Origin of the sequence: Parabacteroides caeci (assembly GCF_023656795.1) — a bacterium.
GTDB lineage: Bacteria > Bacteroidota > Bacteroidia > Bacteroidales > Tannerellaceae > Parabacteroides > Parabacteroides segnis.
This window is the reverse complement of record NZ_JAMOKT010000054.1, coordinates 1-51456: the sequence shown is the minus strand read 5'-3', so window position 1 is coordinate 51456 and position 51456 is coordinate 1. Positions and strand designations below refer to the sequence as shown.

The 51456-nt window shown below is 42.9% G+C and carries 38 protein-coding genes and 1 tRNA gene; 11 read left to right on the top strand and 28 right to left on the bottom strand.

The genetic code is table 11. From position 1 onward, the window contains the following. Positions 1–467 precede the first annotated feature (467 nt). From NBH15_RS22145 to NBH15_RS22135, 3 genes are all read right to left on the bottom strand, one after another. Positions 468–2033, bottom strand: coding sequence for a M81 family metallopeptidase (locus NBH15_RS22145; RefSeq protein ID WP_250823569.1), 1566 nt, complete (start codon positions 2031–2033; stop codon positions 468–470). Between the two features lie 150 nt (positions 2034–2183). Beyond that, positions 2184–2879, bottom strand: a complete 696-nt coding sequence (locus tag NBH15_RS22140; RefSeq protein WP_244050645.1) for a response regulator transcription factor — start codon at positions 2877–2879, stop codon at positions 2184–2186. Continuing rightward, positions 2876–4084 (bottom strand): sensor histidine kinase, encoded by a 1209-nt coding sequence (locus NBH15_RS22135; RefSeq protein WP_250823568.1) that lies wholly within the window; start codon positions 4082–4084, stop codon positions 2876–2878. The genes NBH15_RS22140 and NBH15_RS22135 overlap by 4 nt, the downstream gene beginning before the upstream one ends. Before the next feature lie 150 nt (positions 4085–4234). On the opposite strand from NBH15_RS22135, the gene NBH15_RS22130 reads away from it, so the two are divergent. The 3 genes from NBH15_RS22130 (at position 4235) to NBH15_RS22120 (ending at position 6130) form a co-directional block, all read left to right on the top strand. Continuing rightward, positions 4235–4834: a DUF3267 domain-containing protein gene (locus NBH15_RS22130; protein ID WP_250823567.1), complete on the top strand. Its 600-nt coding sequence runs from the start codon at positions 4235–4237 to the stop codon at positions 4832–4834. A 122-nt stretch (positions 4835–4956) separates the two neighbouring features. After that, on the top strand, positions 4957–6021 hold the full coding sequence (aroB, locus tag NBH15_RS22125) for a 3-dehydroquinate synthase (RefSeq protein ID WP_250823566.1): 1065 nt from the start codon (positions 4957–4959) through the stop codon (positions 6019–6021). A 34-nt stretch (positions 6022–6055) separates the two neighbouring features. Then, positions 6056–6130 (top strand) — tRNA-Pro (locus tag NBH15_RS22120). 157 nt (positions 6131–6287) lie between these two features. On the opposite strand, the gene NBH15_RS22115 is transcribed toward NBH15_RS22120, so the two are convergent. From NBH15_RS22115 to NBH15_RS22090, 6 genes are all read right to left on the bottom strand, one after another. Continuing rightward, positions 6288–7289, bottom strand: coding sequence for a DUF4249 domain-containing protein (locus NBH15_RS22115; RefSeq protein ID WP_250823565.1), 1002 nt, complete (start codon positions 7287–7289; stop codon positions 6288–6290). 13 nt (positions 7290–7302) lie between these two features. After that, positions 7303–10011: a TonB-dependent receptor gene (locus NBH15_RS22110; protein WP_250823564.1), complete on the bottom strand. Its 2709-nt coding sequence runs from the start codon at positions 10009–10011 to the stop codon at positions 7303–7305. A 6-nt stretch (positions 10012–10017) separates the two neighbouring features. After that, positions 10018–10893 (bottom strand): FecR family protein, encoded by an 876-nt coding sequence (locus NBH15_RS22105; RefSeq protein WP_244050646.1) that lies wholly within the window; start codon positions 10891–10893, stop codon positions 10018–10020. A 93-nt stretch (positions 10894–10986) separates the two neighbouring features. Then, positions 10987–11556 (bottom strand): RNA polymerase sigma-70 factor, encoded by a 570-nt coding sequence (locus NBH15_RS22100; protein WP_250823563.1) that lies wholly within the window; start codon positions 11554–11556, stop codon positions 10987–10989. A gap of 107 nt (positions 11557–11663) precedes the next feature. Continuing rightward, positions 11664–11942: an HU family DNA-binding protein gene (locus tag NBH15_RS22095; RefSeq protein ID WP_128135171.1), complete on the bottom strand. Its 279-nt coding sequence runs from the start codon at positions 11940–11942 to the stop codon at positions 11664–11666. 38 nt (positions 11943–11980) lie between these two features. Then, positions 11981–12871, bottom strand: coding sequence for a helix-turn-helix domain-containing protein (locus NBH15_RS22090; protein WP_244050647.1), 891 nt, complete (start codon positions 12869–12871; stop codon positions 11981–11983). Positions 12872–13304: 433 nt separating this feature from the next. Here NBH15_RS22090 and NBH15_RS22085 point away from each other — a divergent pair, with 433 nt between their 5' ends. Further along, on the top strand, positions 13305–13574 hold the full coding sequence (locus NBH15_RS22085) for a hypothetical protein (protein WP_009859792.1): 270 nt from the start codon (positions 13305–13307) through the stop codon (positions 13572–13574). Positions 13575–13649: 75 nt separating this feature from the next. Here the strand turns inward: NBH15_RS22085 and NBH15_RS22080 are convergent, their stop codons facing one another. Both NBH15_RS22080 and rpsA read right to left on the bottom strand, forming a co-directional pair. Next, positions 13650–14045 carry a response regulator gene (locus tag NBH15_RS22080; RefSeq protein ID WP_128135172.1) on the bottom strand — a complete coding sequence of 132 codons (396 nt, stop codon included), beginning with the start codon at positions 14043–14045 and terminating at the stop codon, positions 13650–13652. Positions 14046–14236: 191 nt separating this feature from the next. Beyond that, on the bottom strand, positions 14237–16036 hold the full coding sequence (gene rpsA / locus NBH15_RS22075) for a 30S ribosomal protein S1 (RefSeq protein WP_128135173.1): 1800 nt from the start codon (positions 16034–16036) through the stop codon (positions 14237–14239). Positions 16037–16255: 219 nt separating this feature from the next. Here rpsA and NBH15_RS22070 point away from each other — a divergent pair, with 219 nt between their 5' ends. The 4 genes from NBH15_RS22070 to NBH15_RS22055 all read left to right on the top strand — a co-directional run bounded on the left by NBH15_RS22070 (position 16256) and on the right by NBH15_RS22055 (position 21976). Beyond that, complete coding sequence (locus NBH15_RS22070) at positions 16256–16771, top strand: hypothetical protein (protein WP_250823562.1); 516 nt, start codon at positions 16256–16258, stop codon at positions 16769–16771. Positions 16772–16837: 66 nt separating this feature from the next. Continuing rightward, a complete protein-coding gene (locus NBH15_RS29415) occupies positions 16838–18331 on the top strand; it encodes an ATP-binding protein (RefSeq protein ID WP_250823561.1) in 1494 nt (497 codons plus the stop codon). 139 nt (positions 18332–18470) lie between these two features. After that, positions 18471–19814 carry a sensor histidine kinase gene (locus NBH15_RS22060; RefSeq protein ID WP_250823560.1) on the top strand — a complete coding sequence of 448 codons (1344 nt, stop codon included), beginning with the start codon at positions 18471–18473 and terminating at the stop codon, positions 19812–19814. Then, positions 19811–21976: an ATP-binding protein gene (locus tag NBH15_RS22055; RefSeq protein ID WP_250823559.1), complete on the top strand. Its 2166-nt coding sequence runs from the start codon at positions 19811–19813 to the stop codon at positions 21974–21976. Before NBH15_RS22060 ends, NBH15_RS22055 begins: the two co-directional genes overlap by 4 nt. Here NBH15_RS22055 and NBH15_RS22050 read toward each other — a convergent pair. Beyond that, on the bottom strand, positions 21888–22250 hold the full coding sequence (locus NBH15_RS22050) for a hypothetical protein (RefSeq protein ID WP_009859788.1): 363 nt from the start codon (positions 22248–22250) through the stop codon (positions 21888–21890). The genes NBH15_RS22055 and NBH15_RS22050 overlap by 89 nt on opposite strands. A 2-nt stretch (positions 22251–22252) precedes the next feature. Beyond that, a complete protein-coding gene (locus tag NBH15_RS22045) occupies positions 22253–22810 on the bottom strand; it encodes an RNA polymerase sigma factor (protein ID WP_250823558.1) in 558 nt (185 codons plus the stop codon). A gap of 176 nt (positions 22811–22986) precedes the next feature. Between NBH15_RS22045 and NBH15_RS22040 the strand changes: the two genes are divergently transcribed. From NBH15_RS22040 to NBH15_RS22030, 3 genes are all read left to right on the top strand, one after another. Next, positions 22987–23838 (top strand): Rpn family recombination-promoting nuclease/putative transposase, encoded by an 852-nt coding sequence (locus tag NBH15_RS22040; RefSeq protein WP_250823557.1) that lies wholly within the window; start codon positions 22987–22989, stop codon positions 23836–23838. A gap of 1740 nt (positions 23839–25578) precedes the next feature. Further along, positions 25579–25983, top strand: a complete 405-nt coding sequence (locus NBH15_RS22035; protein ID WP_128135083.1) for a DUF6249 domain-containing protein — start codon at positions 25579–25581, stop codon at positions 25981–25983. Positions 25984–26098: 115 nt separating this feature from the next. Continuing rightward, positions 26099–27742 (top strand): peroxiredoxin family protein, encoded by a 1644-nt coding sequence (locus tag NBH15_RS22030; protein WP_244050649.1) that lies wholly within the window; start codon positions 26099–26101, stop codon positions 27740–27742. Here NBH15_RS22030 and NBH15_RS22025 read toward each other — a convergent pair. From NBH15_RS22025 to NBH15_RS21955, 15 genes are all read right to left on the bottom strand, one after another. Next, positions 27714–28538, bottom strand: coding sequence for a sensor histidine kinase (locus NBH15_RS22025; protein ID WP_250823556.1), 825 nt, complete (start codon positions 28536–28538; stop codon positions 27714–27716). The two genes, NBH15_RS22030 and NBH15_RS22025, sit on opposite strands and share 29 nt — an antisense overlap. A gap of 313 nt (positions 28539–28851) precedes the next feature. Then, positions 28852–30279, bottom strand: coding sequence for a TlpA family protein disulfide reductase (locus NBH15_RS22020; protein ID WP_250823555.1), 1428 nt, complete (start codon positions 30277–30279; stop codon positions 28852–28854). 115 nt (positions 30280–30394) lie between these two features. Then, positions 30395–31156, bottom strand: a complete 762-nt coding sequence (locus NBH15_RS22015) for a LytR/AlgR family response regulator transcription factor (protein ID WP_128135079.1) — start codon at positions 31154–31156, stop codon at positions 30395–30397. A 61-nt stretch (positions 31157–31217) separates the two neighbouring features. Continuing rightward, on the bottom strand, positions 31218–31859 hold the full coding sequence (locus NBH15_RS22010; protein ID WP_010800704.1) for a carbohydrate-binding family 9-like protein: 642 nt from the start codon (positions 31857–31859) through the stop codon (positions 31218–31220). Position 31860: 1 nt separating this feature from the next. Beyond that, positions 31861–32520 carry a LysE family translocator gene (locus NBH15_RS22005; RefSeq protein WP_128135078.1) on the bottom strand — a complete coding sequence of 220 codons (660 nt, stop codon included), beginning with the start codon at positions 32518–32520 and terminating at the stop codon, positions 31861–31863. A 132-nt stretch (positions 32521–32652) separates the two neighbouring features. Then, positions 32653–34203: a sulfatase family protein gene (locus tag NBH15_RS22000; protein ID WP_186960264.1), complete on the bottom strand. Its 1551-nt coding sequence runs from the start codon at positions 34201–34203 to the stop codon at positions 32653–32655. 106 nt (positions 34204–34309) lie between these two features. Then, a complete protein-coding gene (locus NBH15_RS21995) occupies positions 34310–35815 on the bottom strand; it encodes a sulfatase-like hydrolase/transferase (RefSeq protein ID WP_250823554.1) in 1506 nt (501 codons plus the stop codon). A gap of 101 nt (positions 35816–35916) precedes the next feature. After that, the gene (locus tag NBH15_RS21990) at positions 35917–37536 is read right to left on the bottom strand and encodes a RagB/SusD family nutrient uptake outer membrane protein (protein WP_250823553.1); all 1620 of its coding nucleotides are present in this window, start codon (positions 37534–37536) and stop codon (positions 35917–35919) included. A 5-nt stretch (positions 37537–37541) separates the two neighbouring features. After that, entirely contained in the window at positions 37542–40946 is a 3405-nt protein-coding gene (locus NBH15_RS21985) for a TonB-dependent receptor (RefSeq protein ID WP_250823552.1), read from the bottom strand. 117 nt (positions 40947–41063) lie between these two features. Then, positions 41064–42068 (bottom strand): FecR family protein, encoded by a 1005-nt coding sequence (locus tag NBH15_RS21980; RefSeq protein ID WP_128135075.1) that lies wholly within the window; start codon positions 42066–42068, stop codon positions 41064–41066. Between the two features lie 70 nt (positions 42069–42138). Next, entirely contained in the window at positions 42139–42708 is a 570-nt protein-coding gene (locus NBH15_RS21975) for an RNA polymerase sigma-70 factor (RefSeq protein WP_128135074.1), read from the bottom strand. 96 nt (positions 42709–42804) lie between these two features. Further along, entirely contained in the window at positions 42805–44319 is a 1515-nt protein-coding gene (locus NBH15_RS21970; RefSeq protein WP_128135073.1) for an arylsulfatase, read from the bottom strand. Positions 44320–44335: 16 nt separating this feature from the next. Then, entirely contained in the window at positions 44336–45787 is a 1452-nt protein-coding gene (locus tag NBH15_RS21965) for a beta-N-acetylhexosaminidase (RefSeq protein ID WP_250823551.1), read from the bottom strand. 103 nt (positions 45788–45890) lie between these two features. After that, positions 45891–47726: a RagB/SusD family nutrient uptake outer membrane protein gene (locus tag NBH15_RS21960; protein WP_128135072.1), complete on the bottom strand. Its 1836-nt coding sequence runs from the start codon at positions 47724–47726 to the stop codon at positions 45891–45893. 16 nt (positions 47727–47742) lie between these two features. Then, positions 47743–51180, bottom strand: a complete 3438-nt coding sequence (locus tag NBH15_RS21955) for a TonB-dependent receptor (protein WP_250823550.1) — start codon at positions 51178–51180, stop codon at positions 47743–47745. Positions 51181–51456: the final 276 nt, after the last annotated feature.

Below are 51456 nucleotides of genomic sequence, written 5' to 3'. Positions count from 1 at the left end.
TCGGACAAGTAACGTTTAGTTATCTCTAATTTTAATTCATGGCTGTAACGGATACAACCTACATGTTTCGATTCTGACATAAGTTTACTTTGGTATTTTGTCAACTTATTTCAGGACAGGACATCTTTTCTATTAGTCTGAAACATATTACCTATAAATATAAAGATGGCTGTCGTTAAGCTTGTCGACGTAGGTCGTTAAGCTTACTGACCATTATCGAAAAACTTACCGACCTGGGTGAATAAGGCAGTTGATTGTTTCTTTTGTCTTAATAGGTTATTGATTTTTGAGTAGTTTATTATTGGAGAAGTGTTAGTAGGCAAAGGTGAACGGTTGCAGGTAACCATTCACCTTTTTGGCAAACCATTCACCCTGATAATTGCCGTTTAATGTATTTTATTCCAGTTGTTTATTGACTAAAAGGTGACAGGTGAACGGTTTTTATGTCTTACTAACTATGTAGGTGTTTATCTTCCGTACAAATGTTTTGCCGAGGGAACAAATATAACATTCAGTTCCGGGTCCGGCATATCCGGGTCTAATGGGAACATAGGCCGGACGATGTTCTTATACGGAATGCTTTTGAAATCCTGATCCACTCCGCCGCGGGTCAGAGCCATCACCCAGTCTGCTTTCATATTGTACCATTGGTTTACCAGGTAACCCTGTTTAACCATTACAATATCCATTTCTCGGGGATCTATTCCGGTACCTTCCAGGTTGGGTGTGGGAGAAGATGTTCCCACGACGACATAAATACTTCCTGTTTTGATAATAGCGATATCGCTGCGTGTTCTGTATGGAGATTCGGAGGCCTGGTTCTGATCCTGAACGGGGCTGACATATATTACCGTGCCGGATAACCAGACAGGAGGTTCATAAGCATTGTCCGTCATAGCTCCTACATATCCTTCTGCATGGCCGCCGACACCAGCCTTACGTGCGGCTTCAACCATCTCGCTTCCTGGAATAGAACAGTAAAGCAGGCTTTTGCCGTTTGGAGATTGAAGTTCCGGACGTTTCAATACCCGGGCTAATGTCCATGTAACTTCGCCTGAACCGCCACCACCGGGATTGTCACCCATATCGCTGATAAAGAAAGGCTTCTTGTCGCTGGTCAGGGCCAGATCGAGACATTTTTCGAGCGGATGCCCCGGAGCTTCCAATGTGAACTGGCGGCGGACATCCCAAAATTTTTGCGCCAGTTTCTTTGCGCCTGCTTCTACCTGTGCTTTGTCGTCACCGTAAACCATCACTACTCCCTGGTTGCGCCGGTCGTCTCCCCATACATAACCGATCCAGATACCTGCATCTATTACGCCCGGCATTGCTTCAACTTCGGGAACCATGGCATAAAGCGATTTGGCTGGTTCGGCACGCGTACTCGACCATTCTCCGGAAACTAGTACCGGAACGGCTACCCATGCTTTATAGGCTGGACGTCCTTTACCGGAGGCTAGTCGATCCAGCAGATTGACTACGCCACGACGATGCGATTCACGTGAATCATCGTGAGGGGCTTTGCGGTAAGTTGTAATCAGGTCGGAGTTAAGGGCTACGAGCCAGGATGCATTGCCATGAAGGTCCATAGTGGTCGTAACAAGGACGTCGTTACCGATAACGCTGCGGACTTTTTCCATAAACTCACCCTCCGGATCGGCAACTCCATCCACGCTGCATGCCCCGTGATTGTAAAACCAGAAAGCATCGTAAGGCATGTTCGCCTTTATTATTTCAAGCGCTTCGTTGACGAAGGCGTCGTATGATTCTTTCGTAACCGGTCCGCGGCCACCGCCACGGCCCATCAGGGAGGGAAGCCATGTTGCCGCCTGTCCCATGGCAGAATCCGGACTCAGATAATCCGGCAAAGTGAGCGGCCTTCCGACTATCGGTTGCCTGTTGGGCATAAATACGCTGTTCTCGATTTGTATACCGGCAACGCCGATACGTGGTTTCTGTTGCTGCGCGGCGGCATTGTTGGCGAATGACGCGACCAACAGGCAGAGACTCAGGAATAGGAAAACTTTCTTCATGGTTCGTTTAAATTTAATAGTATGACATAATAAAAATATATGGGATGTATATATGATTAAAATCAGGGTTAAACTTAGTGGAAATATATGAGAAATTATTCAAAGTCAGGAATATTTATTTGCCAATGCCTTGACTTCTTGCCTGGTAGGTCAGGATATCGTGATCATCAGACCGGTCCCCCTTATCGTTTTGATACTGACTTTTTCGTCTTGTGACAATAGTTTGCGGAGCTTCGTGACGAAGACATCCAGGCTGCGGGAAGCAAAGTAATCGTCTTCCGTATTCCAGAATTTGTCTAAAATGATTTCACGGCGGATAATTTCTCCCGGTTTACGGAATAATAGTTCCAGTATCCCGTTCTCACGGGGTGTCAGTAAGTGGTTGCTTCCGGAGATATGGCGCAAGGTTGCCTGTGCCGGATCCAAGGTATATCCGCCTATTGTCCATGTCTGGTTTTTAACTTTTTCCGTATTCCCTTGCTTCATGCGGAGCAACGCGCGGACATGTGCATCCAGTTCTTCCGGCAGGAAAGGCTTTTTGACATAATTGTCCACTCCCAGTTCATACCCTTTTACCACGTCTTTCGGTGAAACACGGGCGGATGAGAAAAGGATCGGGAGCTCTCTGTCCGTCTCCCGGATACGGCGCACCATCTCGTAGCCGTCCATGACCGGCATTTCGATGTCGGCAACGATAATATCCGGTTTTACCTGCCGGTATTTCTCCAGGCCTTCTTTCCCGTTGCAGGCGATGATCACCTCATAACCGCCTATCATATCTTCCAATCCTCCCTGAATGATATAACTCAGGTTGGCATCGTCTTCTACTAATAATAATTTGATCATACTGTTGTTTCTTCTGTGGTGGATACTGGTAATGAGATGGTAAATTCACTGTATTTTCCTTCCTGGCTTTCGACGCTGACATAGCCGCCGTGCGAGCGGGTGACGTTCATGACATAATTCAGTCCCAGGCCGAAACCCGTAACACCGTCGGCAGCATTGCTCCGGTTGATCGAAGCCCGTTCGAACTTGTCGAATATATGGTTCTGTGCAGCAAGGGAAATACCGATCCCGTTGTCTATTACCTTGATTTGTGTAAATTGGTTATATCGGCAGGAAGTGATCTGTATCTCAACCGACTCCCCGGAATATTTGATCGCATTGTCTATCAGGTTGCTGACAGCCTCTTTCAGATATTCTTCATCTGCAAATATATCTACCGCTTCTATGTTTAACCGGAAAGTGACGGTTTTATTCGTCTTGGCAGTGAATAACTGTGTCAGTTCCTCCAACATCGGGCGGATAGGGATCAGGCTTTTTTCAAGCAGTAATTGCCCGTGTTCCAGCTTGGAGATGGTCAGCACTTTGTTAGTCAGGGCCAGTAGATGTTGTGCTTCTTCTTCCAGGATGTCGAAGTATTTCTCTTTCTTCTCCGGTTTTCCGTCCAGCTTTCCGCTTCGGAGGATACGGGCACCCATCAGGATCGAGCTGAGAGGCGTTTTCATATCGTGGATCATCGCATAGGAGAAGTCTTCCCGTATTCGTGCGATCTCGTCCTGTTGTTTGATAATTTTGATTTGCTTCCGGATACAGATCAGAAGAATCCCCAGTGCAATAGTCGTTCCGAAGAAAAAGTAGAGCAGCTTGCCGATAGAGCCTGCCCGCGGATTTCTTATGTAAGCTCGTATTCCCTGTGTGTCATTGATTGGAAAAACAAAAGTGTGTTGTTTGTTGAATAAGTCATTGTAATCAGTGAAATAGCGGATGCTTTCCCGTTGAACAATATCGGGGCTGTTCAGGAAAACCGTATCTATGCGGAATGCCAGTTTGTCGAGATGGTATTTGTCGAGTTCTTCCCGGAAGAGGGTCGGGAGGTTTTTTGTTTTGTTTGTTTGGTAACGTTCGGTGGCGTGGCAGAAGGATTCGTGTATCTGTCGTGCCAGTTGCTCTTTGGTCAGTGAATAACTTCGCCCGATCCATTGTCCCATTAGGAAAAGGACAATTAAAGAGGCGGCGGCTGTTAATATAATGTAGAATGATTTCGTCATAATACTTTGATTTCGTTGACAAAGATAGGTATTTTCGTTTTTCCGGCATCCTCCCTTTTTATCTTAACGTAAAGATAACGTTGAGATAACATTCTGTTTCTTTACTCCCCTGTATCTTTGCGGTATAGAAATCAAATAAAAACAAACGATATGGAAACAAAAGAAAAGAATTTGGAAGAATATTCTCACCCGGAAGGGGTAGAAGTGAAAGTGAGTGCGGCCCGGGCAAATATAACGATATTGCTCTATCTGTTCTTTTTTGTCGTAGGCGGAGTTATATTGTTCAACTATATTTGGGGAGATGGCTCAAGTTATGGCGCCAGATATGAACTGGGAAACACTGTCAGGCTACAGGCTTTATCTATAAAAGGTACAATTATTATGGCTCTTTGTTATATAGTATATACCTTGCTTCAATATGGTCTGCTGTATTGGTTTACCGGAAAAGATCGCCGGGCGATCCATTGGAACACGGACTGGAAGACATTAGGATTTCTGGTGAAGAAACCGCTACTTTTGAAATATTACCGGATAGCGTTGCTGACTCCGTTTGTTCTAATTGGTTTACTTCCTTTTATACATGGTCTTTGTACAGGAAATGATGTCTGCTTTTTTATTGGTGTCTTCTGTGTTGTGGGCAGCGGCGCCGATTGCTATTATTTCTGGAAGCTCCGTACTTTCAATGGTGACGATAAAATCGTGGATGGAGATGAGTCTTTAAGTGCAACTATTATAAAGAATTCTTATTAAGACCTAAACCTATAAACACACTATTTTTATGAAAGAAGGCAGGAGAACTCTCTTGTCTTCTTCTTTGATAATCGAATAACAAATAATACCTTTGTAACCTAAGAAGCAAAATAATAAAATATATGGCCGAACAAAAAGTAGTGATCAGTAAGGATTTGAAAGCTGATTTACAGGCATTCCTTGCTGCACTGAATTACGATAAACTGTTTATTCTTACCGATACAAATACACTGGAAAAGTGTTATCCGCTGATACAGGATGTGCCGGCAATCAAAGAGGCTCCGGTAATAACTGTCGATGCCGGTGATACGCATAAAGGCTTGGAGGCCTTGTCGAATATCTGGATGCGCCTTTCCAATGAAGGGGCTTCCCGTAACTCGCTGTTGGTGAACCTGGGTGGTGGCATGGTGACGGATATGGGCGGTTTTGCCGGTGCTACTTTCAAACGCGGGTTGAAGACGGTCAATATTCCTACAACACTGATGGCCTCGGTCGATGCTGCCGTGGGAGGTAAGACCGGTATTAATTTCAACGGATTAAAGAACGAAATAGGTTCTTTCTATCCGCCGGAATGCGTGTTTATCGATTGTGAATTTCTTCGTACGTTGGATAGGGATAACCTGTTATCCGGCTATGCGGAAATGATTAAACATGCGCTGATCAGTTCGATGGATACCTATGCGACGGTTATGTTGTTCGACCTCGACCAGAAGATGGATTATGCATTCCTGAATAAGATGGTGGCGCAATCGGTTGCCGTTAAGGAACGTATCGTGGCAGAGGACCCGAAAGAACACGGTATCCGCAAGGCTTTGAACTTCGGCCATACGATTGGACATGCCTACGAAAGTCTTTCTTTCAAAAAGAACCGTCCTCTATTGCACGGTCATGCGGTGGCTGCCGGTATCGTGAGCGAGTTATACCTGTCCCACAAGCTATGCGGTTTCCCTTCGAGCAATCTGAGCCAGGTTATCCAGTATATCAAAGAATATTATCCGGCTTTCATCTTTGATTGCAAAGACTACGAAACTTTATATGAACTGATGACCCATGATAAGAAGAATGAAGGTGGTATAATCAACTTTACCCTTTTGTCTAAAATCGGTGAGGTTCAGATAAATCAGGCAGTGACAAAGGAAAAAATCCTGGAGTCGTTAGATTTTTACCGCGAAAGTTTTGGTGTATAAAGGAAAAATATTACCTTTGCAGCCGTAAAGAAAACGGGGTGTAGCTCAGCCCGGTTAGAGTACGCGTCTGGGGGGCGTGTGGTCGGAAGTTCGAATCTTCTCACCCCGACATTTGCTGAGCATAAAGGAGTTAAGTTTAAAACTTATCTCCTTTTTTTATAATCCTTAATTGTGATATGTACCGGTTTGGTAGCCTTTGTGGTGAACTTCTCTTTAACTATTTTGCTATTATTGGACTTGGGGAATGAATTTCCAGTGACCGTTATTTACCACAACGGTGGGCGGGTCAGGATACGAATCGTCATTTGTTTTTCGGAGCTGGCACCGACAAACCCTAATCCGCCGACAACGTTTTGAGGTATAATGACCGGTTCCATAAAGGTTTCGTTATAGTTTCCCGACTCAAGGCAGTTCATGGCACGCATATACTGATAGTCTGTCTGGGTGATACAGAGTAGCCGGATGACGGCATCTGTCTCTACAAGCAGCTTTTCGTCCATATTCTTGTGATCATAGTAGCGGGTATATACGTTAAGCGTGTAAGATCCATTTTCGAAACGACTGTCGGTGAATACATTGTTCACATTTTGGACGGTCATATCAAGGATACCGAATTCTTCATCATCGGCAGTACTGAGATGACCATCGGTCAACACGATATCTTCTTGATTGATTATATCCAAATACATGATTTCCGGTCCGTATGTTGTTCCCTCCTCCGGATATGTCCGGTAAGTGTTTTCCTGGATGCGCAGTTGATAATAGTTCTTTTCTCCGGGTCGGTCGTTGAATGTGATTCTGTACCGGATGCAGTTATCCATATAATATCCTATTTTAATTTTAGTCAGAAGGGTATCTACTCGTATAATCTTTTCGATCGGTTGGGGTATTTTTACTTCAACCCAGGCGTGATATTGCCCGTTTTCCGCAGCTGCTTCCAGGCGTACCAGATCGCCGGGGAGAAACCGGGTTTTCACGCGGCAGTATTTTGTAGAGTCATTATAACTGGCGGAGATCAATTCGGCTTCAGCAACTTCTTTCTTCTCTCCGTTGACATAGATCGTGACGGCTCCATCGTTCACTAATGTTGTTGTTTCGTCATCAATGATATGCAGGTAAACCTGATTCTCTTCTTTTTCGGCCTCCAGAAAGGCATTCATGAGCAGTTGGGGCTTTTGAATTTTACTTCGGAAGGGTATCTCGTTCTCACAAGCTGAGAAAAGAGATGTATAGAGTATGAATAATAGATAGGATAAATTCTTTTTCATGTCATTTTCTGTTTTAGAATTTAAATGTATAAGTGACGGAAGGTATACAGGGTAATAAAGTCTGTTTGATCAACCTTGTTTTCCTTTTCCAAGTTGTTTCAGGCACACCTCCTTCTCCAATATGTTCTTGTCCGATGTATTCTTCTTCCAGATAGATCAAATTGGGAGTCATGGCATTATAGGCATTGTAGACAGATATATTCCAGGTGTGTGTGCCCCGGCGTACTTTTTTATGGAAGTTAACTCCCAGGTTCAATCGATGACTGACGGGTAACCGGTAATTGTTGCGGTGTTCGATATAATCGAGCAAGTTTCCGTTTATTGTCCCGGTACGCTGTTCGGCTAATGTTGCTGCCCCTCCGGTGTTAAATATCCAGGTGAGTCCAATATCGAACCGTTCACTGAACTGATGGTTCACACAAAAATTTATATTGTGGCGACGGTCATATTTATAGGGGAAACGTTCTCCGTAGTTGATGCTGCCATCTTTGAACTGGCGGTCACTTTTGGCAATTGTATAGGCCAGCCAGCCGGTTGTTTTTCCCAATGTTTTTTGCGCAAGTATTTCCAGACCGAAAGAACGTCCGCGGCCCATTTCCACTTTTTCCTGCCATCCTCCTGAGGTTCCGAAGAAAGAGGCACCATCCTGATATTCCAGAACATTATGCATATCTTTATAATAACCTTCCAGCGACAGCTCCCATCCTTTTATCCCTGTATAGTATCCCCCGGCAGCATATTGAAATGACCGCATCGGGCGGATATTTTGAGTAACAGGTACCCATAAATCAGTTGGTAGTGAGATGGCTGACGACGATAATAAATGTACGTACTGTTCCATTTGAGTAAATGAACCTTTTATTGCATAGTCCTTGTTCAGGCGGTAGCGGGCGGACAGGCGGGGTTGTGCTGAGAAATAACCTTTCCCCTGGGTGTAAAACAAGGAAAGATGTATACCTGCATTAATACTTAACCGGGTACCTATGTTGAAGTCATTTTCTGCATACAAAGCGCATTCATGGCCATGCAGATTACTGTTAGAAGAATCTTTATAGACGGTATCTTGTGCTACTGATCCGTTTTCTGCTTCTCTCACATTTGAGGTTGTGACCTCCGGACGGAACGTATGATTCAGATAAGAGCCGCCGAATTTGATATGATGGTTCGGGGCAGGCGTATAGTCGAAATCTGCCTGGATGCTAACATCATGTATCCCTGACCGGTAATCGGAATTATATGTATAGGTTTCGTTATGCATGGGATCGGCATTGGTCTTTTTCTCGGTTCCGGTAGCTTCCTTTTTATAACTGTCAGCCATTGACATCTGATAATGGTTGTATGCTACAGTCGTGTTACTGAACAACTTATTGTTGAACACATAATTCCAGCGTCCGGCTGCAATAGTATTTCCCCAGTTGATGTCGATTTTGCTGTTATAGAAATACAGACGCGGACCATCGTCATAGCCGTCGTATTCCTTATCCCGTTTGTAATCATAATGGTCTTTTCCTTTATAAAAGCTGAGGAAGAGTCGGCTCTTGTCGGAGAACTTATGGTTTACTTTTGCATTGATATCATAGAAGTAATAGTTGTATTTTTTATCTTCCGGCAGAAAAGGTCTGGCCACCAGGTCCAGATAGGTGCGGCGTCCTGTCAGACAGAAAGAAGTTTTGTTTTTTATGATCGGTCCTTCAAAATGCAGCTTACTGGTCAGCAGGCCGACACTGATCGTTCCGTGATAATTTTGCATATCGCCGTCGTTGGTGCGGATATCGATGATAGACGATAATCGTCCGCCATAACGGGCAGGAAAGGAGCCTTTGAAGAGAGTCACTTTTTTCATGGCCTCCGGGGTGAAGATCGAGAATACACCCAGCAGGTGGTCTGCATTGTAGATCGGAATACCATCCAGCAGGATCAGGTTCTGGTCCGGTCCGCCGCCACGTACATGCAAACCGCTGAATCCTTCCATACCTGCCTGTACGCCGGGTAACAGCTGGATTGTCTTCAGTAAATCGGCTTCTCCCAGAACAACAGGGGTATTGCGGATTTGTTTCATCGGGACATCAAGGGCACTCATCGCAGTGGCATGGATCCCGGTTTCTCTTTTGTTAGACAGGACGACTACTTCCTCTAACTGATTGTCGGTCAGTAACCGGATATTCAGCAAGGTATCCTTTTCCAACCGGAACCGGCATATTTGAGTGGCATAACCAAGGTAGGAGAATGAAAGTGCTGCATCTCCTTCGGGAAGCGTAATGCTATAAAATCCGAAAGGGTTGGTTGAAGTTCCTATCCTTCTGTTTTGTTCAAAGATATTCGTACCGATCAGTGTTTCCGATGATATCCCGTCTGTAACATAGCCGCTGATTGTATATTTGCGGTTAACGGATGTTTTCCGTTTATCTAATAAGATATATTTTCCCGAGATCTTAAAATCGATTGCTTCGTTTTCGAAAGCCCTGTGTAGAATATCCGTGATAGGGGATTGAGTCATATCCAGGGTTACAGGCTTTTTAAGCTGTATCTTTTCTCCGTAGATGAAAGAGAAACCGGTAGAATCCTCCAACTGCTTTGCGAATTTCTCTAAAGCAGCATTCCGGATACTGAAATTTAATAATGTGTCTTTATTTTGGGCATCAAGAGGAGTTCTCCCGAAAATAACCCACAAGAGACATATGAGGCTGATGCGGAAAAGCGGGTAATGTATGGAATAGTTCATAATATACTAAAGCTTAGTGTTGATAATGATAGTATTGTTTGTTATTGTGTAATTAAAATTACCAGCTTCTTTTAATAATTCGAGCATTTCTTCCAGGCTTTCGCCGTTGGTGAAGTTGGCCCGTATATGGTAATTCCGGAGTTCGGGATCGGTAATTTCTATTTTTATATTGAATGCATGTGAAAGCTGCCGGGTTATTTCCTGCAATGGCAGGTAATCGAATAGGAAATGGCCGTTTCGCCAGACAATATCGTTGTTGCTTTTTGGATTTATTTCATGTTGCAAACTTTTCTGTAACCGGTTATAGATGGCACTTTCGTTGGGGGAAAGCACAATTCGCCGGTTTTCTTCCGGTATGCTGACGGCAACGGAACCTTCGATCAGGGTAGTTTTTATTTCGGGGTCTTCGGGATAGGCTTCCACATTGAATTGGGTTCCCAGTACCTGTACGTTTACGGACTCTGCTTTTACAATAAATGGGTGCCTGGTATCTTTTTCTACATCGAAATAGGCTTCTCCTGTTAACCGGACTTCTCTTTTGGCTCCCCTGAAACGGGAAGGAAAGCTAAGTGTAGAGTAACGGTTCAGGGTGACAACAGACTGGTCGGGTAGTGTAATGTCCCGTATTTCAGCCAGGGTAGAAATAGTCTGTATGGTGCCCGATTGGATATAATCATATGTATACCAACTGGCTAGGCAGATGAGTATGGAGGCTGCAACGCTTCCTGCGATACGGAGTAATTTTATTTTTCCACTGGTAGGAGAGATACGCCTTTCCAGTATTTTCCAACTGTTTTTAGCGGAGAAGCGTCCTCTCGGTGAACGGGTAGAGGCAACCAGTTGTTCCAGAATCTTATCAAAGTTGTTGTTTTCAGGTGTCATCCTTTCTTTATCTGTTTAATTATTGTTTTCATAAATAAAGACAGAGATGTACGCTGGAACTCACTATGTCGATTTGGTAAAAATAAGTTAAGATTATGATCCGTTCTTGTCTGGCTTCAGGTAGCGTGATAACATATCTCGTAGTCGGGTTACAGCCTTTTGTAATTGTACGTCAACTGTATTGATGCTGATTTTTAGTTCTTTAGCGACTTGTGCATAGCTTTGTTTTTCTTCCCGTATGCGGATAAATATCTCCCGGCATTTTTCCGGTAGACGGTCCAGTGCTTTGACATAGTGGGAAAAAAGTTCTTCGTTGATAAAGATTTCTTCCGGTGAATTTTCCTGGTCGGCTATCTTATCGGCTATTATCTCGGTAATCTGTTTTTGCCGTTCTTCTTTTGCCAGGTAATTCAGTGCGGCATTTTTTACTGTGATAAAGAAATAATCTTCCAGATTGACTATCGTTTGTAGTGACTCTCGCTTTTCCCAGATTTTCATGAATACGTCGAGTACAACTTCCTGCGCCCATTCTTCCCGTTTCAGGTAGTAATAAGCAATACGGAAAAAACGGTCAAAGCATAGATCATAGAACTTCTGCAAGGCAGTCTGGGAGTCTTCTTCCTTCATCTGTCGTAAATATCTTCTGATCTCTTGCTCTGTCATAATACCTTTTCATGTTATTCTGTGGCTGCAAAGATACTTTTTAATCGATAAGTATGACAAATCGTAATAAAAAAAGGACTTATTTTGAAATAAGCCCTTTTCTTCATTTATTTTTCGTTCATTTTCTCTATTAAGAGAGACGCACATTTGAAATGTACAATCGTTCGCGGTGTAAGTTGAATAACATCGCCGTTTCTGGGGTTTCTTGCCGGACGGCTTGTTTGCAGACGTGGTTTGAATGAACCGAAACCGGGAATGAAAACACGGTCGCCTGCCTTTGTTTTTTCTGCAACCATTTCGGTAAAAGCATCGAGAATGGTTGTTACATCCCGTTTATTGAGATTTGTTTTTGTTGCTAATTCATTGATTAGTTGACTTCTGTTCATGACTTTATTTTATTAGTTATTAGATATGTTGTTTAATATTAATAATATGTTTCCATCATGCTTCTTCTGTATTCGGAAGGAGACATACCAGTGTGTTTACGGAAGAACCGTCCAAGAGAAGATTGATTGGCGAAATTTGTTTTTACAACAATCTCTTGGATATTAAGAGAAGAATCTCTCAATAGTGCTTTTATTTCCAGTATGATATATTCCAGTATCCAGTCTTTCGCTGATTTTCCGCTGACAGCTTTTATTATCGTTGTCAGATATTTAGGAGTAATACATAGTTCTTTAGCATAGAATGCGACCTCCCTGTTCTCTTTGTAATGTTGCATAATCAGATAAAAGAATTTGTCTGCAAGCTCTTTTTTATGCATGTCCATTGTTGGAATATAGGGGAGAGAACTGATTTTGTATGTATTGTACAGGTCCAGATAGAGGATGCGTAATACATGAATCACAGATTCCCGGGGATACAGGTTGGAGGCAGATCTGGCTTTGGTACAAACCAGATTATAATAATTTTCAAAATTAATGCTCTCGCTTTCTACTAATTTATAGTGGAAATGATTTCGCATATAAATAAAGAAATGTGGCGAAAATCTATGAATGCCGCTTAATACATCATTAAATAAGGATTGTGATATGGAAAAAGCGCTTATCTTAAAATCAGGACTTATCTCGTTTATTGAGACGAGTTGCCCAGGTAGAAGAATGATAAGTTCTTTATTTATAAGCAAATGTTCATGTGTATGAACTTTAACTCTAGCACTCCCTTCAGAGCAAAGCATAACCAGTCCGTATTGTATATATGACGGATACGGAGTTATAGGAATTTGTTTGACATCCTCATAGATAGTTAAATCATTTTTTATAGAATCAATGGTGTCATTATTTCCTACATGCAATTTGTTTTCATTTAAAGACATCACCCTATAATATTTTGTGTATAAAGTTAAAACATCGTTCTTTATGATATTCAGGTAGTGGAAATATGGTGTGACAATGAAGAAATATGGAACGTGTATTGACATTTTTTGTTACAGACAATGCCCCTATAATTTATAAAAACCATTGTTTATGGTATATTGTTCATTGTTATTTCATAAAAAATCTTGTTATTTCTTTTGAACGTCACCATCGTTTTCTCGTACCCGGCCAAACCTTTATTCGGGATGGCGAAACGTTGAAAATATCCGTACTTTAGGATAATTTGAAGATTCTATGAAATTAAAGGGATGAAATTGTATGAAAATAAGAAGATGTTTGTATATTTAAAGCTGTAAAGAAACAGCAAGTAGAAGTAACTTGTTTATTCTGTAGTTATTAATAAAAGCGAGTATAACTTTAAAGTCAAACATCATGGGAAAGAATCTAATTCACAGCAATGAGTTGCATCTTATTGACAAAAAAGAAATTCACAATGCAGCTAAGAAAATGGTAGAGTCATTGAATCTGGCAGCCGGATCGACGGGAGGTTTCGATATTTATAAAGTCGTTGAAACTTATTTCACAGATTTGGATAAGAGACATGCAATCAATCAGCTTATCGGTATTGGTGAAGATTGTGCTTATTATGGTGCACAAGAACAGGCAGCTGAATGCGAAAAAGCAGAAGCTGCTAATGAGTAGGTAAACGTTTATTTAAAATAAGAAGGAGATACTTGTAATAAGCATCTCCTTTTTTATTTTGTATTTTCGAAGAAATTACCATGTCAACTGCGGTAAGAAGCTGGAGAGAACGCTTTTGAGCTCCTTGATGTTGATAGGTTTGGTTACAAACCCGTTGCTTCCGGCCTGGCGGGCAGCTTCCATGTCATTCTCAAAGGCATAAGCCGATTGCATGATGATAGGTATGTCCTGATCAAATTTCCGGATTTCCTTTAATGCATCAATCCCGTTCATTTCCGGCATTTTAATATCCAGAAGGATCAGATCTGCATGTTGCTCCTTATAGATATCCAATAACTCTACTCCCGTTTTAGCATGAAGTACGTTACAATGCTTTTTCAGAATTGTTTTTAATAATAAGAAATTACTTTCTTCATCTTCTGCGATGAGGATAGTGATGCCTTTGTTTGTTATGTTTTCGTCCATGATCATAATATTCAAGTAACTTCAACAAAGTTCTGTAATTAATTTAAAATACGCAAACTTATCAGGAGTAAAAATAGATGAAAGTCAACAAATATATAGCCTTTCATTATTGAGTGAGTGAATAGGGGAAGGAAATAAAGAAAAAGGAGTTGTTTTCGAAAAAACAACTCCTTTATATCGGTTATCAGTGATACTGATTATTTACCTGAAAGTTTTTCTTTCAAAGCAGCCAGTTCTTCAATGTCACCCAGTGTAGTCTTTTCAACCGGACCGGTTACCATTCCAGAACCTTCTTCGTTCTTGTTGTTGCGTCTTGCTGACGGTTTTTTGTCACCAGCAGGAGCATCTTTCTTAGCACCCTTCTGTTCATCTTCGAAGATGCGGCTGTGAGAAAGGATGATACGTTTTGCTTCTTTGTTGAATTCGATTACCTTAAACTGTAGTTTTTCGTCTACAGCAGCCTGAGAACCGTCTTCTTTTACCAGGTGTTTCGGAGTTGCGAAACCTTCTACACCATAAGGCAAAGATACGACAGCACCCTTGTCAAGTACTTCGATGATTGTTCCTTCGTGGATTGAACCTACTGTGAAGATAGTTTCAAATACATCCCAAGGATTTTCTTCCAGTTGTTTGTGGCCTAAGCTCAAACGACGGTTTTCTTTGTCGATTTCCAGTACCTGAACTTCGATTTCTGCACCGATTTGAGTGAATTCGCTCGGGTGTTTGATCTTTTTAGTCCAAGAAAGGTCAGAGATGTGGATTAAGCCGTCTACGCCTTCTTCGATTTCTACGAATACACCGAAGTTAGTGAAGTTACGAACTTTAGCTGTGTGGCGTGAACCAACCGGGAAGCGAGATTCGATATCTTCCCATGGGTCAGCTTTCAGCTGTTTGATACCCAGAGACATCTTACGTTCGTCACGATCCAAAGTCAGGATAACTGCTTCGATTTCGTCACCAACCTTCATGAAGTCCTGAGCACTGCGCAGGTGCTGAGTCCAGCTCATTTCTGATACGTGGATCAAACCTTCTACGCCGGCAGCGATTTCGATGAATGCGCCGTAGTCAGCCATAACAACCACTTTACCTTTCACTTTGTCACCTACTTTCAAGTCCGGATCCAAAGCATCCCAAGGATGCGGAGTCAGTTGTTTCAAGCCGAGAGCGATACGTTTCTTTTCGTCATCGAAGTCAAGGATAACAACATTGATCTTCTGATCAAGCTGAACGATTTCTTCCGGATGAGAAACACGGCCCCAGGAAAGGTCTGTGATATGGATCAAACCGTCTACGCCACCCAAGTCGATGAATACACCGTAAGAAGTGATGTTCTTAACAGTTCCTTCCAGAACCTGTCCTTTTTCCAGTTTAGAGATAATGTCTTTCTTCTGTGCTTCAAGCTCTGCTTCGATAAGAGCCTTGTGAGATACAACAACGTTCTTGAATTCCTGATTGATCTTTACGATCTTGAATTCCATTGTCTTACCTACAAATACATCGTAATCGCGGATCGGTTTAACGTCGATCTGAGAACCCGGTAAGAATGCTTCGATACCGAATACGTCAACGATCATACCGCCCTTCGTACGACATTTGATGTAACCTTTGATAATTTCGTCTTTTTCAAGAGCTTCGTTGACACGATCCCAAGAACGTGTAGCGCGAGCTTTCTTGTGAGAAAGGATCAACTGTCCTTTTTTGTCTTCCTGGTTTTCGATGTAAACTTCTACTTCGTCACCAATTTTCAGATCCGGATTGTAACGGAATTCCGCCATTGATACAACACCGTCTGATTTGAAACCGATGTTCACTACAACTTCACGTTTGTTCATTGCAGTAACGGTTCCCATAACGACTTCCTTATCCTTTACAGTGTTCAGGGTTTCGTCATACGTTTTTACAAGGTCGTCCTTGCTTACGTCACCGTAAGTTTCTCCCTTTTCATAGGAGTCCCAGTTGAAATCTTCAACCGGCTGAATGTTCTTTAAATTTTCCATTCTCTAATTGTTAATACTTAAGTTTGTTTTAATTAGTAAGTTAGACATTATGTTGTCATCTCTCAAAAATCGGGGCAAAGGTAATGTTTTTTTCTGATATACAATAGTTTTGCCTTGGAATTTATGCTTTATATCACTTGCTTTTTCTTTCACAAGATACATTGATTATTAATATGTTTTGGCAAAAAATATTATCTTTGCACCTTATTATTCTATACTATGCATAAAGCTCGTTTTCGCCAGCAACTAAAACTGGGTCCCCTCTGTCTCTTTTGTATACTTTGTATATTTATATGTATAAAGGGTGCAGCAACAAACCGCGCAACACGTCTGGATAGTCTGAAAGACATCCTGTCTCATAGTCCTTCGCCCGATGTCGCTATAAAAACATTACAAGAATTATCCGACCTTTACAGGCAGAAACCGGAGGAAGTCGGTTATTTGCATCGATTATTGGATATCGGTAACCGGGTCGATTCAGTACAGGCCGTATATGCGGCAGCGGCAAATCTTTCCCGCTATTATTATGATGATAATAAATCGGACAGTGTCGTTTATTGGGCCAAATATATAGACTCTGTCGGTAAAAGCCGGAAAGAACTTTCGGATGGCTTGTTCGAAGCCTACAGTTATGTTTGCCTGGATCATTTATGGTTGGAGAATTATGAACTGGCTATGAATGAGGCTATCCGTCTCTATAACCTAGCGTGCAGCAGGAATCATACCTACGGGTAGATTCGTTGCGGAGAGAACCTGGGGCATATTTACCAGGCTATCCGCCGAGACAGTGATGCTGTCGTTGTGTATCAGGCTGCTCTGGATAAACAGGAGGAGATAGGAGAAAACCTGACAGTCAGTATCCGCCTGGTTTCCTATCAGCTGGAATCGCTTTTACGCATTAATAAGTTGGATAGTGCCGGAGTCTTGCTGGCTACATATAAAAATCTGCTCGACAGGCAGGAGGCGGTGAATAAAAATACCGGTGCCATCTACCCGGTAGATCGTTATCGTTGGATCATGCATTCGTTTTATGCGGAATACTATCTGAAAAGGAAAGATTTTGAAAAAGCACGTAAGTCGCTGGATTGTGCCGAATCGTTTGTCGGGAAGGAAACTATCGGTAATGATTTCGCCGTATTTGCATACCTTTATATACAAGCCCGTTATAATAAGGAGGTTGGAAACTATGCCGTAGCACACAAATATATCGACCAGCTGCTGGAAAGTTGGCAAACTCCCGATTGCCTCCAATTGAAAGCTGATATCTTATCCGAATCAGGAGATGCTGCTAGTGCCATCCAGGCGTATAAAGATGTAATTTCGGAGACTTCCAAGATCAATAACGAGGCCTTTACCCGGCAGATCAACCAGCTTCGTACATTATATGATCTGAATGACAAGGAAATACAGAAGAAAGAACTGGAAATCAGCCAGATGAATGTGAATATAAAAGAACATCAGCTAATCCTTTCTATGTCGGTTTCTGTTATTTTGTTGCTGGTATTGTATATCCTTTACTTGTCATTCCGTCGTACCCGCCGTTTGAAAAATGCGTTACTGCAAGAAAAGGAAGCATTGATTGAATCGGAAAAGAACCTGCGTATTGCAAAAGATAAAGCCGAAGAGGCGAATCAGGCAAAAACTACCTTCATAGCCAATATCAGCCATGAGGTGCGTACACCGCTGAATGCTATTGTCGGTTTTGCCAGCCTGATGTCTGACCCTTCCTGCACGCAGGAAGAAAAGGAGGAGTTTTCTTCTATTATCAGTAATAACACCGAATTACTGCTGAATCTGGTAAACGACGTATTATGCCTTTCGCAGATAGAAGCCGGGAGCCTGAGTTTCTCCCTTCGCCCTGTCGAACTGGGCGATTGTTGCCGGAACGCGATGGAAACGATTCGTCACCGGGTTGCCGAAGGTGTTTCTCTGAATTTTACTCCCGAAGTTCCCTCTTTTATATTGAATACGGATCCGCTACGCTTGCAACAACTGCTGGTAAACCTGTTGGTCAATGCAGCTAAATTTACGGAAGCAGGCGAAATAAACCTTTCATTCCATATCGGGCAGGAGCAAAAGAATGTCGATTTGATCGTAACGGATACCGGTTGTGGGATACCTGCCGACAAAGTCACACAAATATTCAAACGTTTTGAGAAAGTGGATGAATACAAGCAGGGAACCGGCCTCGGACTTTCAATCAGCCAGGCTATAGCCGGGGCTTTGGGAGGTACGATCCGTGTGGATGCCGGCTATACGCAAGGGGCCAGGTTTATTTTCACGCATCCTTGCTGAAACGGAAACGATAAGATAGTCATGGGTGATGGGCATAAAGATTGAAATTCAAAAGAACTTACAGAAAAATATCTTTGATTATTCCGTCCGTTATAAATATTTATTTGTAAGTTTGCCAATCGCCGTAAGTAAAATATACATGAAGACGAAAAGTCTGTTTAAAAGGGGTATAAAATTCGCATGTGTTGTAGTTCTTTTACTTTACGCTGCTTCCGCATTTTCCCAGAACGAGCGGGGAAGAGTCCGGACAGATAGTCTGCGTAATGTTCTGCAAGAAGCAAAGACACCTGAAGAGAAACTAGCTGTTTTGAAGGAATTGGTAACAATCAACCGGCAGGCACTGTCGGCGATTGATAAAGCATTGGAGTTGGAAGATGATCTGGATCTGATGCTCCAGAAAATACAGGTACTGCGTAACTCCGGACAATTGCAGGAAGCCATTTGGGTTTATAAAAAGTTGTTGGCGTTAAACGCAGCAATTAATAATAAAGCATTCAACTGTCAGATGGCTCAACTTCGCCTACTGAATGATTTGAACGATAGTGAAAATCAAGAGCGTGAACTGGAATATCAGAATGCACAGATCGCATCCAAACAGCGTCAGCTCTATCATGTTTTGGTTACGGTCGGTATACTCTTGATCCTTGTTTTCCTCCTATATCGTTTGTATCGCCGTACCCGCCGGTTGAAAAATGAATTATTATGCGAAAAAGATTCACTGGTCGAATCAGAGAAACAATTGCGCGCAGTCAAAGAGGAAGCCGTTGAGGCTAACCGGTTGAAAACGGTTTTTATCTCCAATATCAGCCACGAAGTACGCACACCGCTCAATGCGATTGTCGGCTTTTCCGAGTTGCTGGTTGATGATTCTTTTCCGGAGGACGAGAAGATTGCCTTTGCTTCTACTATCAACCATAGTTCGGAGTTGCTGATGAACCTGATAAATGATGTGCTCGACCTGTCACGTCTTGAATCCGGTAATTTCAGTTTTACGATAAGGGAATGGGATGCCGTGCAGATTTGTCATGAGATACTGAATTCTTTTGAAGAGAAAGTTTTGCCCGGAGTAAAACTGACCTGCTCTTCTTCTTTAGAGTCGTATCTACTGAATACCGACCGTTTCCGTATGCACCAGCTCTTGGGGCATTTGCTTTCGAATGCCGTTAAATTTACCCGCGAAGGCGAAGTGGACCTCTCTTTTGAAACCGACCCGGAAAACGGAGTTGTCCGTTTTATTGTAACCGATACCGGTTGCGGTATCCCTGTTGAAATGCATCGGAAAATATTCGAACGTTTTGAGAAACTGGATGAATTTAAACAAGGTACGGGGCTGGGATTGGCTATTTGTCAGATTGTTGCTGCCCAGTTGGGCGGTTCGCTATACATAGATTCTTCTTATACGAAGGGAGCGCGTTTTGTATTCGTCCATCCCTGTAATTTAGAACTTACCGAAGAGGTTTCATCCCAATCGAACAAAAAATGAAAGAGAAGACTACATATCAAAGGAGAAGTTTGTTTGTAATACTGATTTTATGCTGTGGCATTTCATCTTTCTCTCTTTGGGCGGGATCGGACAATGACCGGGTAGCACATGAAACAGATAGTCTGAAATCATTATTGTCACAAACCTCCTGTCCCCATGTGGTTATACCGGCCCTGCTTCGTCTTTCTACTTTAAATGAGCAACATGCGGAAGAAGTTTCCTGGCTTGAACGTAGTTATCGGGAAGCGGCACGAATCGATTCGGTTCCAGCCATGTATATGGCATTAAGGCGTTTGTCCCGCTATTATTATAATGACGGAAACCGCGATAGCTTGTTATTCTGGAGCAGGAAGGTCGATTCGATCGATAAAAGCCGGAACGAATATTCGAATGTTTTGTTTGATGTCAAAAGTTATTCCTGTCAGGATCTGTTGTGGTCGCATGATTATGAACTGGCATTGAACGAAGCCTTGAATGAATATCGTCTGGCAAGCGAGCTTAAACATTCGTACGGCTTGCTTCGCTGCTCTGAAAGTCTGGGATTGATTTATCAGGCGATACGGCGTGACAGTGATGCGGTGGTCGCTTTTCAGGAAGGACTCGAAATGCTGAAGAAAGCCGATTGCCGGGATGAGACAAGGGCTGATACGAAGATGCGCATAACCTCCTATCAGGCAGAATGTGCAATCCGTGTCTGTCCTCCCGAACAAACAGAAGAGATACTGGCCCGTTATAAAAAAGCGATCGACGAAGTGGAAGAGATGAATCATCGGGACGGGGTGATGGTTAAGACCGGTAGAGATTATTGGTTGCTTTATTGCTTCTATTCAGACTTTTATGTAAGAGAACACAGGCCGGATAAAGCGAAATGGGCTTTGGGGGAAGCCGCAAAATATGTCGGTAATATCATAACGGAAGATGATTATGTACAGAATACTTATCTGGCAGCGTTGGCGCACTATTACAGGGAAATCGGCAATATCCCGCTTGCCATTAAATATATAGATGAAGTCTTTAAGACAGAATGTATCCAGGCTGACTTGCAGTTTAAAGCGGATATATTGCAGGAACAAGGCCGTCCGGAAGAGGCTCTGACACTGTATGATAAATTATATGAACTGAACTCACAGCGAAATAAGGAGACTTTCTTCCGGCAGATCAACCAACTTCGCACTTTGCACGAACTGAACGAGCGGCAGGAGCAGGAACACGAAATGCAACTGAACAGCGAACGTATGGAACAAAAACAGCAATTGCTCCTTTTCTTTACTGTCGTGGCCCTTATCCTGTTGTATCTTTCTTATGTTCTCTTCTGGTATTACCAGCGGGCGCGTCGGCTGAAGAACGAACTGTTGAAGGAGAAACAATCCCTGCTGGAATCCAGGAATAATCTGAAACAGGAAAGAGTAAAGGCCGAAGAAGCCAGCCGGATGAAGAGTGCTTTCATTGCCAATATGAGTCATGAGATACGTACGCCTTTGAATGCGATTGTCGGTTTTTCAGGCCTGTTGGTTGATGACTCGACTGAACCCGAAGAACGGGAGGAATATGCTTCCGTTATCCATAATAACACGGAGCAGTTGCTGAACCTGGTGAACAATGTACTCGACCTGTCACGTATGGAAACCGGCGATCTGAACTTCAAATTTGATGATTACCCGTTAATTGAATGTTGTCAAAGTGCCCTGGACAGTATTTGCCACCGGATACCGGACGGAGTGGAGTTGACTTTTACCCCGGATACCATTCCCGTAATACTTCATACCGATACGTTGCGCTTACAACAAATCCTGACCAATCTGCTGACAAACTCCGCCAAGTTTACGCAGGAAGGAGAAATCAACCTGGCTTATAAAGTCGAAGAAGGAGGTAAACAAGTGCGTATCTCTGTGACCGATACCGGTTGTGGCATACCGAAAGAGAAACAGTCCGCCGTTTTCCTGCGTTTTGAAAAACTGGACGACTATAAATCCGGTGCCGGTCTGGGGTTATCTATTTGTACACTGATCGCAGACCATCTGGGCGGAACTCTTTCCATTGATCCCACCTACGAGAACGGGGCCCGTTTCGTCTTTACTCATCCTTGCGAAATACCTTCCTCAGCTTATAGTCAAGGAACAACAAGAACAACGTTAGTATTCCGATATAAAAATAAAAACTAAAGATGGGGAGGTCGATTTTCGGCCATGTTATTTTCGGCACGGTTATTTGTGGAAAATCCATGTAGAAGAGGAAAGCGGCAGCCATCCCCAGCATCCCCAGCGAAGCCACAATGACAGCAGCCAACCCGAACCATTCGTTCCGTTTCTTAACCTTGACGGTTTCTTTGGCAATCTGCTGCATCACATTCAGACGGAATGATGCGGGCAACTCTTCTTCCGGCATTTGCCTGAACAGGCTTTCCAGTATATCAGGATTCTTTTTGTTGCTGTCCATATTTAATTTTCCTCCATTCCTTTAATTAATACAAATAACTTTTTCCGTATGCGGTGTAACTTCACTTTGATATTGGATGCTCCAAGACCGGTTATCACGGTCAGTTCGTCCACCGTTTTCTCTTTCATATAAAAGAGCAGTATCAGTGCCCTTTCGTCTGGGGGGAGTTGTCCGAGGGCTGCCTCCAGCTTATCGAGTTGTTCGGTTGTCGAAGTACGTCCCAACATCTCGCTGACCTCTTCTTCCGATACATTGCTGATCTGCGATTCTTCAATGGCGACAAATTCCTGTCTCTTCCTGCGCAATTCCGAAATAGCCGTGTTATAGGCAATCCGGTAAATCCAGGTGGAGAAACTACAATCGCCCTTGAAAGACGACAAATTACGAAAGACCTTCATAAATACATCTTGCGCCAGTTCTTCCGCGTCTTCCTTACTATGTACCATTTTAAGGATTAACGAATGAACCGGACGACTGTATCTATCGAGCAGACAGGCAAAGCATCCTGTATCTCCCGCTTGTACTCTTTCTATGTAATATGCGTCGCTATACAACTCCATCCTACCTTATGGACGCAAGTTCGGCAATTTGGTTACAACTTACAACTGAAAAATGTGAAACATTTTTCTACGCCTGAATTAAATAATCCCTTTCTCTGTTTGGATTAAATAAAATATTGGCTACATTTGTCCCGTTACCTGCTATCGGGTAATAAAACAACTAAAACTATTGACTTATGGAAAAGTATGTGAACATCATGCTCGACAAGGCTTTTAAAACCGTATTCGGTGAAAAGCAAGTAGCAATCGACTTTATCAACGCCACGCTCGAGGGCGAACGCCAGGTGAAAGACCTGATCTATCTCGATAAAGAAATCCAACCGGAAGTAATAGAACAGCGCACGGTGATCTTCGATCTCCTTTGTGAAGATGCGGACGGGAGTAAATTTATACTCGAAATGCAGAATTGTCCCCAACATTATTTCTTTAACCGCGGATTTTATTACATTTGTCGAATGATCTCCCGTCAGGGAGAGAGCGGAGCAGACTGGATGTATAGCTTGCTTCCGGTATATGGCATCTACCTGTTGAACTTTAGTCTGCCTGAATTTCAGAGTTGGCGCACCGATGTGGTGCTGGCCAATGAGGCGACAGGTAAAACTTTTGGCGAGGTCAAACTGAAACAGATTTATCTGTCGTTCGATCTGTTCAATCTAAGAGAAGAGGAATGCAAAACGCCTCTTGAAAATATGGTTTATATATTGAAGAATATGAATTTATTTGATATGTCTCCGTTTAAGGAGAAAAACGATGCTTTCAAACGCCTGCTCGACGTAGCAAACCTGAATGCAATGACTCCTCACGAACGGGCAGTTTACGATGAGAACCTGAAGATTTACCGTGACTGGCGCAATACGCTGGAATATGCGGTAGAGGAAGCAGAGGTGAAAGGCATGAAAAAAGGCAAGCTTGAAGGGATAGCCGAAGGACAACGTCAAATTGCTGCCAATTTTAAAAATCAGGGAGTTAATATTGAGACAATTGCCCAGTGCACCGGCCTGTCTGTTGAAGAGATAAACGGATTGTAATCTATTCACACGATATTGAATCAGCAAAGTCCCGAATCATCGGAGTGCTTTGCTGATTTGTTGTATCAGGGTTCTGTCTGGTTTGAATGTTTCAGCTATTATCAAAAATGAACTATCTAAATTATAAACTGGTTGTACCTGGTTCCCCTCTTGAGAGGGGGAAGGGGGGGTGTTATAGTTTCACCCTATAACTAGCTTTAACACACCCCTTATCCCCTCTCAAGAGGGGAATTAGTTACTCCCGTCACTATAAACAGATAGTTCAATTATTTCTATAATTGGGAAACAGCTATTCCCGGAATCAAATACAAGAGCGTAAATATAAGCCTGTTTGTTATCTGATTCGCTCTCCTTATGAATTGCATGTTATTGCTTTCAGCTTTCAGATGCCCTGGATAGAGTATTTTTCAATGCATCCGGCTGAAGGGATGAAACTGCAAAAAATGTATACGAGAATTCAATGTTAAATAGCCGCCGGCAAATAGATAACTAGGGGTTGACGAACGGATAACTATTGGTTGGCAAACGGATGCCTACTTATCGGAATCTACTTCTTGTATAAGGCACCCTTCAGGCTGATCCGTTATTTTTCAAGTAATTATGTGCAATGAAATCTGAAAGGTGAAGTTTGAAAACTTTATTGGAGGGCGATTTATACAGCGCAGGCTTCGCTCGACGGAGGTTAAAAATGAATCTCATTTCGTTCCGGCAATGCCGGCATCAGTTATCATTGCCTTTCATCCGGCAATGTGACTTTTTAAATTAGTTCTTTCATTTCTTATAAATAGATAAAGGAGGAACTATTACATACCCCCTTACCTATTGTCTATTAAGTCCTTACCTGGTAAAGCTACCCTGTACACCCTAGTCGGTTAGGGTGTACACCTTATCCGGTTACCCTGTACACCGTAGTTGGTTTCCCTGTACAGACTAGTAATGTCAACTAATTACTAATGAGTTAGTTAGTGGCTGATTTTGAGATAATCGCCAGTAACCTACTAAATAACACTCGATGACAAGTTCACCACGCTGATACAATTATTGTGCACAACATTTTGCAAGGAACACCTGCCATCTTGTATATAACATATTCCCAGCATATCAACTCCTGTTTGGTGCAAATAGCAGATAGAAGACTTATTTACCTGTTCGTGGAATTCATTTAGTTCAGAATTTATCAGGTTTGAATGTAGCGTCGTTGGTAGGGGCGATTCGCGAACCGCCCTTACGGTGTCAATATAAGCCTGTAAGGCTTTAACAAACCAGCCCAGGGTTGGAACCCTGGGATTATAAAACCCGCTCCTGTCTTTCCGCCCTGTAGGGGCGGTACAAGATAAATATCAACCCTTTCTACCTTGTCACACCCCTACAGGGTGCCTCAAAGAGAAAAGGATTCAAGGGAACCCAGGGTTAGAACCCTGGGCTAATTTGTTACAGGCCTACAGCCTGAAGACACCGTCAATAACTGGCTCATACTATAATTAGCAGATAGCTCATTTATTTCTATATTGGAGTTTCATAATAATATTTCAACCTATGATAATTCATCTCTTATTTTATTTATCATTACTCAAATATACTGTCGTAACCTGCCTTGATCATTATATATGTACATAAAAATGCGATTTCTCCATTTTCAAGCGATTTTTTTATGGAAGATATAATGAAACCTGTAACCTTTTCTAAGAAGCTGCGTCAAACTTATAAACGAATTAGTAAAAACATTTAATACTTACTGCTATGATGGATTTTATAATGGTTCCGCTGATCGTCGGAATAGTTTGTGCCGGTATTTACGGCTTGTTTGAATTGTTTGTACGTAAAAAAGAACGTTTGGCTATTATTGAGAAGATCGGGGATAAACTGGAGCCTTCCGCTTTCGATGTGAAGATCGGTTTACCTCGTCTGGCTACTAATTTCTCTTTTAGTTCTTTGAAAACCGGATGTTTGCTGGCAGGAATCGGATTGGGGTTGCTGGTCGGATTTATTATCTCTGTGTTTCTTGCAGACTCTAGTCTTGATAATTGGTGGCGGCGTGAATTGATCAGTACGGTATATGGTGCATCAGTATTGTTGTTTGGAGGAATCGGGCTGATTCTAGCTTTTATTATTGAATTGAAGTTGTCGAAAGATAAGAATAAATAATTCGGGGAGTTGTGTGTTAGATAAGGGTGGGGGTATACTTCCATCCTTATTTTTTTGTTTATTGTGGCATATTACTTACTTTTGATAAATTATTAATCCTTTGATTTGACTGATTATGAAAACAAGACTCTTACTTTTTCTGATGATTTGCCTCAGTGTCGCTTGTACAAAGCAAAGCCGCGTTATTGATTATCCGGTTATTGATAATAAAAATACAACAACCATGGAAGTCTACCGGGTGGAGCTGACAGATACGGCAACGATTCTCTATGCAGAAATGTACAACCGTCCGAATTATTGGGTTCGCCTCTCTTCGGGTGCCTATCTGGAAGGTGTTACTTCGGGAAAGAAATACAAATTACTGAAATCGTCCGATTTTGAACTGGATAAGGAGGTTTATATGCCCGAATCCGGCAATTCTCCGGCTACGTTATTCTTTGAGCCGGTAGATGAGAATGAAGAAGCCATCAGTTTCATCGAAGGATCGGAAAAAGGTGATTTCCATATCGAAGGCATACATTTGAAAAAGCAGCCTGCTCAACCCGGTACTTTTGAATGTGTACTGGAAGGAGAAGTAATAGACCGCCCTGAAAGTTCCCGCCTGACATTGATACGTGCCGGGAAAGATATGCGTACTACCCCGTTTATTTCTATCCCTGTCAGGGATGGTAAATTCAGTTATACACTGACTGCGGATGAAAACGAAACCTACGAACTGGTTTTCTGGGAAGAGCACTTGAACGGTTCCTGGCGTCCGACCTATTTTATCTCCGAGAAAGGGACTTTACATTTCACTCTTTACCCGATGGAACATCGTCCGCATAGTGTCTTACAAACGGAATCCGCTTTGAATAAAGAAGAAATCCGTATGCAGGAGGAAATGGAGAAATTGTATCCTGTGAACCAATTGGAAAAGGACCGGGATGCCCTGGATCAGGAGGAACGCTATTATTCAAAAGAAATGTATGATTTAAAGAAACGTATATCTGCTGCGAAAACGGACGAAGAACGGAGAACGCTTTATCCGGAATATGACCGTTTGAACAAAGCCGGAAAAGAATTCTCAGAAGAAGGCATTGCGCTGAATAAGAAATATAAAGAATATTTTGAGGGCATTCGGCAATGGAAACTCGATTATATGCAAAAAGAACCGACATTGAACGGCTTATGTATTTTGAAACAGATGCTTGACCGCGCTATTATGATGGCCCGCTATAGTCCGGGTGAGGAAGATGTTTCCGTCTATCAGGATATATTTGAAAACAAGTATAAAGAAAAATTCTCCTCCCATCCTTATATCACGGATATGGAGCGTATCATTGCGAGTTTGAATGTAAAGGTCGGAGGTTCTTACATTGACTTTTCCGCCCCGGACCTTGAAGGAAATATGGTAAAACTTTCGGATCAGATAAAAGGAAAAGTAGCTTTAATCGACTTATGGGCTTCCTGGTGCGGACCGTGCCGCCGTTTGTCATCCAGCATGATCCCTATTTATGAAGCATTTAAAGACAAAGGATTCACCGTAGTCGGCATTGCCCGTGAAAATAATAACACGGATGCCATGAAAAAGGCAATCGAACAGGACAAATACCCCTGGTTGAACTTAGTCGAACTGAACGATAAAGGAAATATCTGGGAAATGTACGGTGCCGGCAACAGTGGCGGCTGCACCTATCTGGTAGATAAGGATGGAAAGATCCTCGCAATCCATCCTTCGGCAGAAGAGGTGACTAAGATTTTGACGGAGATGTTACCTTGATCATAATGCGGACTTCTTTTTCCGGATGGGAAATGATTGACAGATCATGCTTGTTCGGGAAAAGAAGTTCTAATTTATCATAGATGCTTTGTAATCCATATCCGGGAATGAAGCCTGGCTTGAAAGGGGCTCCGGAATCTTTTACTGAGATAATGAGCCGGTTGTTGTCTTTTCTAATGACAATCCGTATAAGAATAGAATTCAAATCTACATTCCAACCATGCTTGATGCTGTTTTCTACAAGTGGCTGAAGTAACATTCTGGGAATAAGTTCTTTTTCACATTCTGTATCGCATTCTATTTTATAATCTAATTGGTTCCTGAAACGTATTTTCTCTATATCCAGATACGTGTTTATCATTTCGATCTCTTCTGAAACACAGATTAAATTTGTCTGCTCCTTATTGATGCTGTATCTGAAAAAACGAGAGAGGGCCAAAGCCATTTGTCTGGTTTTTTCTCCATCGACGAGGGCGAGTCCGGCAATCGTATTGAGAGAATTGTATAAGAAATGAGGATTTATTTTAGCATGAAGAGCTTCCAGTTGAGCATGGATCAGCTCTTTCTCTAGGATAGTTTCTTTTATCTTACGTTGTTTCTTTTCTTCCGCTTTTTCCAGTAGGTAAGTATAGAAGTACCAGGAAGCAATTAATATAATGGAAAAGATCACAGTTGTTTCCAGCATCTCATCAAAATGACCGGGAATAAAGCTATAACTTCCGTCAGGAAATCTTTCTGTAATGATTTTAGTGATTTGATAATTTCCGGCTAAGGCAACAATGGTTAATGTCCCCATGAGTAAACCTCCGGTAAGTAAAGTTTCAAGAATTATCCTCCATTCTTTATTGAGCCGGTATAATTGGTCTGCAATAAGATGAAAAAGAATGTAAGAGAAAAAGAGTGAAATGACTAGTTTTATGCTAATAGGGTCATTGTATTTTTCCAGGCATATCACCTGGCCTCCTAATAAAATCAGTATAAAACTGAGTCTGTTAAGCCATTTGTTGGAGATGACTTTTTTGAGAATGAAAGATAGAAAGGGATAAATGATAATAGCAGTTGTTATTATAAATATCATTCCTTCTACATAGTAACTCATTGTATGTCCGTTATTCATTGCTTACTTGTTTTAATTGTTCAACGACTTTTTCCAGATTATCGGGGGCGGCAGCTTTTTCTATCGCTATTTTTCCATCTTTTCCGATGATTATAAATTGTGGAATGGCTAACATCCCTTTATTTCCCAGTGATGCATAGAGAGACTTGGCCAATGTGATTCCTGCCTGTAGGTGGTATCCCTCCAGTTTATAATAATGAACCATCTTCTCCCATTTTCCCCGGTTTTCCGGACGGTCCAGTGAAATATATAAATAGATAATGTCCATATCTTTAGTCGCATTTTTTAATGCCTCACTATATGCAAACATTTTCTGGCAAGGACCGCACCAAGTTCCCCATAAATCGATATAGACGATTTTCCCTATGAAAGGATGTACGGCTTCTTCCAGGTTTTTTAGTATGGTATCTGTGGGAAGAATGGTTATATTGTTGGAAGTTTCCGGTATATGATGAAATTGTCTGATTTTCTCTATTTCAGGAGATAATATGCCGATGAATTTGCTTTGTGGAAACTCGGAACAGAACTGATCGTAAAGGGAAGGTGTGTCTTCACTGAAATCACGTTGAAAAAGATCGTTATATATCAAACTGGCCCAGGCATATTCCAGGTATTTCCCTGTTCTCTTCTTTTTATATTCATTCAAAAGAAATGTATTGATCTTGTCCCTGTCTATATCCTGTGGGGAATGTTTTTCAATAATGAAGTAATTAATGGTTGCGTTCATATATAGCATTCGTTCATATTCCGAATAGTAAAGGTTTGCTTCTTCTTGGAAGTCAAACGAAAGTTGTTTTTTTATCTCTTTAAGCCATTCGTCGGTTATTTTTCGATTGTTGTAGAGGTTCAATATCTTTTTATAAAACAAATGTGTGAACATGCAATTTATAATATGACTCTGATTATGAATAAAATCGGAAGATACGTTTTGACCTTTAAGGAAAGTTATTAATTCGGCCTGTTTGTTATTGACAATCTGTGTAAATTCTTTCAGTGAATCGACCGCATGAAGTTCATGATGCTTGGAATAGGAAATGCTGTGGCAATACTCTTCTGCTTTTTGTATTTCTTGTAAGCATTGATTATAAATGGTATTGGTCCCGGAAAAGAAGGGTTGGTTATTTCGGATCCGGATTGTATCGTGGCTGTCTTTTGTCAGATAGACACGAAAAGATAAACGATCTTCTGTCAGAAGATTGAGGACTACTGGTTGTTGTACGGGTAAACTGACATGGAAGATTCCATCAGGTTCTGCCTGTTTCGTTTGAAATAATGTATAAAAAGGAAGATGTTCGCTATCTGAAAATTGATAGCTGATTTCTTTGTTTTCCTTTTCCGGAATGATGATGAGAGTTGCCTGTTGTCCTCTTAGTTGGCAGAAAAACAGAAGACAGAATAAAATGTAATAAAGTCTTTTCATTGTTTCATTCATTTAATTAATAGTAAGGCAAATCTAGCAGGTTAGAAGATGTTCTGAAAGTGAAATTCTTTGAACCTGAAAAAATGAAAGGCAAACCTGTATTATCGGACTGTAACTATAAATCGAGCTCTTCCCGGATCACTGTTATATAGCTGGTTCCGGTGGTTATATGGGTGTGAGGTTTATCACTCATAACCAGAATGAGCCGATTATTGAAATATTTATGTATCTCTTCTATCTTCTCTTTATTAACGATATATGACTTTTGGACACGTAGGAACGAGCTCGGAAGACGTTCTTCCAATTGACTCAGGTTGAGGTCGGATAAATACTCTTTACCTTCGTCTGTAAACAAAGAAACGTAACCGTCTGCCGATTTACAAAATGTAATATCGGAACAGCGGACCAATATGATTTTAGATTGAACATGGATAGGAATGGCGCTTGCTTTCTTTTGGTTTTTTTGAAATTGGGCGAACAGCTGATTTAATTCTGTATAATTGATAGCTGGCGATTTCAGGTTTAATCGCTTTAGTTTATGGATACATTGTTCGAAACGTTTTTCTTCTATAGGCTTTAACAGATAGTCGATCGAATTTTCATTAAAAGCCTGAATAGCATATTGATCATAAGCGGTGGAAAAGATAACGTAGGGTTGAGAAGAAAGTTGTTCCAGCACCTCGAAGCCATTCATATCCGGCATTCTGATATCCAGAAAGAGAAGTTCCGGTTTTAGTTTCTCACATAACGAAATAGCTTCTTTGCCGGAAAAGGCTTCTCCTGCAATTTGAATTGTATCTGCATGATTTTTGAGTAACTCTTTCAATGCGTAATGTGCGGCCGGTTCATCGTCAATCAATAGAGTGGTAAAAGGCATATCAGGAGGATTAGGTAATTGAACTATTCCCGGGATATACTCACCGGGAATAGTTGATATTTTATAAATAAATCTCTCCGAAAAACTCCGGACGGTGGAAGTCGGGGCTTGGGAGGTCTATCGGGTTCCAGCTGACAAAGTGGGGATATTCTGTATCGTCCGCACATTTGTAGAAATTGCCCAGGATTTTTTCCGGCAGGTTTTCCGGATCGAGTCCCATGAGCCTGAAGGGGATAGATACGACCAACTCCCAGGAGAATACACCTGTCTTTTCTGAAAAAGGTTTGTTCTCTATGGATGAATACCGACGGATAGAAGTGTATTCATCGGTGTTTAGTGATCTTTTGATATCACGCGACTGGCGGCGGGCAGCATCACAAGTCCCGATACAATTGAACTCGAAATTCATGTAGTTGTGATCATCGACCGTTTTCATGAAAAACTCGACACAACTATCTGTATAAACCGGGGAACCGTCTGAGCTGTGAACAGCCTTTAAAGAATTCCCTTTTACGAAATAACGGATATAAAGATTTTCATCCGTTCGCGCAATATCGAAAGCGACAATTGGTTTATAAGGGTATTCTTCCCAATTGATGACATCGATATACTCTCGCTGGGCTTTGTTTTCCAAGAGAAAACCGACTGATGATAAATCCAGCACATCCAGCGTTACTAAATAAGGTACTTTAAGCTTCTTCATGTTAATTATAGATTTGGAGCAACGGCAAATGGAAATATGAGGTGAGGAGCACCGATAATACTCCTACAATAGCCAATACAATGATGACTGTCCCTACAATCCGATTCAACAACCATATTCCCCGTACATTAAACCACTTTTTTAATTTCGCAACTATATATGTGATGCCGAACCACCAAAGGACGGCACCGATTCCTATGCAAACTATTCCTCCCACCAACATCCAGACAGAATGATCCGGCAACACAAATCCAAAACGCGCAAACAATCCTATATATAGCAGCACGATTAATACGTTGCTAAAGGTAAGAAGAAAAGCTGTAATAAAGTCCTGTGTGAATGATAACTTTTTTTCACGTTGCTTTTTTAAGTTTTTTACAGGATTGGATTGGTATATGTAGTAACCGAAAAGACCGAGAACGATACTGCCCATCAGTTGGAGCGGCGCCTGGTTGGCTTCCACGAAGTTGACGACTACCCCCATTCCCAGGCAGGTCAGTGCCGCATAGATGACATCCGATAAGGCTGCTCCCAAGCCGGTAACGAAACCGTGCCAACGTCCTTTGTTCAATGTTCTTTGTATACACAGCATACCGATCGGACCCATAGGGGCTGATACAAGTACGCCTATCACAATTCCTTTACTAATAAGTCCCAGCATTATCCTTTTATTTTCTGCCAAATTGCCACAAAGATAATGCCTATTCCCTGATAAAAAAAGGTAAAAACATAAAAATGGCCCGGAACTTTCGCTTCGGACCATTGATTTATAGTCTAAATAGATAAAATCAGATTATTTCGGTTTGACAGTGTTGTTGCGCACGCCTTTCAGAATTTCCTGTAACTGATAAACGACTTCCGGACGTTTTTCGGCGAGGTTTTCCTGTTCGCCTACCTGTGTCATATCGTACAGTTGAGGAGTTTTGGAATAACCGGTCTCGATCTTCGGTCCCCAGGGTACCATTTTCGGTCCGTTACTGGTTTCAATGTATTTCCAGTCTTTTGTGCGGACAGACAACGTATGGTCGGATGCCTGTTCGATCACCCAGGGACGGTCGGCATTGTCTGTTCCCAGCAAGGTCCCCAGATAATTGTAACTGTCGGGGGCTGCTCCTTTGGGAAGGACGGAGCCGGTCAATGCTGCCAGTGAAGCGAACCAGTCAACCTGTGACATTAATGCGTCCGATACTTGGCCTTTTTTTATTTCTTTCGGCCAGCTTGCAATAGCAGGAATACGGGTTCCGGCCTCAAATGCACTGTATTTACCGCCGCGTAACGGACCGCCCGGCTTATGATCGCCCAGCAGTTCTTCTGCCTGATCTGCATAACCGTCATCCACAACAGGACCGTTATCGCTGGAAAGGATGATCAAGGTGTTTTCTCTCAGTCCCAGCCTGTCGAGTTCGTCGAGGATTTGTCCGACACTCCAGTCAAACTGCACGATAGCGTCGCCTCTCAGTCCCATCGGGTTTTTGCCTCTGAAACGGTCGTGCGGGAAGCGGGGAACATGTACGTCGTTTGTTGCGAAATACATGAAGAAGGGTTTATCCTTGTTTGCTTTGATGAAATCGAGGGCATGTGTCGTGATGGAATCTGCCAGGTTTTCATCTTTCCATAAAGCCTTGCCGCCGCCTTTCATATAGCCGATACGTCCGATACCGTTTACGATAGCCATATCGTGACCGTGGCTGTGCTTCAGGTTATACAGAAGTTCCGGGTGATCTTTTCCTAAAGGTTCGCCTTCGAAAGGTTTCTGATAACTTACTTCGATAGGAGCGGACGGGTCGTAGTTGGCTACTTTACCGTTTTCGATGAATACACAGGGAACGCGGTCGGCCGTAGCTGCCATGATATAGGAATAGTCGAATCCCAGATCGCCTAAAGCGGTAGGCAGCGGAGCGTTCCAGTCTTGTTCTCCTCCTTTGTCTCCCAGGCCCAGATGCCATTTACCCAAGGCAGCTGTTGTATAGCCTGCATTTTTGAACATATCGGCAATGGTATAGCGTTCCGGGCGGATAATCATTCCGGCATTACCGGCAGCTATGTCCGTACCGGGTCTGCGCCAGGCATATTCTCCGGTAAGCAGGGAATAACGGGATGGGGTACTGGTGGCTGCTGTTGCATGTGTGTTGGTAAAACGGATACCGCTGTTTGCCAGTTTGTTTACATTTGGCGTTTGTACGCGTGTTGCACCGTAGCATTCCAGGTCACCATAACCGAGGTCGTCGGCGTAGATAAAAATGACATTCGGGGTCTTTGCCTCTTTCGCCTTTTGGGCATGAGAGGTGGAAGGGGAGAATAAGAAAGCTCCCAGTCCGAGACCGATCAATACGTTTGATTTCATAATATTTAAAGTATATATAAGTTTATGATATTTTTGTTTAGGAACTAAAGGTCTGCATTTTTTCTATATCCGCCTTGCTGAACGCTGTATTTTTAACGGATATTGTCTACTTTTTCAAGATTGCAGATAGAATTTCCTGTTGTATCTTAGGATGCTTAATCCTTGGGTCGTTGTATTGTTCCCCATATTCTTTCAAGTCAGCAGCTAACCGGGAAACGATTTCCTTGTAGGCCGGGTCCTGATAGCAGTTGATTAGTTCATCCGGATCTTTTTTCAGGTCGGTGAGCCAGGGAACATCAGATACATATTCGGAATAGGTCAGTTTGTATTCCGGAGTTACTGCTGATATCCACTTCGTTCGCATCGCTGTAGCCGATTCATCCCAATCGCTTTTTATTTTAGGAGTAACTGCTCGCATAAAGACAATGTCTTTGTATTTTTCCGGTAGTTTCTCTCCTTTCCATAGAAGCGATAAATCACGGCCATCATACTGTGCAGTAGGTTGTATATTGCAGAAGCTCAGCAAAGAAGGAGTGAAATCGGTTACAGACATGACATTCTCTACCCTGATCCCCTGACGCATACCGGCCGGGTAGCTGATGATAAACGGCACCCGCGCGGAATCGTCAAGCGGAACGCCTTTATTGATCAGTCCGTGCTGGCGGCACATGTCTCCGTGATCGGAGGTGAAGATAATGATTGTATTGTCCAGAATACCGGCACCTTTCAATGCATCCAGGATGCGCCCTACATTATCGTCGATACATTTAATCATTCCGAAATATTGAGCCATATCCTCGGGTTGGTCTGCTTTCAGGTTATTTCCGTGTGACCAGGCGGGGCGTCCTGTCGTATCCGCCAGCGCTGTTACCGGTTCTTTAAATCTGATCCGGCTATACATGGTGTCATATGGTGGCCTAACCAGATTGGCACTATGCGGGTCCGGGAAGCAGAGCATGCAGCAGAACGGTCCTTCCTTATGCCGGTTGATGAACTCAATAGCCTGTGTGGTGAAATAGTCGGTAGGGAATGTCTGTTCGTCCGTGCTTTTCACATCTGCATCCGTTCTGAATGTCGGTCCTTCGGCTGTTTCTTCTATTTTTTTCCAGTGACCGCGGTTATACATATAACGGTTGTCTGAAAAACCGAAGTCACGCCCGGGATGCCATTCGGGGCGTCCTTTGCCATTGATATGTAATTTACCGATATATCCGGTAGCATAACCGTTCTGACGCAGTGATTCTCCGAATGTTACAGCTGCATCAGACAGTACCATGTCGTTTGTCCATACCCCGTTATTCTGCGGATAAAGTCCGCTCATGAAAGAGGCCCGGCTGGGAGAACTGACCGGAGACGTTGCATAACATCGCGTAAATAATACCCCCTGATGTGCCAGACGATCGATATGGGGTGTTTCAACGACAGCTTCTTTTCCCCAGGGGAAAGCTTGCTCATTTTGCAGGCATTCCCGGTAACATCCCAGCGTACGGAAATTGTGTTCGTCGGTATGGATGATAACAATATTGGGTTGTTGTGTTTGGGAGAAACTTCCGGAAACGATAGCAGATAATAAGGATGCAGGTAAGATTACTTTATTTATTTTATGTTTCATGATATCGTTGTTCAGGTAATGTTTAATCAAAAGCAGAAATAAAAACAGAGATACCGAAAGTATTATAAGCAACCGATATCTCTGTTGTGTTATTAAACCGACTATCTTAAATTGGGATTGATATTCTTTTCAGATAGTGGAATAGGCCAACGTTCTTGTCCGGTTTTGAAATTACGTTTGTCTACATACCAACGATTAAACGGATCAGGTTGTCCATCTTTCTTTTTCATTAGTTCCTGATTCGAAATATAGAATGGCGATCCGTAAATATCCAGATTCAGACGTTCTTCGGCAATTCCCCAGCGGTATAAATCCCAGAGGCGAAGTCCTTCAAAAGCAAATTCGATCATACGTTCTTTTTGTATGATTTTACGTAATTTATCCGGATTGGTTTCTGTTATGCCAGGCATGCCCACTCGTCCTCGTACTGCATTTATCGTCTGATCCAAAAGAGTTTGTGTGATCGGTGTGCCAGCTTCCATCTCTGCTTCCAGATACATCATCAGTACATCTGCATAGCGTGCAAGAGGAACATTGTTACCATATTGGGTTACATCGCCATTCCAGCTTTCATCAAAATATTTGCGCATAAGAAAACCTGTCTGGGTTGTCTGTCCCGGACCGATTTTATCAGCGGCGGTTGTTTCCGGGTTACAGTTGTAGACGGTTCCCCTGAAGGTTGCTCCGTCATAATAGATTGTATAGTCCAGACGTGGATCCCTGTTTTCTCCGAAATTATTTTTATTGAAACGTGGGTCATCATAACTGAATGGCGTTCCATCCAGAAAATCATAAGCCTCGAATAACGTACTGGAAGCATTTACCAAACACCATCCTCCGTCTTTTATCGGATAGGCATGCTGAGGTAAGCCGTGTCCTGCCAGGTCATCTACAAACTGTGTTGCGTAAATATGTTCAGAACTGTTGATCGCCCCCGGGTAGAATAGCTTCTGATAATCAGCGTCTAATTTATTGTCTCCCCAATCGATGATCTTTTTACACGCAGCGGCTGCTTCTTTGTAATTTTGGGCAACCAGATGTGTACGGGCCAGATAAACCAGTGCCGCCTGTGCTGTTGCACGTCCGCGTTCTGAAGCCGGAAGATCCTTGTGGTGCGGAAGAATGTCCGCAATTTCGGTTAATTCGTCTATTGTATATTGAAGCACTTCTGCACGAGGAGATTTGGTCACTGTATTAGCCTCTTCCAGGGTTAATACTGTTTTGATCAGCGGAACATCATAATAATAGGATGCCAGATAAAAATACTGTACCGCACGGATGAAACGGGCTTCTGCTTTCATCCGTTCCATTTCCGGGTTATCGGATCCGAGCTTGTCGATTCCTTCAATAAACCGGGCACAGGCACTGATGCGCCGGTAAGGTTTCTGATACAAGTCATTTACCCATCCGTTACTTTCATCTATTTGCCCGGATGTCAGTTTCCCCAGATTGTTGTTGAATCCTCGGCGGTCGTATCCTATGTCACTGACTCCGTCTATTAATATTTTTGCGCTATATGCCCACCAATCGGAAGCGCCGTAGTCCACTCCATAGGTGATACCGCCACGGTATAAACCGATGAGGGCAAGTTTTGTATTTTCTTCTTTGTCGAAGAATGTATCTTCGCTGAAGTTTGTCAGCGGATAACGGTCCAGTTCACAGGATGCTAAAGTCGCAAGAGCAACAAAGGCCATTATTGATTTCTTTATAATTGATTTCATGCTTTTTAGAATTTAAGATTCAAACCAAATGTGTAGTTCGTTAATACCGGATAGAAACGGTCGTCGGCATTGATTTCCGGGTCCCAGCCTTCCGGATAACTGTGGAATGTGAACGGGTTTTCCGTTGCTGCATAGAAGCGGACATTCTGGATAAAGGTATTCTTTAGAATAGACTTTGGTAAAGTATATCCTAATTGAATATTTTTTACACGCAGGTAAGAGGCGTTACGTATCCAGAAATCAGATTCTTGTGTATTGACACCGGTTGCATTTCCCAGATTTGCCAGACGCGGATATTTCGGGTAACGTGTAGGATTCTCCGGATCGAATGCTTCTTCCATTTGCCATTTCTGTATATTCCCTTCGCTCCATAAAGCCCAACCGGAAAAACCTCCAAGTTTACCATTAACACCTGATACTCCCTGTAGGAAAATATTCAGGTCGAAACCCTTGTAAGCGGCGTTCAGAGAAAGGCTGAATGTATATTTCGGAATTTTTGATCCCAGGTAAACACGGTCGTAAGTGGCGTCAACTTTTCCGTCGGGTACGCCATCCGGTCCTGAAATATCTTGATATCTGATATCTCCCGGTTTGGTGTTGGCTTTGTTGGCTCCCATTGCTGACTGGTCAGTGTGGGCAAAGTAGTCGTCGATATCCTGTTGATTCAAAAAGACACCGTCTGTTTTATATCCGTAGTACATGTCGATCGGGTAGCCGATGAAAAGATTAGAACCGTTACCAACCATTCCGTTTGCTTGTTCCACATTCCCCAATCCGAGTGTTTCTACTTTATTTTTGATGATGGAAAAGTTTCCGTTGATGCTGTAACTGAATTCACCGATGGTATTTCTATGCCCAACTTCAAATTCCCAACCGCGGTTTGACGCTTCTCCGGTATTTACTTCGCTCATTTGTAATCCAAAAGCGGAAGAGGCACTGGCGTTGGGTTTAAACAGGATGTCATACGTATATCTATAGAAGTAAGAGATATTGGCTGTCAGTAAACCGTTCCAGAGTACGGATTCGAAACCACCGTCTATAGTACGGGTTGTTTCCCATTTCAGTCGCGGATCTGTATATGTTTTCAGGGCTGCTCCCTGTTGAATGGATCCTCCCAGCGGATAGTTAAAATCGTTACCTAATTCATACACTGACTGGTAAGCATAATTACCGATGTTATTATTACCTAAGATACCGGCAGATGCTTTCAGTTTCAGGTTATTGATAAAACTTAATTTTTCGTTTTCTTTAAAGAAGCTCTCTTCAGAAATTCTCCAACCGATAGCGGCGGAAGGGAAGAAAGCATAACGTGAGCTGGATGGGAAACGTGATGAACCGTCATAACACATGGTTACTTCACCCAGATAGCGTTCTGCATAATTGTACTGTGCACGTCCGAAGAATGATTGGATGACCCAGTCGTAACCGCCGCCTGCATTTGTCTGGTTATCGGGTGAACCGACTGTCAGATAGGGATATTCGTTACTCGGAAGATTGTCGCGACGGCCTTCCAAGTCGCGTGCAGATTCTTCTTCCCATGAGTAACCGGCCAAAATACCTATATTATGTACATTGTTAAATGTCTTTGAGTAATCGACTGTTGCCTGGAATGATTTATAATTTGTATTGGTATTCTTTTCTTTTAAGTAAGAAGGACCTAATACTTTTGTAGTGCCGTTAATGGTAACCGGTAGGGATGCACGGAATTTTTTATCTTGTGCATTTGTGAAATTATAGGCACCGATAGCAGAGAGGGTAAGTCCTTCGATCGGTTTGTAATCGAGACGTACGTTAGAGTTGATACGCAGTGTCGGTTTTTCTTGGAACGATTCGGATGCTAACCAGGCTTTGGGGGTTCCGAAGTTTTTTACGCCCGGTCCCCATGTCCCATCACTTAATACCGAAGGGCGGAATCCAGGGAAGCGTAATCCCTGGCTGATCAATGACATCATTCCATAATCGCCGTCAATAGCTCCGGCCGTTCCCGGTTCTTTCGTTTTAGCATTGTCACCTCTCAGGCGGATTGTCAGTTTCAATTTATCCGATAAATTGGAAGTCAGGTTGACACGTGCTGTATAGCGTGAGTAATTGTTGCCCGGCACAATCCCATTCTGATTTAAATAACCGAAAGAGGCAAAATATTGGCTCCGGTCGTTACCACCGTTTAAAGATAAATCGTGCCCGGTCTGTAGTCCGTTACCCGAAAAGATATCATCGACGAACTTCTCATTAGCCCATAGATCCGGCTGGCTGCCTGTGCGCATTGCCTGAATTTCTTCATCCGTGAAACGTGTAATACCATCTGCCTGATTTAATAAACGTGCATAATCCCAGCTGTCTACATATTTAGGCAATGCAGTGGCCCGGTTGAATCCTACATAACCGTTGTAAGATACGGATACTTTGGACTCTTTACCCATTTTGGTCGTTACCAATACAACTCCATTGGCTGCACGAGACCCATAGATGGCTGCTGTGGATGCATCTTTTAATATGGAGATACTCTCGATATCATTGGGGTTGATATCTGTCATATTTCCGGGTATTCCGTCGATCAATATTAGCGCATTAGCTTTATCTGCGTTATTGTCACTACTGAAAGATCCTACACCGCGTACACGAATTGTTCCTGTATTTTCTCCCGGGCGCCCTCCTGGCTGCGTGATCGTAACTCCCGGCATCTGACCGGTCAGGGCAGATACAACTGAAGATGTTGCCCTGTTTTCAAGTTGTTTGGAATCGACAGAAGCGATTGAACCAATTACATTTACTTTTTTGGCAGTACCATATCCTACGACAACAACTTCGTCAAGAGCTTGTGAATCCTCGACTAATTGTATGGCATAGTTCGTTTTTTCATCTACGGGAATATCTTTTGACAAGTATCCGATATAAGAAATCTGCAAAGTACTGCCTTTAGGAACCTCCAGAGAAAATTTACCGTCCAGGTCTGTAATTGTACCATTTGTTGTCCCTTGTTCAACAACATTCGCCCCGATAACGGGTTGTCCGGTAGCATCTGTTATGATACCATTGACTTTTTTGTTTTCCTGTTGTTTTTGTTGTTGTTTCTTTTCCGGAACAATTATGATATGTTTTCCTTCAAGACGATAGGAGAATCCGCTATCTTTGAGCAACTCTGTTATAACAGAGGACAGGATTTTATCATTAAAATCCTGATTGATAACTTTATTGATATTTAATTTCGTCTGATTATAAGCGATACTGAGGCCCGTTTGTTTTTCAATTTCTTCGAATACGCTTAACAATGTTTTATTTTTGGCTGCTATTGATATTCGCTGGCTTTGTCCCCAGGCTATGTTTATCGTGAATAAACTTAATAATGTAAATATTAATAATTTACGTAATTTTAAGAGCGAGTGTGTGCTCTTATGGTAGTTTAATTTCATACTTTTGTACATTAAATCAATGATTACTAAATTTAAGATCTCTATGTTTTTTTAATGGATTATTGATTTCGGGGGTCCGGAAAAGGTGTCGCAATTTTCTCCGGTCCCTTTTTCTTTTTATTTTACTCCTTTCTTATTAAGTGAATAAATGGTGATTGTGTTGCCGTCTATCTCATAAGCCAATCCGCTGACAGTCATTGTAAGAACTTTCATGATCGTGTTTATGTCGGCATGTTGACGGAATTTTATAGTGTATAAATCCGAAGTAAACAGACGCGGATTTATAACAAAGTCAACAACATATTTTCGTTGAATTGTAGCCAGTATTTCTTTGAGCGGTTGGTTGATAAAGTTGAGCTCTCCCTTCGTCCAGCCTGAGTAGTTTGCTGCATTGATTTTCCGCTTTTCGAATACACCGGTTTTACAATTGTATTCCAGTTGTTCGTTAGGGGACAGGAAGAAGGAGTCTTCATCTCCTGCTATTTTATCCACTTTGACAGCCCCGTTTTCCAGTGTTGTCGTGATTTTATCACTTTCGGAATAGGCTTGCACGTTGAATTTTGTGCCCAGAGCTTGAACTTTCAGATAACTTGTGCTGACGATAAAAGGATGTTCCTTATCTTTTTTTACGGTGAAGTTGGCCTCTCCCGTCAGATAGAGTGTGCGGGTATCTCCTTTGAATTTTTTAGGATAGATCAGAATACTTCCGGAGTTGATGTTTACTGTGGAACCGTCGGGCAGGATTACTTCCTGGTTTTCTCCTTCCGGAACGAAACATTGTATCAATTCGGGATTATATGTGTTCTGTTTGATATACAGATAGGAACCGGCTATTGATAGCAAAGGAATGATCAATATCGCAGCGATTCGCAATAATTTATGAACAAGGTTATATTGCTTGGACGGAGATTGATTTTGTCTGATCTTTCTCTGTGTTGTTTTCAGCGAATGATAAGTCTCAGCATTTGCTCCTGTCGGATATTCGTTCCATATGGAAAGAAGAGCCTCTTCTTTTTCTTTCTGATTGGAAGGGTGAACCAGCCATTGCCATACCTTGGTCCGGAGTGCCGGATCAAATGTATGGTTGACCAGATTATATAGTATTTTAGATGCTTTTGACATGCGTATATATTTCCTGTTTTGTATATATGATACGTGAGGCAGGAAGTACACACAGTCAAAAATGAACTTTTTAGGAAAAAAATGCAAGAATAAAGAACCCGATTATTTTTCGGATGTCAGCCAGTGCCAGCGTCAGGTGATTTTCGACTGTCCGTTTACTGATAGACATGCGTGCTGCAATCTCATCATTGGATAATCCGTCCACACGGCTCATCCGGTAGATTTGTTTTCGTTGGGGCGGCATCTTTTCAACAGCGACAGAAATAAGAAATTCCAGTTCTTTGGCATATAGCTCTTCTTCTATGCTGTCGTTGTCTGTGGAGGTAAATGAAGCATTGTCGGTTTGTTGTTCCTGATAGTCCCTGAATAACAGGGAACGTTCGATATGTCGGAATACCGTATTTTTGGCAATGCGATACAGGTAGGCGTTCAGATTCTCGATCTCTTTCAATCTATCCCTATTCTGCCACATGGATACGAATATATCCTGGGAAATATCTTCCGCTTCTTCCTCGTTTTGCAGGATGCCGCTTATGAATCCTTTAATACGTGGAAAATAATGCAGGAACAATGACTCGAATGCCTGTTCATCGCCCCTGCTGACTGCCTCTATGTATCCTTTTTCGGTGGCAAAATCCATTAATAGGTAGATTTGTTGTCTCTTTATGTGGATACAAAGATAAAGATCGTTTGCCATTAAAAAGAAAAAAAAGTATAAAACTACTATCTTTTGAGTTTAGAATGCAAACTTCGGGTTTTCCGGCGGTGTACTGGATTCTGACATTAATTGATTGAATTTCTCAACAATATCCGGGTGTTTGTCTGCGACATCGTGTAATTCCTGAATGTCGTTTTCCAGGTCATACAGTTCCATTCTCGTATTCCCTTTGCGGATATCTGTAATGATCCCTTTCCAGTTCCCCATGCGGATCGCTTTGTTTCCTATCTGTGGGTCAGGATATTCCCAGTAAAGATATGCATGTTGTTTCTGTTTTCCTTTTTCTCCGAGTAGTGTCGGCAGGAAACTGATTCCATCGGTTGGAGGACATTCGATGGAAACGATATCTGCCAGTGTCGGCATTACATCCTGGAATGCACAGATATGGTCGGATTCCGTTCCCGCTTTGATCCGACTTGGCCAGGAGACGATAGCCGGTATGCGTATCCCTCCTTCGTGGACGAAACATTTTCCCCATCCGTATTCCGATTTGAATAATCCGCCGCTGTTGAACCAGGGGGAATCACTGCCGCCGTTGAACGTCGGTCCGTTGTCCGAAGTGAAAATGATCAGGGTGTTTTCATACAATCCTTCCTGTTTCAATTTATCGACCAGCTTTCCGACTTGTTCGTCAAAATAACTGATCATCGCTGCATAGGTAGCATGCGGATAACGGCATGGCATATACCCTTTGTTGCCGGTATAGGGCTCTTCGTCTCCGAACTTATCGACATAATAGTTGACCCAACGTTCCGGAGCCTGTAAGGATACATGGGGAAGAGGCGTTGTCCAAAGCAGGAAGAACGGTTGTTCCTTATTCTGGTCGACAAAATGAATCATTTCGTCGAAGATGAGGTCGTTGGCATATTCATTCTGGGTAAATTTCCGGTAACTGGCTTCATCGTACGGATCCGCTCCTTCATCCAGTTTGGTCAGATGGGGGTCCCGTACTTTGTTATCGAGATATACGCGTTGATCGTTTTTCCATAAGAACGGAGGGTAATAGGTATGTGCCTGCCTCTGGCAGTTATATCCGTAAAACTGGTCGAAACCCTGTTTGCCGGGGACTCCTTCCGAACCGGGATAACCCAATCCCCATTTTCCGAAACAACCGGTCGTATATCCGGCATTTTGCATCATCCGGCCGATTGTCATGGTACCGGCTTTCAAAGGATATTGGCCTTCCAGTTCCGGATGGACGTACATCGAATCGTGGCTGTTGATCGCTCCCCGCGAGGCTATTTCATCATTTGCCCTGATCTGTGCGTGTCCGGAATGTAATCCGGTCAATAGTACACACCGGGCCGGAGCGGAAACGGGCGATCCGGTATAATGTTGGGTCAGTTTGATCCCGTTGTTTCTCAGGCGGTCGATATTCGGGGTTTCTATTTTTTGCTGGCCGTAGCATTGCAGGTCGCCATAGCCCATATCGTCCATCAGTATATATATAATGTTAGGTTTGCTCTTTTCTTTCTGGCAGGAAGACAGACCAGCAATACAGAAAAGCCCTACTAATAAATTCGTTTTTTTCATGTTCTTACTATTTTAATTAGTCCCAACTGAAATCGTCGGTTACTTCGCTTTTTAATCCTGGTCCGAACATATATCCTTGTTTTTCAAACCATTCTTTTTTGTCTTTTACCTTTTGGTAAAACTGTTCGAAACTCTCCGGTTCGCTCCGGCTCCACATTTGTTCGGCGATAGCCAGAATACGGGGAAACAACCTTCGGTCGATCATATCCTCCGTTACCCCGTAATCGGTCCAGAGGGCACAACTCATTCCCAACAGGAGAGGTGAATCTTCTTTTCTATAAGACGGATTGGCGGTATATACATCTTTGATATTGAATGTACGCGCCGTCTCATATCCTTTCCAGGGAGTGACGGGGAAATTCAGGTAGGTATAATAATTGGTTCCGCAGATAACGGGAAGATTTCTTTTGAGCGCTTCCTTGAATGCCGTGTCTTTATGTCCCCGCCAGTTCCACCAGTGAATCACTGTGTTGTCCGGTAACGGATAACCATCCTGATAAACGACATCTCCCCAAAAGATGGCTTTTCTTCCTTTGCTTTTCAGATAGTTGGCCATCTGTGCTGAGAACCAGAGCTGAAGATCGTGGCTGTCTTTCAAACCGTGTTCTTTGATACATTGCCCGCAGTCAGGACATGTATCCCAGTTCCCTTTGGGTGCTTCATCACCTCCCAGATGAATATATTCGGAGGGGAACAGTTCGCAGACTTCATCGAGGACATTCTTCAAAAAGTCCAGCGTATGTGTTTTGCCGGCACAGAAGATATTTTGTGTAAAGCCGTTTTCGGGGACCTGTATAGTGTCGCCGAAGCAACCTAGTTCCGGGTAAGCGACCAGAGCGGCTTCCGCATGTCCCGGCATATCGATTTCCGGGATAACCGTGATACAACGTTCGGCGGCATATCTGACAATCTCTTTGATCTCTTTCTGTGAATAGAAACCCTGTTGTTCCGGGCCTTTGCCGACAAAAGCGCCAACTTCGGTAAGGCGCGGGTATTGTTTGATTTCAATACGCCATCCGAGGCCCTCCGTCAGGTGCCAGTGGAAATAGTTCATTTTTAGCAGGGCTGCCATGTCGATATATTTCTTTATTGTCGTGACTTTCTGATATTGGCGGCCGGAGTCGAGCAGGAAACTTCTGAAACCGATACGCGGCCTGTCTTCTATTTTCAGGCAGGGGATGATCCATGTCCCGTCCTGCTGCTCTGTGCCCAGTTGTTTCAATGTTTGCCGGGCATAAAAGAAACCTGCATCGCCGGATGCTTCTATTTCGATACCGTTTTCTGTTATCTGTAGCCGGTATGCTTCGGAAGGTAATGCCGCATCCGTAGTCTGGCGGATATCGGCTTGTAGGTTTTTCGTACGAAATTCTCCGTTACCTTGCACGACTGTTTCCGGTGTAGGGATCACCGTTTGTGCCGTTAGGAAGAAAGAAGAAAGCAAGAGAATAATAATACTTACATATTTCATGATATATAGGAGCTAAAATAAAGAAGATGCATCAAAAGTTCGTTTTGTCATGGAGGACAAGTCTTGATTTTTGATACATCCTCTTTGTTTGTGATTAATTAAACTATTCCCAACCCGGATTCTGTTTGATATTCGGATTTAATACCATCTGATTCAATGGTATCGGGTAAAGATAATAATAATCCGGCCATAATTTATTCGGATCCGGATGAAATTCCAGATAACCTTCATCTGCACCTCCGTCGATGGTCACAGCCGTACCTGCCGGGAAGTCTGATTTCCGGACATATTGCCCGAGTTTTTTCTTCATGGCATAATGGCACTTCTTCCATCTTCTGAGGTCGTCGAAACGGAAATTCTCTGAAAACAGTTCGATACGTCTTTCCCTGCGTACTTCCCATAAGAGAGGAGACACGGCATAATCGCCGGCATATCTCGAATCACCCAAATCCCGCATTGGATCAAAACTTTCATTGATCTGTGATACAATCATCGAAGGTACATTTACCCGTGAACGTATTTTATTGATAGTCATGTCTGCAACGGACTGGCTGAATTCTCCCAGTTCAACCATTGCCTCGGCATAATTCAACATCACTTCTTCTACCCTGAATATCGGCATGTCGGTCTCTTCATTCCGTTGAGAACCCATGCTCAGGTAAGTATTGAAATACTTCCAGTTGTTATAACCGAATGCCGATTTGTACCAGGGTTGCCCGTTCAGGAAGAAATCGTAATGAGGATTTTCTCCCAGTATGCCGCCGTCGTATCCTTGTCTGAAAGGTAGTGTTTTCTGGCGTTCGGCCGGAACGATCAGATTAATGCTGTCAATGAAACTACGGTCTTTCGGATTGTCTGTAAACTTCCATTTGTTATCCCAGGCTGTAGTCGATTCCGAACGATCGACTACATAAGGCGGAGTAACGTGTAGCCATAAACGATGGTCCCTGTTGCTGAATTCATCGTACATGTCTTTGTCGCCCAGGAACATCTGGCTTGTCCAGCGCGGTTTGCCGTCCGAACATAAATAGCTGTCCACCATGTCGCGGGTTACATTATAGAATGACTGAGCCGTGGTTCCGCCGATGCTGGTAGCATGTACAACATTGGCATCATTGGCATACGCTTTGTAAAGGATGATTCCCGTCATACCGTTTAACGACAATGAATTGAACAGGTCGTCGTAGTTGTTGTGCACATTCGGATAGACCTTCAACACCTCTTCGGATGCCCGCTTACATTCCCGGAGGAATTTATCTGCTTCCTGCAATCCGTGATACTTTCTCCATGTCCCTTCGAACAGGCAGAAGCGGGAAAGCAATGTCTGTACCACCACGCGGTTGATCGTATTGGCTCCGTCTCCGTCTTGATTGATGTTCTGTTCTGCATACTGAAGGTCTTCCAGGATATGATTGGCAATGACATCTCTGGAGTCTCTTTCCCCATAAATGATATCCGTTTCATCGTCTGCCAGTACATGGTCGATCCAGGGAACACCGCCGTAAGCGGAAAGTAAGGTCAGATATCGGTAAGAACGGAAGAAATAACCGACACTGCGCCAATGGTTTCTTTCTGTCTCAGTCATATCCGACGTCTCGATATGGTCGAGCATGAGGTTTGTCCGGCGGATGAATGAATATTGTGCCCATGGTGTATTGTCTGTTTTTGACGGGGGAACGACAATTCCCCTGATCCAATCGGTTTCGCCTGACCCCCGTGTGGAGTTATAGGAGATATTGTCCGTGTTGGTTTCTCCGTAACCGAGTGCCGGGAATGTTTCATACAAACCCCATGCATATGTTTTAAAATTGTCGTATGATTTGAATACGGTTTCAGCAGTGGGACTGCCCAGCGGGTATCTTTCCAGGAAATCGTTATTCATGCAGCCGGAAAATCCGAAAATGACGAGTAGTCCGAATAATATTTTGAATGTCTTCATGATCGTATGTTTTAATTTAGAAAGTAACATTTATACCCAGTGAATATTTTTTCATGAAAGGATATTCCCAGGCTCCTTTTGAAAGCATATCCGATTCCATTCCTTCTGGCAGATGGTCCCAGGTATGCAGATTTTCACCACTGACAAATACCCGGATATTATCCATATAGATCTTTTGACAGATATTCTTGGGTAATGAATAAGACAGAGTAATGTTCTGTATTTTCAGGTAAGCGGCATTTGCCAGATATTTGGTTTGCACTTTCTGGTTGAATTTCGTATTCGTTTCATTCTGCGGATACACCCTCGGATAGAAGGCGTCCGGATTATCCGGAGTCCAGAAGTCGAGTGTTTCCTTGAATAAACTACCCCAGCTTCCGTTCGGCCATGCCATCTGGTCGGTGCGCCAGTAGTCGCGTTTTCCTACCCCGCGTAAAAAGATAGACAGGTCGAAACCTTTGTAACTGACTCCGGCTGTGATGCCGTATTGGTAACGGGGAGTATTGTTGCCTATGATGCGCTGGTCGCCCGGATTGTGAATAGTGTTGTCGCCTTCGAAAATAAATTCGGTGTCATCGTCGAAGTTCTTGTAAAGAATATCGCCTGGATATACAGTTCCTGCTCCCTTGAACATCGGGATACCCGGTTTCAGGGTTCCGTCTGCGTTGAAATCGTCCGTTGTATAGAAACGGTCGGTTACGTATCCCCATATTTCACCTAGCTTCATGCCTTTCCGGTAAAGGTCTTTTCCGAACAGGCCGGCTTCATTGTCGTATTTGGTGATTTCGGATTGCGAGTCATACAGGTTGAAACCTACCCGGTAGCCTATATCGCCTATCCGGTCATGCCAGTTGATCTTCAGTTCCCAGCCATATGTTTTCAGGTCTGCGGCATTTTGTTTTGCAGCACTGGCACCGACTACTCCCGGCAATTCCATTCCCGGAGCCAGCATACCTTTGGTATCACGACGGTACCAGTCGAATGTGGTATTCAACTTGTTGTTGAACAGGTCCAGGTCGAAACCGAAGTCTAGTGTATAGACTTTTTCCCATCCAAAGCTGCTGCTGACCATGGCCGGAGCTCCCAGTGTCGTAACCTTTTGCCCGTCCACCAACCAATTGGAGAGGTAAACGTTCATATCCGGGATATAAGGATAGTTATCGGGTGTATTGTCGGATTTCAATATGACCTGGTTCCCGATGGAACCCCAGGATGCCCTGAGTTTCAGGTTGGAGAGCCATTCGTTTGTCGCTTTCATGAAGTTCTCTTCCGAAATACGCCAGCCTGCCGAGAAAGAGGGGAAGAAACCGAACCGGCTGTTTTTGGGGAAACGGGAAGTTCCGTCGTAACGTCCGTTGGCTTCCAGCAGGTATTTGCCAGCATAGCTGTAATTCACACGATAGAATAATCCGCGGATGGCAAATTCCTCGAACGCGTCATTCGTAATCGGAGTACCTGTCGATAAGGATAACGAAGGCAGTGAACCGACCACTACATCCGTACGATAAGAATATTGGGATTCGGTATGGCTCGACTCCTGGTTGTATCCTCCCATCACCGAAATATCATGTTTACCGAATGTCATATCGTAATTGGCGAATAAGTTGACGGCATTATAATCCGTATATTTGGAAGTGACCGCATAGCTGGAGTTCTCCGTGCTGTTCAGTACCCCGGTAAAGTTCATTCCTATATACTGATATTTGTTCTTATAGAATTTATTTTGCTCGGTTGTCCGGTTGTAAGTGTATTCTCCGGTTATCTTAAGACCTTTCAGCGGGCTCAGGATGATTCGTCCCAATGCTCTTAGGTCATTTCTTTTGATTCTCCGGGGATCGCCGTAACGGATATAAGTGGCGGGAGACTCAGCCGGATAGACTGTCCCGTTTTCCTCATAATCTTCATTATTCTGATAAGACGGTAAATTCATGGCGGCTACCCATACAGTATTACGTCCTCCTGCCTCTACTTTTTTCTGTTTGGAATTACCATATTTCAAGTCGAGTTGGGTTGTCAGCCAGGAATTGACATCTACTCCCATAAATGTAGAGAGGTTGAGTCGGTCATAGCTGTCTTTATCCGTAATCAGGATACCGTCTTCTCCGGTATAGCCGACGCCGATGCGATAGACCGTTTTCTCGCTACCGCCGGAAACCGACATGCTGTGGTTCTGCATGAATCCAAAATTGTCCGTCATGTCGTCAAACATATTTCGTTCTTTCATCAGAAAGAGGTTACCGCTTTCATCGAAGATATATCCGTTCGGATATTTGCCCGGATTACTCTGGTAATCGCGGATGTATCCTTCCCACTGGGTGATGTTCTTACCGTCTACGTAGGTGTCGTTGGGCCAGTCCATTTCCTTGTAAGCCAGGACCGACTCCAGCGGGCTCGCCTTTTGCGGTAGTTCCAGCGGTTTGGAGAACGATATATTATTGTTGTAATTGAATTTCGGAGCGGAATCTTTTTTTCCCTGTTTCGTGGTGATCAGGATAACACCGAAGGCGGCTCTTGCCCCGTAGATGGCTGCCGAAGCAGCATCTTTTAATATGGAGACCGATTCGATTTCCTGTGGATCGATCATATTGATATCCATCGGAACGTTGTTTACCAGCACAAGAGGCGTACCTCCGTTGATTGATGTGGTTCCGCGGATATTGTAGCTCATCGCATCACCCGGTGTACCGGTTTCCGAGCCGATCTGTAATCCGGGGGTCGTCCCTTGCAAAGCCTGCGTAATGTTAGGAACCGGACGGTCTCCCAATGTCTCCGATAAATTAACGGAAGCAACGGCTCCGGTCAGGTTGACTTTCTTCTGGGTTCCGAAACCGACTACTACGACTTCGTCCAGTAGTTGAGTATCTTCCTTTAATGTGACAGTCAGATTGTTCCGTCCTTTCAGATGGATATCCTGCGGAATGTATCCGATAAAAGAAACTGTCAGGGTGGCATCCAGGGGAGCGTCCAGGATAAATTGCCCGTTCAGGTCTGTGATCGTTCCGTTGTTCGTTTTCTTGTCTATCACGTTGGCTCCGATGACAGGCATGCCTGTTTCGTCGATCACTTTACCGGTGATTTTACCTTCTTGCGGCATTTTATCGGACAGCAGGACAATCTTATAATTCTCTATCCGGTAACTGTCAGGTGCGAGCAACTGATTCAACACCTCTTTGATGCTGGCCTCTTTGAGATTCAGGCTGACCTGTCTGTTCATGTCGATCTCTGAGTTGTTGAGGAAGAAGACAAAAGGAGTTTTCTCTTCGATCACTTTGATTGCTTCACTCAGTTTCACACTGGTTAGTTCCAAACTTATTTTCGAATTTTGTGCATAACCGTTTATTGCATAAAGCTGAAAAAAGCAAAAGCTTATAAATAGTAGTATTAGCTTCATTTTTCTGAATGAATTAATGTTAAGAAAGAATATAGCATTCCCTTCTGTGGAAATTTTTTTCATACATTTGTACTGTTTTAAATTTAACTTATTGTTCTCATCTTCTAGCTTTTGAGAACAGTTTGTTTCACATTACCGGGCAAATGTTACCAGCATTTGTCCGGATTGTTTTTAGACTCTCCGTTTTTTTATCCCATAGGCATTCTGTTTTTATTGTTCATATTCTTATGTTTTTAGCAAAAATTTTCCGATAAAATAGGAGAATAAAATTCATCCCTTTTGATAACGGCGAACATTCTCGCCACAAGTTTTGCCCGTAAAGCATTGATAATGGTCATT

Coding starts and splice junctions, on each gene's coding strand:
- NBH15_RS22145 (WP_250823569.1), bottom strand. CDS start 2,033: ATGAAGAAAGTTTTCCTATTCCTGAGTCTCTGCCTGTTGGTCGCGTCA.
- NBH15_RS22140 (WP_244050645.1), bottom strand. CDS start 2,879: ATGATCAAATTATTATTAGTAGAAGACGATGCCAACCTGAGTTATATC.
- NBH15_RS22135 (WP_250823568.1), bottom strand. CDS start 4,084: ATGACGAAATCATTCTACATTATATTAACAGCCGCCGCCTCTTTAATT.
- NBH15_RS22130 (WP_250823567.1), top strand. CDS start 4,235: ATGGAAACAAAAGAAAAGAATTTGGAAGAATATTCTCACCCGGAAGGG.
- aroB (WP_250823566.1), top strand. CDS start 4,957: ATGGCCGAACAAAAAGTAGTGATCAGTAAGGATTTGAAAGCTGATTTA.
- NBH15_RS22115 (WP_250823565.1), bottom strand. CDS start 7,289: ATGAAAAAGAATTTATCCTATCTATTATTCATACTCTATACATCTCTT.
- NBH15_RS22110 (WP_250823564.1), bottom strand. CDS start 10,011: ATGAACTATTCCATACATTACCCGCTTTTCCGCATCAGCCTCATATGT.
- NBH15_RS22105 (WP_244050646.1), bottom strand. CDS start 10,893: ATGACACCTGAAAACAACAACTTTGATAAGATTCTGGAACAACTGGTT.
- NBH15_RS22100 (WP_250823563.1), bottom strand. CDS start 11,556: ATGACAGAGCAAGAGATCAGAAGATATTTACGACAGATGAAGGAAGAA.
- NBH15_RS22095 (WP_128135171.1), bottom strand. CDS start 11,942: ATGAACAGAAGTCAACTAATCAATGAATTAGCAACAAAAACAAATCTC.
- NBH15_RS22090 (WP_244050647.1), bottom strand. CDS start 12,871: ATGTCTTTAAATGAAAACAAATTGCATGTAGGAAATAATGACACCATT.
- NBH15_RS22085 (WP_009859792.1), top strand. CDS start 13,305: ATGGGAAAGAATCTAATTCACAGCAATGAGTTGCATCTTATTGACAAA.
- NBH15_RS22080 (WP_128135172.1), bottom strand. CDS start 14,045: ATGATCATGGACGAAAACATAACAAACAAAGGCATCACTATCCTCATC.
- rpsA (WP_128135173.1), bottom strand. CDS start 16,036: ATGGAAAATTTAAAGAACATTCAGCCGGTTGAAGATTTCAACTGGGAC.
- NBH15_RS22070 (WP_250823562.1), top strand. CDS start 16,256: ATGCATAAAGCTCGTTTTCGCCAGCAACTAAAACTGGGTCCCCTCTGT.
- NBH15_RS22060 (WP_250823560.1), top strand. CDS start 18,471: ATGAAGACGAAAAGTCTGTTTAAAAGGGGTATAAAATTCGCATGTGTT.
- NBH15_RS22055 (WP_250823559.1), top strand. CDS start 19,811: ATGAAAGAGAAGACTACATATCAAAGGAGAAGTTTGTTTGTAATACTG.
- NBH15_RS22050 (WP_009859788.1), bottom strand. CDS start 22,250: ATGGACAGCAACAAAAAGAATCCTGATATACTGGAAAGCCTGTTCAGG.
- NBH15_RS22045 (WP_250823558.1), bottom strand. CDS start 22,810: ATGGAGTTGTATAGCGACGCATATTACATAGAAAGAGTACAAGCGGGA.
- NBH15_RS22040 (WP_250823557.1), top strand. CDS start 22,987: ATGGAAAAGTATGTGAACATCATGCTCGACAAGGCTTTTAAAACCGTA.
- NBH15_RS22035 (WP_128135083.1), top strand. CDS start 25,579: ATGATGGATTTTATAATGGTTCCGCTGATCGTCGGAATAGTTTGTGCC.
- NBH15_RS22030 (WP_244050649.1), top strand. CDS start 26,099: ATGAAAACAAGACTCTTACTTTTTCTGATGATTTGCCTCAGTGTCGCT.
- NBH15_RS22025 (WP_250823556.1), bottom strand. CDS start 28,538: ATGGGGACATTAACCATTGTTGCCTTAGCCGGAAATTATCAAATCACT.
- NBH15_RS22020 (WP_250823555.1), bottom strand. CDS start 30,279: ATGAAAAGACTTTATTACATTTTATTCTGTCTTCTGTTTTTCTGCCAA.
- NBH15_RS22015 (WP_128135079.1), bottom strand. CDS start 31,156: ATGCCTTTTACCACTCTATTGATTGACGATGAACCGGCCGCACATTAC.
- NBH15_RS22010 (WP_010800704.1), bottom strand. CDS start 31,859: ATGAAGAAGCTTAAAGTACCTTATTTAGTAACGCTGGATGTGCTGGAT.
- NBH15_RS22005 (WP_128135078.1), bottom strand. CDS start 32,520: ATGCTGGGACTTATTAGTAAAGGAATTGTGATAGGCGTACTTGTATCA.
- NBH15_RS22000 (WP_186960264.1), bottom strand. CDS start 34,203: ATGAAATCAAACGTATTGATCGGTCTCGGACTGGGAGCTTTCTTATTC.
- NBH15_RS21995 (WP_250823554.1), bottom strand. CDS start 35,815: ATGAAACATAAAATAAATAAAGTAATCTTACCTGCATCCTTATTATCT.
- NBH15_RS21990 (WP_250823553.1), bottom strand. CDS start 37,536: ATGAAATCAATTATAAAGAAATCAATAATGGCCTTTGTTGCTCTTGCG.
- NBH15_RS21985 (WP_250823552.1), bottom strand. CDS start 40,946: ATGAAATTAAACTACCATAAGAGCACACACTCGCTCTTAAAATTACGT.
- NBH15_RS21980 (WP_128135075.1), bottom strand. CDS start 42,068: ATGTCAAAAGCATCTAAAATACTATATAATCTGGTCAACCATACATTT.
- NBH15_RS21975 (WP_128135074.1), bottom strand. CDS start 42,708: ATGGATTTTGCCACCGAAAAAGGATACATAGAGGCAGTCAGCAGGGGC.
- NBH15_RS21970 (WP_128135073.1), bottom strand. CDS start 44,319: ATGAAAAAAACGAATTTATTAGTAGGGCTTTTCTGTATTGCTGGTCTG.
- NBH15_RS21965 (WP_250823551.1), bottom strand. CDS start 45,787: ATGAAATATGTAAGTATTATTATTCTCTTGCTTTCTTCTTTCTTCCTA.
- NBH15_RS21960 (WP_128135072.1), bottom strand. CDS start 47,726: ATGAAGACATTCAAAATATTATTCGGACTACTCGTCATTTTCGGATTT.
- NBH15_RS21955 (WP_250823550.1), bottom strand. CDS start 51,180: ATGAAAAAAATTTCCACAGAAGGGAATGCTATATTCTTTCTTAACATT.